We start from the raw sequence: 53,838 nt of genomic DNA on the forward strand, positions 1-53,838 counted from the left end.
CTGCGTGGGAATGCAGCCCGTGACGCTCCGCGTCACTGGACGCAGAGCGTCCCTAGAGGCATTCCCACGCAGAGCGTGGGAACGATCATGCTGCCAGCTCTAGTTCATCTCTTCTTCTACCCGATCCCGTCCGGCCTGTTTCGCCGCATACACCCCCGAATCCGCCCGCAGCAGCAGGGCATCCGCGCCCTCCCCGACTCGCCAACTGGCAATCCCGAAACTGGCGGTCACTGTCCCGACGCCTTCAATCGGCGAACCGCGCAAGCCTTGCCACAGCTGCAAGGCCAGGACATGGGCATGCTCGCCGCTGATGTCCGGGCACAGCACCATGAATTCCTCGCCACCCAGGCGACAGAACACGTCGGTGCGTCGCAGCCGATGGCTGATGCGTTCGCACACAATCTGCAACACCCGATCGCCGACCGCATGGCCATGCTGGTCATTGATGCGTTTGAAGTGGTCGATATCGAGCATGATCACCGACAATTCGCCGCCACCGCGTTCGACCCGGACCATTTCCGTGGTCAGGCGCTCCTGGAAATAGCGACGGTTGTGGATGCCGGTCAGAGAGTCGGTGATCGATAGCGCCCGCAGTTCTTCTTCCACCCGTTTCAAGTCGGAGATGTCCGAGATGTAGCCGTGCCAGAGCACGCCGCCACCGGGCAATTCCTCCGGTGTCGCCTCGCCACGAACCCAACGCAGGCCGCGCAGGGGTAATTGCACGCGGTATTCCTCGCGCCAGGGGCTGAGGGTATCCGCCGACGCCCGGATCGAAGCGCGGACCCGGGTGCTGTCCTGCGGATGAATCCGCGTGAAAATCGCTTCGGCGTTGAGCAACAGTACGTCCGGCTCGAGTTCGTAGATCTCGCGAATACCGTCGCTGGCGTAGATCACGCTGAAGCGCCCATCGAACTCCATCTTGAATTGGTAGATCCCGCCAGGCACATGAGCGCTGAGTTTCTTCAACAACAGGTCCCGTGCCGCCAGGGCCTCGTGGACCCGTTTGCGCTCGGTGATGTCGATACAGATCGCCAGGTGTCCGACCCACAAGCCTTGCTCGTCGAGGACCGGGGTCGCCAGCATGTTCACCGTCAAATGGCTGCCATCGCTACGCAGCAGCGTCCATTCTCGTGCTTCATGTCCGCCCTCCTCGCCGCCCTCTACCAACATCGCCTGGCAGGTCGGAATCGGTTTGCCATAGCGCGCGCTCAACTCCGCCGAACGGGCCACGAGCTCTCGGGGCAGGTGCAGGTTTTCCAGGGTCATGCGGCCGACCACCTCGGTGCTGGTGTAGCCAAGCATTTGTTCGGCTCCGGCATTAAAGGTACTGATAACCCCGCGCAGGTCAGTGGCGATGATCGCCACTTGGGTCGCGGCATTCAGCACACCCCGCAACTGCCCATGGGTGCCGCGTAGCTCCTGCTCGCGGTCGTGCAGTTCCTGGGTCCGTTGCTCGACCATTTTCAGGGCCCGTTGACGCTGACTGACCAGCACATAGAGCAAGGCACTGAGCAACAGACTGAGCAAACCACCCAGCACCACCAGGGAGGACACCGAAGAGTGATTGGCTTTCAGAAAGGCATCGCTGGGCTGAATGTCGACTTGATAGTCATGGTCGGCAAGCCGCAGCAGCCGGGTCGCGGCCAACTCACTGGGGGGCGACGTGTTGGGGGACTCATAAAGCACTTCGTGCTGATCGTCTGTGGATAAGTCGAGGATGCGCACCGAAAGATAGTCACGGCCAGCCTCCGGCAGCCCGTCCGCCAGCAACTGATGCATGCTGATCACGGCCATGACATAACCGTAAGGTTTCGACCCCGCCGGACTATTGCGCATCAACACCGGTGCGACCAGCAATACGCCGCGGGCATAGGCGGGCTCGATACTGACCAGATGCATTGGTTGCGATACCGCCATGCCGCCGTGCTGATCGGCCCGTTCAAGGGTGGCACGGCGCAAGGGTTGAGCCCACAAGTCGTAGCCCAGCGGCGAGCCGAGTTTACTTTGGGTCTGGCTATACAGCACCGCCACGTACTCATCCCGTTCGGCCGCCAGTTGCAGTTGGCCGTCGGCATTGAGTTCGCGCAGGGTGAAGTCGGGCAAACCCTCTGCACGCACCTGGCGTTCAAATTCCGCCCGTTCGGCACCGGTTATCCGCTTGGCGAAGGAATAGGCCTGGGTCCGGTGCAGCAGCGGTTGGGTGTAGCCGTCGAACTCCGCACGGGAGACCGAATCGGAATTGGCAAAGAACCGGCGCAGGCCATCGAGGCGCTGTTCCTGATCTTCGAAGCGTTCTTCGATACGGCTGTAACGTTCACTGGCCAGCAGTTGGAAACGTTGCCGCAATTGATGGTGGAACAGATTCAGCGTCGACCACGCCAGCAATCCGGTGAGAATCCCGCCGACAACCAATACCAGCAGTGCGACCAGCCAGGCCGACGCATCTTCACTGATAAAACCCAGGATTTTCGGGCGCACGGCGTGTAACGACATAGACGCAACTCAAAACGCCAGGTGCGGGAAAGCCCATTGGCCATGGATTGAGTTATAGCTATTAGCCATCAATTTGACCAGCCCAGAAAGAAGCCAAGAGCCTTTAAAAATCAAGGCTCTGTGGATCCAATTCCTTCAAGTGTCAACGAGCCGTGATTTTCCAGGCACGGTGGATTTTGCCATTACGGGCGAAATCCGGATCGATGGTCTGGGCGGTGATTTCCTCGACCGCATAACGCTCGGTGAGGTTTTCCTCGAGCTGGAACTTGCGGAAGTTGTTGGAGAAGTACAACACCCCGCCCGGGGCCAGGCGCGCCATGGCCAGGTCGATCAATTGCACCTGGTCACGCTGCACATCAAAGATCCCTTCCATGCGCTTGGAGTTGGAGAACGTCGGCGGATCGATGAAGATCAGGTCGAATTCGTCACGGCAGGCATCGAGCCAGGCCATCACGTCGCCCTGCTCCAGACGGTTCTTCTCGGAGAAACCGTTCAGCGACAGGTTGCGACGCGCCCAGTCCAGATAGGTTTTCGACAGGTCGACGCTGGTGGTGCTGCGCGCGCCGCCCTTGGCTGCATGAACACTGGCGGTTGCGGTGTAGCTGTACAGGTTGAGGAAGCGCTTGCCGGCGGCCTCTTTCTGAATCCGCATGCGCATTGGCCGGTGATCGAGGAACAGCCCGGTGTCGAGGTAATCGGTGAGGTTGACCAGCAGCTTCACGCCGCCTTCATTGACCTCGACGAACTTGCCCTGTGCCGCTTGGCGTTCGTACTGCTTGGTGCCGCTCTGACGCTCGCGACGCTTGACCACCACACGGCTCTTGTCGATGTTCAGGGCCTGCGGAATGGCGGCCAGGGCATCGAACATGCGCGCCGAGGCTTTTTCCGGATCGATGGATTTCGGCGCGGCGTATTCCTGGACGTGGACCCAATCCTGATACAGGTCGATGGCCATCGAGTATTCCGGCATGTCGGCATCGTAGACGCGGTAGCAGTCGATGCCTTCACGCTTGACCCATTTGCCCAGGGCCTTGAGGTTCTTTTGCAGTCGGTTGGCAAACATCTGCCCGCCTTCGCTCAAGCGCGGCTGCTCGATCACCACCGGGGCCGGTTTTATCGGGTTGCCGTTCTTGTTGTACTTCTCGTACTTGCCCGGTGCCACGTCGTTGTCTGCGACTTCGACTTCGGCTTGCTCGCGCTCGACCTGACGCTGTTCCGGAGTGCGGCGTTCGCCAGTGACGAACTGGTCCGGGGTGACTTTGATCAGCAGCAATTTGCACGGCAAGGCGCCGTTCCAGAACGAATACTGTTTGTGGCTGCGGATGCCCATGCGCTTGCCCAGCTCCGGGGCGCCGGTGAATATGGCGGCTTCCCAGTTCAAGCAGGCCTGTCGCAGACGTTCGCCGAGGTTCTGGTAGAGATAGAGCAAGCTCGCTTCATCACCCAGACGCTCGCCGTACGGTGGATTGCAGATCACCAGGCCTTTCTGGTTCTGGTCCGGACGTGGCTCGAACGTCCCGACTTCGCCCTGGTAGATCTTGATCCACTCGCTCAGGCCGGCACGTTCAACGTTGTTGCGACCCGGTTGAATCAGGCGCGGATCGGCTTCGTAACCGCGAATCCACAGCGGTGGCTTGGCCAGACCGGCCGCGCAACGCTCAGTGGCTTCTTCGTGAAGCTTTTTCCACAGGGCCGGGACGTGACCGAGCCACGCGGTGAAGCCCCACTGCTCGCGACGCAGGTTCGGTGCCATGTCGGCGGCGATCATCGCGGCTTCGACGAGGAACGTACCGACACCGCACATCGGGTCAGCCAGCGCGCCGCCCTCGGCCGCAATACGTGGCCAGCCGGAACGGATCAGGATCGCTGCCGCCAGGTTTTCCTTCAGCGGCGCTGCGCCCTGCTGCAAGCGATAGCCACGCTGGTGCAGGCTGTGGCCGGAGAGGTCGAGGGACAGGATCGCTTCGCCGCGGTCCAGGCGCAGGTGAATGCGCAGGTCCGGGTTGAGCTTGTCGATGGATGGACGGTCGCCCTGTGGCGTGCGCAGTTTGTCGACGATGGCATCCTTGACCTTCAAGGCGCCGAAGTGGGTATTGTCGATGCCCGAGCCGTGACCGCTGAACTCAACGGCCAGGGTGCCGTCATTGAGCATGTGGTCTTGCCACTCGATATCCAGCACGCCGTGGTACAGGTCTTCGGCGTCCTTCATCGGGAACCGCTTGAGTACCAGCAGCACCCGGTTCGCCAGACGCGACCACAGGCACAGGCGATAAGCGGTTTCCATGGTGGCCATGCCGCGCACGGCAGAGGTGTGCTCACGCGCTTCTTCAAGGCCAAGCCCGACGGCTTCCTCGATGAGCAGGCCTTCAAGGCCTTTAGGGCAAGTGAGGAAGATTTCGAATTGATCGGACATTGGAATTTCAGAGCCTTTCGCTAAGTGAACCGGCAACGCATTGCCGGCCCGGTTTTCAATCAGGCGCTTTTCTAAAAGAGCGCCCGCGTGGCACGAAGGTGTGCCGTCCCATCCCTGCAAGCTCGGGTTAAAAGAGCTTAGATGCAAAGACAGATAAAAAAGTTGATGCAATAAAATGTCATAAGTCGACCCTTCGTCGAATAATGCCTCATTTCAACGCGAGCCATTCTCAGCAAAGGATTAACCCCATCATCCAGCGAGGGGCTGATCATACCGGGGTTTTGCCAATAAACACGGGACAACATGGTGTTACTTATCGCCATACCATCTTTATCGTTACGTCCTTATGACAAAACGATCATTCCCTCGATGTGACGCATTGGTTAGAACTCACCACAGGTTGACGCCGCTATGACGTCAACACCTTGGCTCGCGACGCCGGCAGCGAGCCCCAACGGCAGGAGGTTTTTCTGCCAGACCTCGATTGAGGTCAACGCGATAAATACAGTCAACAAGTGAGGGCAACACCCTATGAGAAGACTTAAGCGTGATCCGTTGGAAAGAGCATTTTTGCGCGGATATCAATACGGCGTTGGTGGCAAATCCCGCGAGCTTTGCCCATTTACTCTACCGTCGGTACGCCAAGCCTGGATTAACGGCTGGCGAGAAGGACGCGGCGACAACTGGGACGGTATGACCGGCACTGCGGGAATCCATAGACTCAACGAACTTCACGCCGTCGGCTAATACAGGGCACACACTCCGACACGACAATCTGATTACGTAACGACTTACCACGCACGCCCCATCCGGGCGGCGGGCTTCGGCCCAGGGGCTCCTTCGAGGAGCCCTTTTTTATGCCTGCTCCCCACACATCCCCCTGTAGCAGCTGCCGAGCACCGCGAGGCTGCGTTCGGCTGCGAAGCAGTCGTAAAATCTGCATGCGCGGTGTACCTGTAAGACCACAGTGTCTGACTTCACGACTGCTTCGCAGCCGAACGCAGCCTCGCGGTGCTCGGCAGCTGCTACAGGTCAGCGCAGGGCTGCTATCGCGTCGACGGATTCCCGGATCAGCGCCGGGCCTTTATAGATGAAGCCGGAATAGAGCTGCACCAGGCTCGCCCCTGCAGCGATTTTCTCAGCCGCGTGCTTGCCTTCGGTGATGCCGCCCACGGCGATGATCGGCAAGCGACCAGCCAACTCGGCCGCCAGCACCTTCACGGTGTGGGTGCTCTTGTCGCGAACCGGTGCGCCGGACAGACCGCCCGCCTCGTCACCATGCTCCATGCCTTCTACGCCAACGCGGCTCAGGGTGGTGTTGGTGGCGATCACCGCGTCCATCCCGGTTTCAATCAGCGCTTGCGCGACCTGAGCGGTTTCTTCGTCGGTCATGTCCGGCGCAATCTTGATCGCCAGCGGTACATGTTTGCCGTGGCGCAGCGCCAGTTCTGCACGGCGCGTCGCCAGGTCGGCCAACAATTGCTTCAGCGAATCGCCGAATTGCAGGCTGCGCAGGCCCGGGGTGTTCGGCGAGCTGACGTTGACTGTCACGTAGCTGGCGTGGGCGTAGACCTTGTCCAGGCAGATCAGGTAGTCATCGACCGCCCGCTCAACCGGGGTATCGAAGTTTTTGCCGATATTGATGCCCAGCACACCCTTGAACTTTGCCGCCGCCACTCGAGCCAGCAGGTGATCGACGCCTAGGTTGTTGAACCCCATGCGGTTAATGATCGCCTCGGCATCCGGCAGACGGAAAATCCGTGGCTTGGGGTTGCCCGGCTGCGGACGCGGAGTGATGGTGCCGATTTCGACAAACCCGAAACCCAGTTGTGCAAAACCGTCGATGGCCGCGCCGTTCTTGTCCAGACCGGCCGCCAGACCCACCGGGTTCGGGAAGTCCAGGCCCATGACGGTCACCGGCAATTTCGCCGGCGCCTTGCACAGCAAGCCGTTGAGGCCCAAACGCCCGCCCGCGCCGATCAGGTCCAGGGACAGATCGTGGGAGGTTTCCGGGGAAAGTTTGAACAACAGCTGACGGGCCAGGGTGTACATGGGCAGGTTTGACTCTGGGCTACGAAAAGTGGCGGCGATTATAGCCGGGCATCGGGGTTGCAGGCGAGGCGCGCGAGAAAATCAGCGGGCGATGGCATATGCCTTGCACCGCCACTCACATCAGCACTCATGCCAACGGCGGGATGAGTCGAAAGACAAAGGCGTCGTCACTTGGCCTTGCCCCGGCAAGCAGCCCGGTCCGGCGCTTTTTTATGAAAGGTGTTTACAGATGATTGAAGTTCCAGCCAACCCTCTGGCCTGGGTCAACGGCAGCGATGCCCCGGAAAAGACCGAAATCAACCTCGGCTTCATGGCCCTGAGCGACTGCGCCTCGGTAGTGGTCGCGGCCACGCAGGGCTTTGCCCAACCGTATGGCCTGACCCTTAACCTCAAGCGCCAGTCGTCCTGGGCCAACCTGCGGGACAAACTGGTCAGCGGCGAACTCGACGCCGCCCACAGTTTGTACGGTCTGATCTACGCCGTGCATTTGGGCATCGGCGGTGTCGCGTCGACCGACATGGCGGTGCTCATGGGCCTGAATCAGAATGGCCAGAGCATCAACCTCTCCCATGGCTTGCAGGCGCTGGACGTGACCAGTCCTGAAGCACTGGAGCGGCACGTGCACCAAAGTCGCCCAAAACTCACCTTCGCCCAGACATTTCCTACGGGCAGCCACGCCATGTGGCTGTATTACTGGCTCGCGAGCCAGGGCATCCATCCGTTGCAGGACGTCGACAGCGTGGTGGTACCGCCGCCGCAGATGGTCGCGCACCTGCAAGCCGGGCGCATCGACGGCTTCTGCGTCGGCGAACCATGGTCCGCCAGCGCGGTGCAGCAAAACCTGGGGTTCACGATGGCCACCACCCAGACCATCTGGCCCGATCACCCGGAAAAAGTCCTCGGCTGCACCCGCGCCTTTGTCGAGCAATACCCCAACACCGCACGGGCGCTGGTGATGGCGATTCTGGAGGCCAGCCGCTTCATCGAAGAAAGCACCGAGAATCGCCGCAGCACCGCAAAGCTGTTGAGCGCTCCGCAATACCTTGACGCGCCACTCGATTGCATCGAACCGCGATTGCTCGGTGACTACGCCGATGGCCTGGGTAATCGCTGGCAAGACCCGCACGCACTGCGCTTCCACGATGATGGCGAGGTCAATCTGCCGTATCTGTCCGACGGCATGTGGTTCATGACTCAGTTCCGCCGTTGGGGCTTGTTGCGCGACGACCCGGACTACCTGGGCGTGGCCCGTCAGGTCCAGCAACTAGACTTGTATCGAGAGGCCGCCACCGCTGTCGGTGTGGCCGCGAGTGATCAGCCAATGCGCAGCAGCCAGTTGATCGACGGCAAGGTCTGGGATGGCCGGGACCCTGCCGGTTATGCCCGCAGTTTCAAGCTGCACGCCATGAGCGACAGCTCGCCCCTTCTCGCCAGCCGCTGACAGGAGACTGCGAATATGTTGCGTATCCTGCTGATCAACGACACCGCAAAGAAAGTCGGACGCCTGAAGGCGGCCCTGACCGAAGCCGGGTTCGAGGTGATCGACGAGTCAGGCCTGACCATCGACCTGCCCGCGCGCGTCGAAACGGTGCGTCCGGACGTGATTTTGATCGATACCGAGTCACCGAGCCGCGATGTCATGGAACAAGTGGTGCTGGTGAGCCGCGACCAACCACGGCCGATCGTGATGTTTACCGATGAACATGACCCCAATGTGATGCGTCAGGCGATCAAGTCCGGGGTCAGTGCCTACATCGTCGAAGGCATCCACGCACAGCGCTTGCAGCCGATTCTCGACGTCGCCATGGCGCGTTTTGAAAGCGACCAGGCCCTGCGCGCCCAACTCAATGCCCGCGACCAGCAACTGGCCGAGCGCAAGCGCATCGAGCTGGCCAAAGGGCTGTTGATGAAAATGAAGGACTGCAACGAGGAAGAGGCCTACACCCTGATGCGCCGCCAGGCCATGAGCCGCCAGCAGAAGCTGATTCAGGTGGCGGAGCAGATCATTGCCATGAGTGAGTTGCTCGGCTGACTCCCCCAAACGATCGTTCCCACGCTCCGCGTGGGAATGCCGCCATGGACGCTCTGCGTCCGCTTCGAGCTGTGACGCAGAGCGTCACGGGATGCGTTCCCACGCAGAGCATGGGAACGATCAGCGTGAATGTGGCACAGATCTCGCAAAGTAATCACTACAGGTAACCAACGGCGGTTGCCCCACCTACGACAAAGACGTCGCTCACCTCATTTGCCCTTTGGCGAATCCGGTGGCGGCGTTTTTTTGTTTTGGCCCCACAGACCGGGGCCGGTGGTGCGGCCGATGCGGCGCCCCACCTGCAAGCTCATGACTCCTTCTCGAGACTCCTAACAGCTGAGGTGCGCGATGAATTCAAGCTTCTGGAAATCTGGCCATACCCCGACATTGTTCGCGGCCTTCCTCTATTTCGACCTGAGTTTCATGGTCTGGTACCTGCTCGGCCCACTGGCGGTGCAGATCGCCGCCGACTTGCACCTGACCACCCAACAGCGCGGGCTGGTGGTGGCCACGCCGATTCTGGCCGGGGCGGTATTGCGCTTTGTAATGGGCTTGCTGGCTGATCGCCTGTCGCCGAAAACTGCCGGGCTGATTGGCCAGGTGATCGTCATCTGCGCCCTGTTCGTTGCCTGGAAACACGGCATCCACAGCTACGAACAAGCGCTGTTGCTGGGCCTGTTCCTCGGCATGGCCGGCGCGTCCTTTGCCGTCGCCTTGCCGCTGGCCTCGCAATGGTATCCCCCTCAGCACCAAGGCAAAGCCATGGGCATCGCCGGTGCCGGTAACTCGGGCACTGTGCTCGCCGCACTGATCGCCCCGGTGCTGGCCGCAGCATTTGGCTGGAGCAACGTGTTCGGCTTCGCCCTGATCCCGCTGATCCTGACCATCATCGTCTTCGCCTGGCTGGCGAAAAACGCGCCTGAGCGGCCAAAAGCCAAGTCCGTGTCCGACTACTTCAAGGCCTTGGGCGACCGCGACAGCTGGTGGTTCATGTTTTTCTACAGCGTGACCTTCGGCGGCTTCATCGGCCTGGCCAGCGCCCTGCCCGGCTATTTCAACGACCAATATGGCCTCAGCCCGGTGACCGCCGGCTACTACACTGCCGCATGCGTGTTCGGTGGCAGCTTGATGCGTCCGTTGGGTGGCGCTCTGGCGGATCGTTTCGGTGGCATTCGCACCCTTCTGGGGATGTACACGGTGGCGGCGCTCTGCATCGCCGCGGTGGGTTTCAATCTGCCGAGTTCCTACGCGGCGCTGGCACTTTTCGTCTGCACCATGCTCGGTTTGGGTGCCGGTAACGGCGCCGTTTTCCAATTGGTGCCGCAGCGTTTTCGTCGCGAGATCGGTGTGATGACCGGTTTGATCGGCATGGCCGGCGGTATCGGTGGATTTGCGCTGGCAGCAGGCATGGGCGCGATCAAGCAAAGCACCGGCAGTTATCAACTGGCCTTGTGGTTGTTCGCCAGCCTTGGCGTTCTGGCCTGGTTCGGTCTGCACGGTGTGAAACGTCGCTGGAGAACCACGTGGGGTTCGGCAGCCGTGACCGCTGCTCGGGTCTGAGGCCTCAATGAGCCTGCAACTGAGTTTTGCCGAAGCGAGCGCCATCGGCCCTCGCGAGGAGAATCAGGACGCCCTGCGCCTGGTGACTCCGGCCCCAGCGCTGGCGGCGAGCAAGGGTTACCTGTTCGCCATCGCCGATGGCGTCAGCCAGTGCGCCGATGGTGGCCTCGCCGCCCGCTCGACGTTGCAGGCCCTGGCGCTGGATTACTACGCCACGCCGGAAACCTGGGGCGTCGCACAGGCCTTGGATCGCCTGCTACTGGCACAAAATCGCTGGTTGCAGGCCAATGGCGGTGGGCAACCGTTGCTCACCACCGTCAGTGCCTTGGTCATGCGCGGCAGGCGATTTACCTTGGCCCATGTCGGCGATTGCCGGGTTTATCGCTGGCACGCCGACACATTGCAACGGGTCAGCGAGGATCACGTCTGGGACCAGCCGGGCATGCAGCATGTACTCAAACGGGCACTTGGGCTCGATCAGCATTTGGTGCTGGATTTTCTCGATGGCGAACTGCGCTTGAACGAAAGTTTCGTACTGCTCAGCGACGGCATTTGGGCCGTGCTGGGCGACACTGCGATCGCGGCAATTCTGCGCGATCAACCGGATTTGAACAGCGCGGCGCAGACCTTGGTCAGTGCGGCGCATCTGGCCGGCAGCCAGGACAACGCCAGTGCCTTGTTGGTGCGGGTCGATGCCCTCGGTGAAACCAGCATCGGCGATGCGTTGATTCATTTGCAGCAGTGGCCGCTGCCACCGGCCTTGAAACCAGGCCAGACTTTCGAAGGCTGGCAGGTTGAAGGAATACTCGGCCAGAGCCAGCAGTCGCTGCTTTATCGGGTGCGCGATGGGCAACAACAGCCCTGGCTACTGAAAACCTTGCCGGGCGCGCTGCGTGACGATCACCTCGCAGGGCAGGCGTTGCTGTCGGAAGAATGGTTTCTCAAGCGCGTGGCCGGGCGGCACTTCCCTGAAGTCCATGCCGCCAGTCAGCGTCAGCATTTGTACTACGTGATGCGGGAATATTCCGGATCGACCTTGGCGCAATTGCACGCCGATGTAGGACCGCTGCCGCTGCCCCAATGGCAGGATCTGGCCGAACGCCTGCTGCGCGCAGTTGGCATGCTGCATCGACGGCAGATTCTTCATCGCGATATCAAACCGGAGAACTTGCTGCTGGGGGACGACGGCGAATTGCGCCTGCTGGATTTCGGTCTCGCCTACTGCCCGGGCCTGTCCGAAGACCAGCCTTCTGCCCTGCCCGGAACCCCCAGCTATATCGCGCCGGAAGCCTTTCGCGGGGACGCACCGACACCGCAACAGGACCTGTATGCCGTCGGCGTGACCTTGTATTTCCTGCTCACCGGGCATTATCCCTACGGTGAAATCGAAGCTTTCCAGCGCCCACGGTTCGGGGTTCCTGTCAGCGCCAGTCGCTATCGACCCGACCTGCCGGAATGGATTGCGAAAAGTCTGGAGCACGCAGTAGCGGCGGATCCGGATCAACGCTTTGAAACGGCGGAAGAATGGTTACTGCTGCTGGAACAGGGCGAGCGGCGCAGTTTGAGCGTGCGCCCCAGGCCGCTGCTGGAGCGCGAACCATTGAAGGTCTGGCGGACCTTGGCGCTGGTGTCGTTGCTGGTGAACCTGGTGCTGCTGTTTCTGCTGTTCCACGACTGACACCGCCCCCTTGTAATTCCCTTGTAGCAGCTGGCGAAGCCTGCGTTCGGCTGCGAAGCAGTCGTCAATCCAGCCAGCTCGATTTACCTGAAACAGCGCGGTGCCTGATTTCACGACTGCTTCGCAGCCGAACGCAGGCTTCGCCAGCTGCTACAGAGACCGCGCCAATTGCGGGCAACATGCATTGTTTCGGTGCACAAACATCCCAATCCAAATGCCTAGAGCGCGATTCCCTCCAGTAAATCCGGGCACCTGAAGAACTTGGCACAACCACTGCATTACCTCTCTCACCATACATAAAGCCCAACCTTCAACGATGAAGGGTGCGCTGCCCGAGAGAACGGGACCAGGACAAAGGCGTCCTCGCTAGGCAACTAGCGGGACGCCTTTTTTTGTTTGCGCACATTTGTCGAGCAAGACCTGAAAGCCCTGTTGAGGCGAGTCTGAGCTCCCGGAGATCCTGATGAAAAAACTAAAACTGGTGATGATCGGCAACGGCATGGCCGGGGTTCGCACCCTGGAAGAACTGCTCAAGTTGAGCAATGAGCTGTACGACATCACGGTCTTCGGCGCCGAACCTCATACCAACTACAACCGCATCCTGCTCTCGCCCGTGCTGGCCGGCGAACAGACCTTCGAAGAGATCGTGCTCAACGATCTGGACTGGTACCTGGACAACAACATCAAACTGCTGCTCAACCGCAAAGTGGTGGAGATCGACCGGGTCAAACGCCGCGTGATCGCTGAAGACGGCAGCGAGGCCGAATACGATCGCCTGCTGATCGCCACCGGTTCGACCCCCTTCATCCTGCCGATTCCCGGCAACACTCTGGACGGCGTAATCGGCTACCGCGACATCGCCGACACCCAGGCCATGATCGACACCGCGAAAACCCACAAGCACGCCGTTGTGATCGGTGGCGGCCTGCTCGGCCTGGAAGCCGCCAACGGTCTGATGCTGCGCGGCATGCACGTCACTGTGGTGCACATCGGTGAATGGCTGCTGGAACGGCAACTGGACAAAACCAGCGGCCAACTCCTGCAAACCGCCCTGGAAGCCCGTGGCCTGAACTTTCGCCTGTGCGAGCAGACCCAGGCCCTGCACGATGCCGGCAATGGCCGGGTCGGCTCGGTCGAGTTCAAGAATGGCGACATTATCCCCGCCGACCTGGTGGTGATGGCCGCCGGTATTCGCCCCAACACCGAACTCGCGGAAAAATCCGGCATCCCTTGCAACCGCGGGATTCTGGTCAATGACACGATGCAAACCTACGACCCTCGGGTCTACGCCATCGGCGAATGCGCCAGCCACCGCGGCATAGCCTACGGCCTGGTGGCGCCGCTGTTCGAACAGGCCAAGGTCTGCGCCAACCACCTCGCCCAACTGGGCTTCGCCACCTACAAGGGTTCGGTGACGTCGACCAAATTGAAAGTCACCGGCATCGACCTGTTCTCCGCTGGCGACTTCATGGGCGGCGAAGGCACTGAAACCATCACCCTTTCCGACCCTATCGGCGGGGTCTACAAAAAACTGGTGATCAAGGATGACGTGCTGGTCGGGGCCTGTCTGTACGGCGATACGGCAGACGGTGGCTGGTATTTCCGGCAGATCCGTGAGAACCACGCCATCGACGAGATCCGCGATCACCTCATGTTCGGCGAAAACGCCTTGGGCGACGTAGGACATCAGGGTCAGGACAAAGCCATGAGCATGGCCGACACCGCCGAAGTCTGCGGCTGCAACGGCGTGTGCAAAGGCACCATCGTCAAGGCGATTCAGGAACACGGGCTGTTCAGCGTCGACGACGTCAAGAAACACACCAAGGCTGCCAGCTCCTGCGGCTCCTGCGCAGGGTTGGTGGAACAGATCCTGATCAACACCGTGGGCGGCGCAGCAGACGTCAAACCGAAAAGCGAAAAAGCCATTTGCGGTTGCAGCGACCTGAACCACGGGCAAATCCGCCAGGCCATCCGCGACCAGCACCTGCTGACCATCGCTGGCACCATGAGCTACCTGAACTGGCGCACGCCGAACGGCTGCGCCACATGCCGCCCGGCGCTCAACTACTACCTGATTTCCACCTGGCCGGGCGAAGCCAAGGACGACCCGCAATCGCGCCTGATCAACGAACGGGCCCACGCCAACATTCAGAAAGACGGCACTTACTCTGTAGTCCCGCGGATGTGGGGCGGTGTGACCAATCCTTCGGAACTGCGGCGCATTGCCGACGTGGCCGACAAATACAACGTGCCGATGGTCAAGGTGACCGGCGGCCAGCGTATCGATTTGCTGGGGATCAAGAAGCAGGACCTGCCCGGCGTCTGGAAAGATCTCGACATGCCGTCCGGCCACGCCTACGGCAAATCCATCCGCACCGTGAAGACTTGCGTCGGCAGCGAGTTCTGCCGTTTTGGTACGCAGAACTCCACGCAACTGGGCATCGAGCTTGAGCACGACCTGTTCAACATGTGGTCGCCGCATAAAGTGAAACTCGCCGTCTCCGGTTGCCCACGCAACTGTTCGGAAGCGGGCATCAAGGACGTCGGAATTATCGGCGTGGATTCGGGCTGGGAAATGTACATCGGCGGCAACGGCGGGATCAAAACCGAGGTCGCGGAATTCTTCGTCAAATTGAAAACCGCCGAAGAAGTGCGTGAATACAACGGCGCGTTCCTGCAGCTTTATCGCGAAGAAGCTTTCTACCTCGAACGCACCGTGCACTACCTGCAACGGGTCGGCATGGAACACATCAAGAAAGCCGTGCTGGAAGACCCGGAGCGGCGCAAGGCGCTCAACGAGCGCTTGCAATTCTCCTTGTCGTTCGAACAGGACCCGTGGAAGGAACGCCTGGAACAACCGCTGCTGAAGAAAGAATTCGACGTCATCACAGTGAAGAATCTGGAGGTGCCGGCATGAACTGGCTGGATATCTGCGCACTGGAAGAAATCAATGCCCTGGGCTCGCGGATCATCGCTGGCCCGAAAGGCGACATCGCGATTTTTCGTACCAGCGACGATGAGGTTTTCGCACTCGATGACCGCTGCCCACACAAGGGCGGGCCACTGTCCCAAGGTCTGATCTACGGCAAACGAGTCGCCTGCCCGCTGCACAACTGGCAGATCGACCTTGAGACTGGGGAAGCCCAGGCCCCGGACATCGGTTGCGCTCACCACCACTCAGCACGGGTCGAGAACGGCCGGGTGTTGCTGGCTCTGCGGGAAGCAAACTGATGAACCAGATCACCGCCTCCACCTGCTGCTACTGCGGGGTCGGCTGCGGCGTGCTGATCGAGCATGACGGCGAGCGCATTCTCGGCGTCAGCGGCGATCCGGCCCACCCGGCCAACTTCGGCAAATTGTGCAGCAAAGGCTCTACCTTGCACCTGACCGGCGACCTCGCAGCCCGGGTGTTGTACCCCGAGCTGCGCCTGGGCAAAGGCCTGGCCCGCAGCCGCACCGACTGGGACACCGCCCTCGATCACGCCGCCAGCGTTTTTGCCGAGACCATTGCCGAACACGGCCCGGACAGCGTGGCGTTCTACATTTCCGGGCAATTGCTGACCGAGGATTACTACGCCTTCAACAAACTGGCGCGCGCGCTGGTGGGCACCAACAACATCGACAGCAATTCGCGCCTGTGCATGTCTTCGGCAGTAGTTGGTTACAAGCGCAGCCTGGGCGCCGACGCACCGCCGTGCAGCTACGAAGACCTGGAACTGAGCGACTGCGTGATGATCGTCGGCAGCAACATGGCCTACGCCCACCCGGTACTTTTCCGTCGACTGGAAGAAGCGAAATCCCGCCGGCCGCAGATGAAAGTCATCGTTATCGACCCGCGTCGTACCGACACCTGCGATCTGGCTGACCTGCACCTGGCGATTCTGCCAGGCACCGATGTCGCCTTGTTCCATGGGATTTTGCACCTGCTGCTGTGGGAAGACTGGGTCGACCGCGACTTCATCAAGGCCCACACCGAAGGCCTGGCCGAACTGAAGAACCTGGTGCGCGATTACACGCCGCAGATGGTTTCGCAGCTCTGTGGGATCAGCACTGAACAACTGCATCAATGCGCAGAATGGGTTGGCACTTCCCCGAGTTTTCTGTCGCTGTGGTGCATGGGCTTGAACCAGTCCACCGCTGGCAGCGCAAAAAACAGCGCACTGATAAACCTGCACCTGGCCACCGGGCAAATCGGCCGCCCCGGCGCAGGACCTTTCTCCCTGACCGGTCAGCCAAACGCCATGGGCGGCCGCGAAACCGGTAGCCTGTCGAACCTGCTGCCCGGCCATCGCGAAGCCGCCAATGCTGAACATCGCGCGGAAGTGGCAGGGTATTGGGGTGTGGATCAATTGCCTGCAAGCACCGGGCTTACTGCCATTGAATTGTTTGAGCAGGTGCGCAGCGGAAAAATCAAGGCTCTGTGGATCGCTTGCACCAATCCAGCACAATCAATGCCGGATCAAACCGCTGTGCGCGAGGCGCTGCAAGCCTGTCCGTTCGTGGTGTTGCAGGAGGCCTTCCGCACCACCGAAACCGCAGCCTTCGCTGACTTGCTGCTGCCTGCTGCCAGTTGGGGTGAAAAGGACGGCACGGTAACCAACTCCGAACGGCGCATTTCCCACGTTCGTCGAGCCATCGTCGCACCTGGCGAAGCCCGCTCTGACTGGGCGATCACCGTGGATTTCGCACAGCGCCTGGAGAAATATCTGCGTCCCGGACAAACCAGTCTGTTTGCCTTTGAAAACCCGGCGCAGATCTTCGACGAGTACAAGCAATTGACCCGCGGGCGTGATCTGGACTTGTCCGGCATCAGCCATGCGTTGATCGACCGCCTAGGCCCGCAGCAATGGCCTTTCCCCATGGGTGCCAGCGAAGGCACGGCCCGGTTGTATCTGGACGGGATTTTCCCGACGGCCAGTGGGCGCGCGCAATTCGTGGCCGACCCGTACCGCGCCGCCAAGGAACAACGCGACGCGCGCTTCCCGCTAACCCTGATCACCGGCCGCCTGCGCGATCAATGGCACGGCATGAGCCGCACCGGCACCGCCGCCCAGCTATTCGGCCACGTCAGCGAAGCCGTGTTGAGTTTGCACCCGGATGAACTGCGTCGGCATCGGTTGCAATCGGGCGACCTGGTCAGCCTGAAAAGTCGCCGTGGTGCGGTGATTGTCGCCGTTGGAGGCGACGACAGCGTGCGCCCCGGCCAGGCCTTTCTGCCTATGCATTGGGGTGATCGCTTCCTCAAGGGCGGCGTAAATACCCTCACTCTTCCCGCCTTCGACCCGCTATCGAAACAGCCCGAACTCAAACACAGTGGCGTGCGTCTCGAAGCTGTAAATCTGCCATGGCAGCTATTCGCCCTCATCGAAGGCGATGTTCAACAGAGTTTTGAGACGCTACGACCGCTTTGTGAGGCGTTTTCCTACGTCAGCCTCAGCCTCGCTGGCCGTGAACGCCCCGCGCTGCTGATACGCGCTGCCAGCGCCGTCGCGCCCGATCCGCAACTGCTGCGCGACATCGATCAATGCCTGGGACTCAACGATGGCCCGGTTCTGGCCTATGACGACCCCCGGCGCTCCATCGGAAAACGCGTGCGGATCGAGAACGGCCGGATCACCGCGATTCGCCTGGCGGGTGAAACCCTTGCCCAACACTGGCTGCAAAGCCTGTGGCTGGAAGGTCGCGCTGACGAACAGCTGCGGCGCTGGCTGCTGGCACCGCTGAGCGCGCCACCAGGCAACGCCAATGCACCGGCCGCGGGGAACAAAACCCTGTGCAACTGCAAAAACGTCAGCCAAAGCGCAGTCTGCGCCGGCATTAGCCGCGGCCTGGACCTGCAAGGCCTGAAACAAGAATTGGGCTGCGGCACGCAATGCGGCTCCTGCGTCCCGGAAATCAAGCGTTTGCTGGCCGCCACTGCGCAGCCGGTCGCCGTCACCTCGTGAGGAAAACACTATGAGCGCAAAAGTCTGGCTGGTGGGCGCGGGTCCTGGCGATCCGGAATTGTTGACCCTCAAGGCCGTGCGGGCGTTGAGCGAAGCGGATGTGGTGCTGATCGATGACCTGGTCAACGATGCGGTGCTGGAACATTGCCCGCAGGCGCGGATCATTCCCGTGGGCAAGCGCGGCGGCTGTCGCTCCACACCTCAGGCATTCATTCATCGCCTGATGCTGCGTTATGCCCGCCACGGAAAATGCGTGGTGCGCCTCAAGGGTGGTGATCCGTGCATTTTCGGCCGGGGCGGCGAAGAGGCGCAGTGGCTGCGTGAACGTGGAGTCGAAGTGGAACTGGTCAACGGCATTACTGCAGGGCTTGCCGGCGCAACGCAATGCGATATTCCGTTGACCCTGCGGGGTGTTGCGCGTGGCGTGACGCTGGTCACCGCCCACACTCAGGATGGCAGCAGCCTGAACTGGCAAGCCCTGGCCCAAGGTGGCACGACGTTGGTGGTGTATATGGGTGTCGCAAAACTGAGCGAGATCCGTGAGCAGTTGCTCGCCGGAGGAATGGCGGCGGATACCCCGGTGGCGATGATTGAAAACGCTTCCCTGCCACACCAACGGGAATGTCGGAGCGACCTGACTGCGATGGAAGAAGATGCCTACGCTTTTGAGTTGAAAAGCCCGGCCATCCTGGTGATCGGAGCGGTCGCGGCCAGTGCAGAAGTATCCCTGTCGGTATCTGATTTCTCTTCGATTGCAGTCAATCAGTCAACCTGACTTCCCCCCGCTTCATCCCTCCCCTCATCAAATCGCAGACAAAGAAAAGCCCGGCCTAAGCCGGGCTTTTCAGAGCTGCGAGCTAATTACTTAGCTTGAGCTTCAACCTGCGCTTCTACGCGACGGTTTACAGCTTGGCCAGCTTTAGTAGCGTTGTCAGCAACTGGGCGGGATTCGCCGTAGCCAACAGACTGAACGCGGGACGATTCAACACCGTACTGGTTGGTCAGAACGTTCTTAACGGCGTTTGCACGACGCTCGGACAGTTTCTGGTTGTAAGCGTCAGGACCGACGGAGTCAGTGTGACCTTCAACAGTAGTGCTGGTCGATGGGTACTGCTTCATGAAGTCAGCGAGGTTTTTGATGTCGCCGTAGCTGTTAGGCTTGACTACCGACTTGTCGAAGTCGAACTTCACGTCCAGCTCAACACGAACAACTTCAGCAACTGCTGGGCAACCATCAGCGTCAACAGTTACGTTGGCTGGGGTGTCCGGGCACTTGTCAACGTTGTCGCAAACGCCATCGTTGTCGCTGTCGGCGCAGACTTCAGCTGGTGCTGGAACTGGAGCAGCAGCAGGCTTGGAGCCGCCACCGAAGTTCACACCGATACCGACGCTTGGAGCCCACTCGGTGTCGCCCTGGTCGATGTTGTATTGAGCTTCAACGCCAGCACGAGCGTAGAAGTTCTCGGTGAAGTACAGCTTGGCACCGCCGCCAACGTTGGCGAAGGTGGAACGGTCACGACCGCCGGAGCCATTCTGACCGATGCTTTGATCGGAGAAGCCAGCCGATACGTACGGACGCAGCATGTCGCCCGGGTTGTTGAAGTGGTACAGAGCGTCCAGAGCGGTGTTAGCGCCCTTGATGTTACGACCGTCGTCGGAACGCACGTTGTGCACTTCGTCGTAGGCCAGACGCAGTTCAACGTCGTCGGTCAGGAAGTAACCAACCGAACCACCGAAGAGGTTGCCGTTGTTCTTGAAGTTACGAGCGCTGTCGAATTGTTCTTTCTTGGCGAAGCCTTCGATTTCAACTGCGCCTTGGCCTTGTGCCAGAGCGCCGAACGAAGTGGCGGCAATCAAAGAACCAATGGCCAAGCCCAAGGTGTTTTTCAGTTTCATCCGTTAAATCCCCATCTGGTGATTGTGAAGCAGTCCCGCAAACCGGGGGACAACTCGGCGGCAAGTCTATCAGAACTTGCCTACACGTAAGAGATATTTGCGCCGAACTAAGTTTCAGCAATGCCTGCAAATTTCTCACGCAATTTATCTAGAGCACGTTTGTAACGCATTTTTGTTGCACTCAAACCCATGTGCATGATATCCGCGATCTCTTGAAATTCCAGCTCTGCGACAAATCGTAGCACCAGAATTTCACGGTCAATCGGGTTCACATACACTAACCAGCGATCGAGTCCACCCTTATCCTCGGGTTTCGGCGCCTTTTCTTCAGACGCTTCCTCAAGGGGGTCCAGACTCAAAGCATCCATCAAGCGACGCTTTCGCCGTTCTTTCCGATACTGCGTGATGCACTCGTTATACGTGATGCTGTACAGCCACGTCTTGAACTTCGATTTACCCTCGAAGTTCTTCAGGCCATACAACACCTTCAACATCACTTCCTGACAGACATCGTCTGCGTCGCGATCGTTCCCAAGATACCGTGCGCAGACGTTAAATAATGTTCGCTGGTAACGCCGCATCAGTTCTTCATAGGCGCGCGTTACGTGAAACAGCTCGGTATGCGAGCGCGCGACCAACTCCTCATCAGAGAGCTCGCGGGGGTCGTAGCGCGTAGACAGCGATTGAGCTTTATTCAAAACAAGTCGGGCCGACAGTCAGGTCAATGTCCGCCGCAACCCTTTTCAGGGCATTTTTGCGGCGGCATACATTAGCAGGGTTTGCCGGGTTAGCGGCTACTCACATGCTGTTCCAGGAGGATCCGATTGGAGAGAGAGACTAGCTCACCCTCATCGGTCAGCAATGTGGTTTTAACCGTGCCGATCTCTTCGATCTGACCTTCGACCTCGCCAACACGCACTTGTTGCCCAACCTGATACAACTCACGCACATAGATTCCCGCAAGAATCTGACCGGCAATTTCCCGGCTTCCCAACCCCATGGCCAGCGCAACCGCCAGACCAACGGTAATCAATACAATCACAATCACGTGGTTGAGCAGGTCAGTCTTGACCTCCAACTGGCTGATTGCGACCGAAATACTGATGATAATCACCAGGCCCTGGGCAATTCTCCCCAAGCCCGCAGCGTAGTCCAGCCCTACGCCCTCTGCCGCACCACGCACCAGTCCATTGGCCAATTGCGCGAGCAAAACACCCACCAGCAACACCAGCGCGGCGCCAAATACTTTCGGCAAATACAGCGCAAGCATGTCAAGCGTAGCCGAAACTCGCTCAAGTCCAAGGGATTCTGCGGCAGAAACCAGAAAAATCAGCAGAACGAACCAATAGACAATCTTGCCGATCAAGGTCGAGATCGGTACTTGAAGGCCGGCCCGGGACAGTAATTTGGTCAGGCCAGTGCCGCCCATCAGGCGATCGAGCCCCAGTTTGGCGAGCAACTTCGACAGCAAAGTGTCCAAAAGTTTCGCAACGACGAAACCCAACAGCAGCACAACCAGTGCGCCGAACAGGTTCGGGATGAAATTTGCAATCTTGGTCCATAACGCAGTCATTGCAGTGACGAGGCTCTGAGTCCAGAGATCAAGTTCCATATTCAATCAGCCTTATCAGCAGTGCGAACGGTAGGTTTACGGTGACGGGAAACCGGAGCGACATGGGCCGATCCGTTATTCAAGGCAATCATCAGCGCGGGCAGCCAGCGGCCCAGCAAGCTGAACAGATCACCGGCGCCGACCTGGCGGTTGGCGGTTTTCAGTACACGCCCCAGGCACGCATCGTCGTCCCGGGTGGACGGTGATGCCTTGAGCATGTCACGCAAAGACTGTTCAAACGGATCGTGCATACGCACCTCTCGTGATGTCTGTGAAAGACGCGATCAAATTTGCCCGGGTCACATGGCTCACCGTCAGAACCAGCGCAAACGGCGGAATAACCACCACTGCCCCAGCGCCACCGAGACCATCATCAGACACGCAATCAGGAAGCCATAAGGGCTTGCAGAGAACGGAATTCCGCCGACATTGATGCCCAGAAGACCCGCCAGAAAACTCATCGGCAAAAAGATCCCGGTGATGATCCCGAAGCGGTACATCGTGCGGTTCATTCGCACGCTCAAACGTCTATCTTCGGCCTCGAGGACCAACCCCACCCGCTCCCGGGTCAATTCCAGCTCCTCGAGATAGCGGGTCAGGCTGTTGTTCAATTCGTTCCAGTAATCACCGTCGTCTTCGACGAACCAAGGCAGTTTTATCCGTGTCAGCTGTCCGAATATTTCCCGCTGCGGCGCAAGAAAACGCTTCAGCGCAGCGGCCCTGCGTCGGATCTGCAAAACGGCTCCGTGCTCGGGGGTATACCGTTCGTCGGTATCCAGCTTTTCTTCTTCCTCATCGACCACTTCCGAGAGGCAACTGACCAGATCCTGCACCTTGTTGGTGAGGTACTGCGCCATATAAAGGATGAGTTCCGACGCGGTTTTCGGTCCTTTGCCTTCGGCGAGCTGCACCAGCAACTCATCGGTGGCACGCAACGGACGCAAACGCAGGGAAATAACCCGCTGGGCCGAGCCAAAAATCCGCACCGAGACCATGTCTTCCGGCTCGGCGCCCGGATTCAGGTTGACCCCGCGCAAAAATAGCAGCAGTTCGCTGTCCGGAAGCTGTAAAAGACGCGGACGGGTGTTCTCTTCAAGTAAAAGATCACAGCTGAACTCGCTCAGACCGCTGGATTTTCGTAACCAGGTCCGGGTTTGCGGATGACTGCGATCCCAGTGCAGCCACAGGCTTTCATGGGCTTGCAGCCGCAAGTCATCGAGTTCAGTCCGGGCTATCGAACGCGCACTGCCTTTACCGTCCAGCACCAGGGCATGTACCAGCCCCCACTGCGCGTTTTCTTCCTCGAACATCCTCACCCCTTTGGTTGACTCAACGCTTATTCAGGCATTTTCAGCGGGCTTGGCGAAATGATCACGCCGTTGTTGTCCGCATAAATGTAGTGGCCCGGATGGAACGTCACACCGGCAAAAGTGACCGCAACGTTGAGATCGCCGAGCCCGCGCCGGTCGGATTTGCGCGGGTGACTGGCCAGTGCCTGAACGCCCAGATCGGTCTGCGCGATGATATCCACGTCACGGATGCAACCGTAGATCACCAGCCCTTCCCAACCGTTTTTCGCGGCTTTCTCGGCCAGCATGTCACCCAGCAGCGCATGACGCAGGGAACCGCCACCGTCGACCACCAGCACCTTGCCATTCCCCTGGAGCTCGACCTGCTCCTTGACCCGCGAATTGTCTTCGAAACATTTGATGGTCACGATTTCGCCGCCGAAAGAATCACGGCCGCCGAAATTGCTGAACATCGGTTCCAGCACCTGCACCAGTTCTGGATAAGCGTCGCAAAGGTCAGGCGTGATGTAATGGTTCATCGAGAAACTCCTGTAGAGAGGAAGACAATCGAGGATGTCGCAAAGTGACCAGAAAAGCTCAATGCGTCATATCTTAGCCGCAAGCCGAACGAAGCGAAATGCCCTTGTTAGAGCATCTGACTCAGCTTGCCGTAGCAAGATCCGGCTTTTCACCCAGCAAGGGAGTCTGTTGATCCGCCAACCAGCGCGCCACCAGCGGCCAGACTTCAGTCTGCGCGGCTTTGCTGACAAGCATCTCTACGTGACCGAAATTATCGCCAAAGCCCTGCTCGCGACCCAGGCTGATGAATTGCTTATGCTCGGAACCCACCTGATCGAACAGCTTGCGACAAGCCCAAGTCGGGTCCTGATGGTCACCGGCGGCGCTCACGGCCAATACCGGTAACTGAACGTCGGCCAATCCGGCCCACCAATCCTTGTCGGCATCGCCGAAGCGCCCGAACAAGCCATGCCAGCGCATGCTTTCCAGGGCCAGGCCAATGGGCTCGTCCTCCGGGCCGCGCTTGAGCCGTGAGCCGGACAACTGGGCGAAACGCTTGAGAATGAAGCGCCCGCTCCACTCCACCGGCGGAATTTTCAACGGCCAGTAGGTGCGGCTGATTTGAGTACCGAAAAACGCGGCGGAAGCCACCACCGGCTCGCCGATGTACTCACCACCCAATGCCGCCGCCAGGGTAATCCCGCCCAGCGAGTGACCGATCCAGTGCGGGACCTGACCGCTCTGCTCGCGCACGAACGCGCCAATGGCCGGTAAATCGTAACGGGCATAGTCGGCAACACGGTTCTTGCGGTAGTTCTGGTTACGCTGGGACAGGCCATGTCCACGCATTTCGGGAATCCATACATCGAATCCCAAACGCGTCAGATAGGCGCCCAGCCCAAGCCCCTTCGGGGAAAACCAGAACCGGCGATTGGAAAAGCTGCCATGAAGCAAAATAACCGGAACGCCGCGCGCGTCGGAGCCATCCGCCATGCCCAGGCGAGTCACAGCCAGTTCGACGGTGCCGTCAGGGCTGTTGCCGGGTTTCAGACGATAGACGTCTTCGCTCAGATCGCCGCGCCGTTCGGCGCTGATCAGGGCGACAGGAAATAGGTTGCTGCTGCTTTGCATAATGCTCTTGCACAAAAAAGGGCGGCTTCCAGAGGAGCCCGCCCTACTTCAATCTCAGAAAACGACTACTCCCTGTAGGAGCACAGCTTGCTGGCGATGGCGATTTTGAAGACACCATCGCGGGCAAGCCTTGCTCCTACAGGGAGCGGTCCGTGCACACCATCAAGCCGAAGCTTGACCTTCAGCCAGGAAGAACCAGGTTTCCAGTACGGAATCGGGGTTCAACGAAACGCTTTCGATGCCCTGTTCCATCAGCCATTTGGCCAGATCAGGGTGGTCCGAAGGACCCTGGCCGCAAATGCCGATGTACTTGCCAGCCTTGTTGCAGGCCTGAATCGCGTTGGCCAGCAGTTTCTTGACCGCCGGATTACGCTCGTCGAACAGGTGCGCGATGATCCCGGAGTCACGATCCAGCCCCAGGGTCAGCTGGGTCAGGTCGTTGGAACCGATGGAGAAGCCGTCAAAGAACTCGAGGAACTCTTCGGCGAGGATCGCGTTGGACGGAAGTTCGCACATCATGATGATGCGCAGGCCGTTTTCGCCGCGCTTCAGACCGTTTTCCGCCAACAGGTCGATGACCTGGCTGGCTTCGCCCAGTGTACGGACGAACGGCACCATGATTTCAACGTTAGTCAGGCCCATCTCGTTACGCACGCGCTTGAGGGCACGGCATTCGAGTTCGAAGCAGTCACGGAACGATTCGCTGATGTAACGCGAAGCACCGCGGAAGCCCAACATCGGGTTTTCTTCTTCCGGCTCGTAGAGCTTGCCGCCGATCAGGTTGGCGTATTCGTTGGACTTGAAGTCCGACAGACGCACGATGACCTTTTTCGGAGTGAACGCAGCGGCCAGGGTGCTGATGCCTTCAACCAGCTTCTCGACATAGAAGCCAACCGGATCGTCGTAGCCGGCGATGCGCTTGTCGACACTGTCCTTGATGTCCTGCGGCAGACCGTCGTAGTTCAGCAGCGCTTTCGGGTGAACACCGATCATGCGGTTGATGATGAATTCCAGACGGGCCAGGCCCACACCGGCGTTCGGCAACTGAGCGAAATCGAAGGCGCGGTCCGGGTTGCCGACGTTCATCATGATCTTGAACGGCAGATCAGGCATGGCGTCCACGGAGTTTTTCTTGATGTCGAAGCCCAGTTCGCCTTCGAAGATGTAGCCGGTGTCGCCTTCAGCGCAGGAAACGGTCACGCCCTGGCCGTCTTGCAGCAGCTGGGTGGCGTTGCCGCAACCGACCACTGCAGGGATGCCCAGCTCGCGGGCGATGATTGCCGCGTGGCAGGTACGACCGCCACGGTTGGTGACGATGGCGCTGGCGCGCTTCATGACCGGTTCCCAGTCCGGGTCGGTCATGTCGGAGACCAGTACGTCGCCGGGCTGGACTTTGTCCATCTCGGACACGTCCTTGATGATGCGGACCTTGCCGGCGCCGATACGCTGGCCGATGGCGCGACCTTCAACCAGCACGGTGCCGGTTTCTTTCAACAGGTAGCGTTCCATGACATTGGCCGAAGTGCGGCTCTTCACGGTTTCAGGACGGGCCTGAACGATGTAGAGCTTGCCGTCGTCGCCGTCTTTGGCCCATTCGATGTCCATCGGGCACTTGTAGTGCTTCTCGATGATCATCGCTTGCTTGGCCAGTTCGCTGACTTCGGCGTCAGTCAGGCAGAAGCGTGCGCGATCGGCCTTGTCGACGTCGATGGTCTTGACCGATTTACCGGCCGTGGCGACTTCGCCGTAGATCATCTTGATGGCTTTGCTGCCCAGGTTGCGACGCAGGATGGCCGGACGACCGGCTTCCAGCGTGCCTTTGTGGACGTAGAACTCATCCGGGTTCACCGCGCCTTGTACGACGGTTTCACCCAGGCCGTAGGCGCCGGTGATGAACACCACGTCACGGAAGCCCGATTCGGTATCGAGGGTGAACATCACGCCGGCGGTGCCGGTTTCGGAGCGGACCATGCGCTGCACGCCAGCCGACAGGGCAACCAGCTTGTGGTCGAAGCCCTGGTGGACGCGGTAGGAGATCGCGCGATCGTTGAACAGCGAAGCGAACACCTCTTTGGCGGCGCGAATGACGTTTTCGACACCACGGATGTTCAGGAAGGTTTCCTGCTGACCGGCGAAGGAAGCGTCCGGCAGGTCTTCGGCGGTAGCGGAAGAGCGCACGGCTACGGCCATGTCAGGGTTGCCGGCCGACAGCGTGGCGAACGCGGTGCGGATCTCGGCGTTGAGTTTCTCGGGGAATTCGGCTTCCATGATCCATTGACGGATCTGGGCGCCGGTCTTGGCCAGGGCATTGACATCGTCGACGTCCAGGGCGTCGAGGGCTGCATGGATCTGATCGTTCAGGCCGCTCAGCTCGAGAAAATCACGATAAGCCTGAGCTGTCGTGGCGAAGCCACCGGGCACCGATACACCGGCACCTGCAAGGTTACTGATCATCTCGCCCAGGGATGCGTTCTTGCCCCCTACGTGCTCTACATCATGGACGCCGAGCTTATCGAGGGAAACTACGTACTCTACCAAGGTGATCTCTCCACTAACTGTGTTGGAAAAGCTCAGAAGCCGGCTGCTCTAAGGAGCGTTTGCCAGCTGTATGGCCTGGACCTGGAAAATAAGTGAGAATGCGGGCCACTGGCGGCCGGCAAATCGCGCCTATCATATCCAAGATTCGTCACTAGCTTAAGGCCCAAGGTGCAAATGAAACGATCTGCTTTCTTTATTTCCGACGGCACCGGCATCACAGCCGAAACCCTCGGCCAAAGCCTCCTGGCGCAGTTCGAAAACATTACCTTCAGCAAATTCACGCGGCCATACATCGACAACGCGGATAAAGCGCGGGCCATGGTACAACAAATCAACAAAGCCGCCGAAACCGACGGCTTTCGGCCGATCATCTTCGACACCATTGTCAACCAGGACATCCGTGAGATCCTCGCAACGTCCAATGGTTTCATGATCGACATTTTCTCGACCTTCCTGGCGCCTCTTGAACAGGAATTGACCGAGCATTCTTCCTACACCGTCGGCAAGTCCCATTCGATTGGCAGCAACTCCAATTACATGGAGCGGATCGAAGCGGTCAACTTCGCCCTCGACAACGACGACGGTGCGCGCACGCATTATTACGACAAGGCGGACCTGATTCTAGTGGGCGTGTCGCGTTGTGGTAAGACGCCGACGTGCCTGTACATGGCCATGCAATTCGGCATTCGCGCGGCCAACTATCCGCTGACCGAAGACGACATGGAACGCCTGCAATTGCCAGCAACCCTGCGTGCCCACCAGCACAAACTGTTCGGCCTGACCATCGACCCCGACCGCCTCACCGCGATCCGTAACGAGCGCAAGCCCAACAGTCGCTATTCGAGCTACGCCCAGTGCGAATTCGAAGTGCGCGAGGTGGAGAATCTGTTCCGTCGCGAGAACATTCCGCACATCAATTCCACGCATTTTTCGGTGGAAGAGATTTCGGCGAAGATTCTGGTGGAGAAAGGTGTGGAGCGGCGGTTCAAGTAGTGCTGTAGCGCCCGTTATACCGCTATCGCGAGCAGTCTCACTCCCACAGTTGATCTCTGTCGTACATAAACTTTGTGCTCACTGGAGATCAACTGTGGGAGTGAGCTTGCTCCGGGCGGCGTTCCGACGATGAACGATCACTCAGTCTCAGCCAAAGCTCCCGCCAACGCTTCAAACCCTTGCAGCAACAACCGATCATCCCCCGCCGAATTACACACACTCGCCCTGATAAACTGCGGCACCGCCCCCTGCCCGACCGCAAATGATTCAGCCGTCGCCACCAGATAATTATTCGCCTTGAGCTCCTCAGCAATCTGCGAGGCCCGCCAAGGCTCGGGTACTTCGATCCAGAAGTGCGGGCTATGCGGATGGGTTTTGTACACCAAACCCTCCAGCACACTACTGACCAACGCCTTGCGCCGACCGATCTCGGCAATCTGCTGGCCCAGCAACTGCTCGGCCATGCCGTTTTCTATCCACAGACTCGCCACCTCCAATGACAACGGGCTGGCCATCCAGCACGTCCCGCGTACGGCTGCGCTCAAGCGTCCGATCAACGGTTGCGGCGCATGCAGGTAACCGACCCGCAAACCCGCCGAAACCGCCTTGCTCAGACTGCCGATCAGCACCGAACGCTCCGGGGCGAAATGGCTCAAGGGTAACGGTCGCTGTTGAGCCAATACCGCGTGGGCTTCGTCTTCAAAGATCAACAGATTGTGCTGCCGACAGACCTCTGCAATCGCCTCGCGCCGTGCGACGGACATCACCGCAGCCGTAGGATTCTGGATTGTCGGTGTGCAATACAACGCCGACACACGATGATTGCGGCAAACCTCCTCCAGGGCATCGGGCATCAGGCCTTCATCATCGATCCCGACGCCGATGAGTTTTATCCCTAGCTGGCGTGCGACGCTGATCAACCCCGGGTAGGTCAGGAGCTCCGTCACCAACGTATCGCCCGCCTTGAGCAACCCCATCAAGGCACACAACAGGCCGTGCTGGCCGCCGTTCACGCAAACGATCTGCTCGGCATTCGGGACAAATTCTTTATGCCTGAGCCAATGCGCGCCCGCCGCACGATAGCGTGGCAAACCGACGTCGACGGTGTAGCCGCTGATGTGTTGCAACGCCTCAGCATCAAGGGACAACGCTTGCAGGCTCCGACTCAGAAAAAGCGCTTCCTGCCCCGGAATCGGTTGATTGCGGCTCATGTCAAAAAACGCACGAGGCTCATTGCTGACATTGCGAAAGCCACCGTCCCGCGGTCGCTCCATTCCGCGCTGACGCACATAGGTGCCGTCTCCTACGCGCGCGATCACCAATCCCACACGTTCGAGTTCACCGTAAGCGCGGCTGATGGTACCGATGGTCACGCCGAGGCTATCCGCCAGCAGTCGATGCGGCGGCAATTTGCAGCCGGGCTCGATCAGCCCTTCAGCGATGCCTTTCTCAACGGCGTCGGCGAGGCGTTTGTATTTCACGCCCTGACCGTTCGCCAGGCCGTCACGCAGAATTGACACCATGGCAATACTTGTTTTGACAGTCATTGCAGCCCCGAATAGCGTGCTTTAAACAGGTTCAATCAGGGATAGACCTTTTGCAGAAGGAGGTCAATTCCGACGATAAAAGGAGTCCGATCATGTCCATTGCCATCAACGCACCTTCACCTATTGCCAAACCCTGGCTGGCCGCCCTGGTCACCAGCGTGCTGTTCCTGATCGTATGCCTGAGCTGGGGCACCACGTGGCTCGGGATCAAGATTGCCGTTGAAAGCGTGCCGCCGCTGACCGCCGCCGGCCTGCGGTTCCTCATCGCCTTCCCGCTCTTTCTCGGCTTCGCCCTGATACGTCGTGAGCCGCTGCTGTTTCCCAAGGAAAGTCGCTGGTTTTTTATCTTTGTCACGCTGTCGTATTTCAGCCTGCCGTACTACTTGCTCAACTACGGCGAGATGCACGTTTCGTCCGGCCTGACGGCGCTGCTGTTCAGCTGCATGCCGGTGTTCATCCTGCTGTTTTCCTCGCTGTTTCTGCGGGAGAAAATCTACCCCTCGCAAGTGCTGGGCATAGCCATCGGCTTCGGCAGCCTGTTCATGATCATCCGCAGCCAGGGGCTGCATCTGGACCATGCCGAAATGTTCGGGGTGCTGGCGATCCTCTGCGCGGCGGTGATGCATGCGCTGTGTTACGTGGTGACGAAAAAACACGGTACGGCGATCAGCGTCATCACCTACAACACGCTGCCAATCGGCATCGCCGGGCTGATGCTGTTTGCCGCCGGGTTGAGTGTCGAAGCACCGGTGTTCAATGCCATCACCGCGCGTTCGTGGAGCGCCCTGCTCTATCTGGGGCTGGTGGCGTCGGTGGGCGGGTTTATCGTTTACTTCCTGCTGCTCAAGCGGCTGAGCCCGATCATTCTGTCGTTTGTGTTCATCATTTTTCCGGTGTTCGCGGTGATCATCGGTGCCTGGTACGAGGGGCAAACCGTGTCCCGGGAATTGATGATGTACTCGGCGATTCTGCTGACGGGGTTTGCGATCACCAAGTTGCCGATCGAAAAATGGTTTAACACCTGAAGCCCCACCTCTGTAGGAGCATGCTCCTACAGAGATTTGCATCAGATTACGAAGAGGTCCATGAAGCGATTCACCGGTGTCGCTTCAAGCTTCGCCTGGTCCTTGCACAACGCAAAAATCTCGGCGCTGCGCTGGGCGGTGAAGCGCGTTGCCAGGTTCGCCCTGAACTTGTCCTCCAGCAGCGGGATGCCGTCGGTGCGGCGACGGCGATGGCCGATCGGGTACTCCACCAACACGTTTTCGGTGCTGGTGCCGTCCTTGAAAAACACCTGTATCGCATTGGCGATGGAGCGCTTATCGGCCTCCAGGTATTCGCGGGTGTAGCGCGGGTCTTCGACGATGACCATTTTGTCGCGCAGCACGTCGATGATCGGGTGCGCCGCGTGAAAGACGTCCTCGTACTGCTCGGCCACCAGATTGCCGAACGCCAGCGGCACGGCTGTCATGTACTGGATGCAATGGTCACGGTCCGCCGCATTGGCCAGCGGGCCGACCTTGGAGATGATGCGGATCGCCGATTCGTGAGTGGTGATAACGATTTTGTCGATTTCGTGCAGGCGATTTCTGACTTGCGGATGCAACGTCACGGCCGCTTCGCAGGCCGTTTGCGCGTGGAACTCGGCCGGGAAGCTGATCTTGAACAGCACGTTTTCCATCACGTAGCTGCCGTACTTGCGGGAGAAGCTGAACGCACGTTTGTCTTCAGGCTTGAGCGCCAGGTCGCTGTTGGTGTGGCTGAACAGCACGTCGTAGAAGCCCCATTGTTTCGCGCTGAGTACACCGGGGATGCCCATTTCGCCACGCATCGCGATGTCTGCCAGACGCACGCCACGGCTGGATGCATCGCCGGCCGCCCAGGATTTACGCGATCCGGCATTCGGCGCATGACGGTAAGTGCGCAGCGCCTGACCGTCGGCGAACGCATGGGACAGCGCCGACAACAACTGCTCACGATTGGCGCCCATCAGCTTGGCGGTGACCGCGGTCGAGGCGACTTTCACCAGAATGACGTGATCCAGGCCTACACGATTGAAGGAGTTTTCCAGCGCTATCACGCCCTGGATTTCATGAGCCATGATCATGGCGTCGAGCACCGCGCGAACGGTCAGCGGCGCGTCGCCATTGGCCAGGCGTTTTTGCGACAAGTGATCGGCCACCGCGAGTATGCCGCCGAGGTTATCGGACGGATGGCCCCATTCGGCCGCGAGCCAGGTGTCGTTGTAGTCGAGCCAGCGGACGATGCAGCCGATGTCCCAGGCGGCCTTGACCGGGTCGAGGCGATAACGGGTGCCGGGGACGCGCGCGCCAAACGGGACAACGGTGTCTTCCACCATGGGGCCGAGGTGTTTGGTGCACTCAGGGAAGCGCAAGGCCAGCAAGCCGCAACCCAACGTGTCCATCAGGCAGTTGCGGGCGGTGTCGAGGGCTTCGGCGGACTGGATCTTGAAGTTGAGGACGTAGTCGGCAATGTCCTGCAGGACCGTGTCGTAGTCGGGGCGGTTGTTCTGGTCGACGTTGGTGCTCATGTTCGATTCACTCTTGAAGTGGTTCGTTGATGGGACCTCGGTTCAGGGGCAATCTTGGTTGGTTACAACATTCTTATTGTTGAAATGCAGTCCCCTGTGGGAGCGGGCTTGCCCGCGATGGCGGCGTATCAGCCAGCATAGATGCCGAATGTGAAGGCCTCATCGCGGGCAAGCCCGCTCCCACAGGGTTTTGTGTTCATCTCTGGATTGGGATCAGAAAGAATCGCCCGGCACGCGGACGTAACCTTCCATCAACACCCGCGCACTGCGGCTCATGATGGCTTTGTTCACAGTCCACTCGCCGTTCACCAGGCTGGCTTCAGCGCCCACACGCAAGGTGCCGGACGGATGCCCAAAGCGCACGGCATTACGTTCGATACCACCCGCGGCAAGGTTCACCAGCGTGCCGGAAATCGCCGCCGCCGTACCAATCGCCACCGCCGCCGTGCCCATCATCGCGTGGTGCAATTTGCCCATGGACAACGCGCGCACCAGCAGATCGACATCAGCCGCCGCAATCGCTTTGCCACTCGAAGCAACGTAGTCCGCAGGCTTGGCCACAAAGGCAACCTTGGGCGTGTGCTGACGCTTGGCCGCTTCGTCCAGATCCTTGATCAGGCCCATGCGCAACGCGCCGTAAGCCCGAATGGTTTCAAACATCAGCAACGCTTTCGGATCGCTGTTGATCGCACCTTGCAGCTCGGTGCCGGTGTAACCGATGTCTTCGGCATTGACGAAAATCGTCGGAATACCGGCATTGATCAGGGTCGCCTTGAAGGTTCCGACACCAGGCACTTCGAGGTCATCGACCAGGTTGCCGGTAGGAAACATTGAACCGCCGCCGCCCTCTTCTTCCGCTGCCGGGTCCATGAATTCGACCTGCACTTCAGCGGCCGGAAAGGTCACGCCGTCGAGTTCGAAATCACCGGTCTCCTGCACTTCACCGTTGGTGATCGGCACGTGGGCGATGATGGTCTTGCCGATGTTGGCCTGCCACACGCGAACCACGGCAACGCCGTTGTGCGGGATGCGGCTGGCGTCCACCAGACCATTGCTGATGGCAAACGAACCGACCGCCGCCGACAGGTTGCCGCAATTGCCGCTCCAGTCGACGAAAGGCTTGTCGATGGACACCTGACCGAACAGGTAATCGACGTCGTGATCGGCCTTGGTGCTTTTCGACAGGATCACGGTTTTGCTGGTACTGGAGGTCGCGCCGCCCATGCCGTCGATTTGCTTGTCGTACGGGTCGGGGCTGCCGATCACGCGCAGCAACAAGGCATCGCGCGCCGGGCCTGGAACCTGTGCCGCTTCAGGCAGATCTTTCAGGCTGAAGAACACGCCTTTGCTGGTGCCGCCGCGCATGTAGGTGGCGGGGATTCTGATTTGAGGTGCGTGAGCCATGATGTTCCTTTTAGGATCGAGCGAGGCCGCATGGCCCCGCCCGAACTCATCGTGTTAAACGGCAACCGCCGATTCTTCGAGGAAGTCCTGAGCGAAGCGTTGCAGCACGCCGCCGGCCTCATAGATCGACACTTCTTCGGCGGTGTCGAGGCGGCAGGTCACCGGCACTTCGACGCGTTCACCGTTCTTGCGGTTGATCACCAGCGTCAGCTCGGCACGCGGGGTGCGCTCACCGATCACGTCGTAGGTTTCGCTGCCATCGATGCCCAAGGTCTTGCGGTCGGTGCCCGGTTTGAACTCCAGCGGCAACACGCCCATGCCCACCAGGTTGGTGCGGTGAATGCGCTCGAAGCCTTCGGCGGCAATCGCTTCCACACCCGCCAGACGCACGCCTTTGGCCGCCCAGTCGCGGGACGAACCCTGACCGTAGTCGGCGCCGGCGATGATGATCAGCGGCTGCTTGCGTTCCATGTAGGTTTCGATGGCTTCCCACATGCGCATCACTTTGCCTTCCGGCTCGACACGAGCCAGCGAGCCCTGTTTGACCTTGCCGTTTTCCAGAACCATTTCATTGAACAATTTCGGGTTGGCGAAGGTGGCGCGTTGCGCGGTCAAGTGGTCACCGCGGTGCGTTGCGTAAGAGTTGAAATCCTCTTCTGGCAAGCCCATTTTCGCCAGGTACTCGCCAGCGGCGCTGTCGAGCATGATCGCGTTCGAAGGCGACAGGTGATCAGTGGTGATGTTGTCCGGCAGCACCGCCAGCGGACGCATGCCCTTGAGCGGACGCGCCCCGGCCAGCGCGCCTTCCCAGTACGGCGGACGGCGGATGTAGGTGCTCATCTCGCGCCAGTCGTACAGCGGCGTCACTTTCGGGCCGGTGTCTTCGTGGATGGCGAACATCGGAATGTAGACCTGACGGAACTGCTCCGGCTTGACCGAAGCCTTGACCACCGCGTCGATTTCTTCGTCGCTCGGCCAGATGTCTTTCAGGCGGATTTCCTTGCCGTCGACCACACCCAGCACATCTTTTTCGATGTCGAAACGGATGGTGCCGGCGATGGCGTAAGCCACGACCAATGGCGGCGAAGCAAGGAACGCGTTCTTGGCGTATGGGTGGATCCGGCCATCGAAGTTGCGGTTGCCGGACAGCACAGCGGTGGCGTACAGGTCGCGGTCGATGATTTCTTGCTGGATCACCGGGTCCAGTGCGCCGGACATGCCGTTGCAGGTGGTGCAAGCGAAGGCCACGACGCCGAAGCCGAGCTGTTCCAGTTCGGTGGTCAGGCCGGCTTCGTCCAGGTACAACGCCACGGTTTTCGAACCCGGCGCCAGGGACGATTTGACCCACGGCTTGCGGGTCAGGCCGAGCTTGTTGGCATTACGCGCCAGCAGGCCGGCGGCGATCACGTTGCGCGGGTTGCTGGTGTTGGTGCAACTGGTGATGGCGGCGATGATCACTGCGCCATCCGGCATCTGGCCAGGAACGTCGTCCCACTGGCCGGAGATGCCTTGGGCAGCGAGGTCCGAGGTGGCGACGCGGGCGTGCGGGTTGCTCGGGCCGGCCATGTTGCGCACTACCGAGGACAGGTTGAAGGTCAACCCACGCTCGTATTGCGCATTCTTCAAGCTGTCAGCCCACAGGCCTGTGGTCTTGGCGTAGTTCTCGACCAACTGCACCTGCTCGTCTTCACGGCCGGTGAGTTTCAGGTAGTCGATGGTCTGCTGGTCGATGTAGAACATCGCTGCGGTGGCGCCGTATTCCGGGGCCATGTTGGAGATGGTCGCACGGTCGCCGAGGGTCAGCGCGGAGGCGCCTTCGCCGAAGAACTCCAGCCATGCGCCAACGACTTTTTGCTGACGCAGGAACTCGGTCAGCGCCAGCACCATGTCGGTGGCGGTGATGCCCGGTTGCAGCTTGCCCGTCAATTCGACGCCGACGCTTTCCGGCAGACGCATCCACGACGCGCGGCCAAGCATTACGCTTTCAGCTTCCAGGCCGCCGACACCGATGGCGATCACGCCCAGTGCATCGACGTGTGGAGTGTGGCTGTCGGTGCCGACGCAGGTATCGGGGAACGCCACGCCGTCGCGCACCTGGATCACCGGAGACATTTTCTCCAGGTTGATCTGGTGCATGATGCCGTTGCCCGGCGGGATCACATCAACGTTCTTGAAGGCCTTTTTGGTCCAGTTGATGAAGTGGAAACGGTCTTCGTTGCGACGGTCTTCGATGGCGCGGTTCTTCTCGAACGCCTCCGGATCGAAACCACCGCGTTCGACGGCCAGGGAGTGATCGACGATCAATTGCGTCGGCACCACCGGGTTCACTTGCGCCGGGTCGCCACCTTGCAGGGCAATGGCGTCACGCAGGCCGGCGAGATCGACCAGCGCGGTCTGGCCGAGAATGTCGTGGCACACCACGCGGGCCGGGAACCATGGGAAGTCGAGGTCGCGTTTGCGCTCGATAAATTGCTTCAAGGATTCGGTGAGCGTGGCCGGGTCGCAGCGACGCACCAGGTTTTCCGCCAGCACGCGGGAGGTGTACGGCAGAGTGTCGTAGGCGCCGGGCTGGATGGCCTCGACAGCCGCGCGGACGTCGAAGTAATCCAGATGGCTGCCGGGCAGCGGTTTGCGGAATTCAGTATTCATCGTCAAGACTCGGTCACGGTGGTTACGAAGGGTGGGCGCCTGGCGCAGCTATTGAAGCAAACACGATCCACTGTGGGAGCGGGCTTGCCCGCGATGACTGAGTCATATCCGACAAAGATGTCGACTGACCCACCGCTATCGCGGGCAAGCCCGCTCCCACAGGGTTATTCGTTTTGCCCAGTAACCATTACCGGCGCCCTCCCATTCAGCGTTGTTCGATTGGCACGAACTTGCGCTGTTCGACGCCGACGTATTCGGCGCTCGGGCGGATGATGCGGTTGTTGGCACGTTGTTCGAACACGTGCGCCGCCCAGCCGGTCAGGCGCGAGCAGACGAAAATCGGGGTGAACAACTTGGTCGGGATGCCCATGAAGTGGTACGTCGACGCATGGTAGAAGTCGGCGTTCGGGAACAGCTTCTTCTGCTCCCACATGGTTGCGTCGATGGCTTCGGACACCGGGAACAACACGGTGTCGCCCACTTCCTCGGCGAGTTTTTTCGACCAGCCCTTGATCACCTCGTTGCGCGGATCGTTGTCCTTATAGATCGCGTGACCGAAGCCCATGATCTTGTCCTTGCGCGCAAGCATGCCGAGGGTGCCTTCGACGGCCTCTTGCGGCGAGCTGAAGCGCTCGATCATTTCCATCGCCGCTTCGTTGGCGCCGCCATGCAGCGGACCGCGCAGCGAGCCGATGGCCGCCGTGATGCACGAATACATGTCCGACAGGGTCGAGGCGCAAACCCGCGCGGTGAACGTCGAGGCGTTGAACTCGTGCTCCGCGTAGAGGATCAGCGAAACGTTCATCACTTTAACGTGCAACTCGCTCGGCTTCTTGTCGTGCAACAAGTGCAGGAAGTGGCCGCCGATGGATTGTTCGTCGCTCACGCAACTGATGCGTTTGCCGTCATGGCTGAAGCGATACCAGTAGCACATGATCGCCGGGAACGCGGCGAGCAAACGGTCAGTCACATCGTGTTGTTCAGAGAAGTCTTTCTCCGGCTCGATGTTGCCCAGGAACGAGCAACCGGTGCGCATCACGTCCATCGGGTGGGCGTCGGCGGGGATGCGCTCCAGCACTTCTTTCAGCGCTTGCGGCAGATCGCGCAGCTTGCCCAGTTTGCTGATGTAAGCGGCGAGTTGGGTTTGGGTCGGCAGTTCGCCGTACAGCAGCAGGTAGGCCACTTCTTCGAACTGTGCGTCAGCCGCCAGTTCGCGAACGTCGTAGCCACGATAGGTCAGGCCTGCGCCCGACTGGCCCACGGTGGACAGTGCGGTTTGCCCGGCAACCTGACCACGGAGCCCGGCGCCACTGAGTACTTTTGCTTCGGCCATTGCTGTCTCCAGTTTTTCTTGAATTTGTCAGGGAATCTGCAATTTCTAAACGGTTATCTCACTTCGTAGCAGCTGTCGAGCAGCGCGAGGCTGCGTTCGGCTGCGCAGCAGTCGTAAAACCTGCTGACGCGATCGCCTGGCTTGGCGAGTCCTTCGGCCTCGAACGCAGCCTCGCGTTGCTCGGCAGCTGCTACATAAACAATTACTTCTTCGCGGCAAACAACGCATCGAGCTTCTGCTCGAAGGTGTGGTAGTCGATGCGATCGTAAAGCTCCATGCGGGTCTGCATGGTGTCGACCACGTTCTGTTGCGTGCCGTCGCGGCGGATCGCGGTGTAGACGTTTTCTGCAGCCTTGTTCATCGCGCGGAACGCCGACAGCGGGTACAGCACCAGCGACACATCGGCAGCGGCGAGTTGCTCGGTGGTGTACAGCGGCGTCGCGCCGAACTCGGTGATGTTGGCCAGGATCGGCGCTTTCACGCGGCTGGCGAACAGCTTGTACATGTCCAGTTCGGTGATGGCTTCCGGGAAAATCATGTCGGCGCCGGCCTCGATGCATGCGGCGGCGCGATCCAAAGCGGATTCCAGACCTTCCACTGCGAGGGCGTCGGTACGGGCCATGATCACGAAGCTGTCATCGGTGCGCGCATCAACGGCGGCCTTGATCCGATCGACCATTTCCTGCAGGGAAACGATCTCTTTATTAGGACGGTGACCGCAGCGCTTGGCGCCGACCTGGTCTTCGATGTGAATGGCTGCCGCGCCGAACTTGATCATCGACTTCACGGTACGGGCCACGTTGAACGCCGAGGAACCGAAACCGGTGTCCACGTCCACCAGCAGCGGCAGGTCGCAGACGTCCGTGATGCGACGCACGTCGGTCAGCACGTCATCCAGGCCGGTGATGCCCAGGTCCGGCACGCCGAGGGAGCCGGCAGCCACCCCGCCACCCGACAGATAAATAGCCTTGAAACCGGCGCGCTTGGCCAGCAGCGCGTGGTTGGCGTTGATCGCGCCGACCACTTGCAGCGGATGTTCGCTGGCGACCGCATCGCGGAATCGCTGGCCTGGAGTGCTCTTGTTGGAACTCATGACTCACCTCGTTGAGTGGCTGTCTGGTTGGCGCCGTCCTGGTAGTGACGAGCGATATTGCGTTTGGAGGCGCCGATGTGGCGGCGCATCAACAACTCGGCGAGCTCACCGTCACGGTCGGCGATGGCGTCGAGAATTCGGTGGTGCTCGGCAAAGGCCTGACGCGGACGATTGGGCGTGGTGGAAAACTGGATGCGGTACATGCGCACCAGTTGATAGAGCTCGCCGCAGAGCATCTGCGTCAGGGTGCGGTTGCCGCTGCCCTGGATGATTCGGTAATGGAAGTCGAAATCGCCTTCCTGCTGGTAGTAGCCGACACCGGCCTGAAACGCCGCATCGCGCTCATGGGTTTCGAGAACCCTGCGCAGTTCGTCGATTTCTTCGAGTGTCATGCGCTCGGCCGCCAGACGGCAGGCCATGCCTTCGAGGGATTCGCGGATTTCGTAGAGTTCCAGCAGCTCGGCATGGCTCAACGAAACCACCCGCGCCCCGACGTGCGGTACGCGAACCAGCAGGCGCTGGCCTTCCAGACGGTGGATCGCCTCACGCAGCGGCCCGCGGCTGATGCCATAAGTGCGCGCCAGTTCCGGCTCGGAGATCTTGCTGCCCGGGGCGATCTCGCCCTTGACGATGGCCGCCTGAATGCGCCGGAAGACGTTCTCGGAAAGCGTCTCTGAATCGTCTTGGGCAATGACCGGGGGATCGAGTTGATCCAGCATATTGTCGACACCTTGAAAGCGGATGCCGCAAAAACTAGCGAATACAGGTCGATTAGTCAAAGAGAAAATCGGTATTGTCGACAATCGTCTAATAACCGGCCGCACCATAACAAAGCAGCACTGTGGTTTATAGCCACCCGCCAGCGCTGGCGCCATAAAACCACCGTGCTAGAATGCCGGCCGCATTTGTTTGTGACATCTGCACTGCTTGTCATAAACAGTTGATAGGCATACGAGGGAGCTTGCGCAGCGATGCCAGGGCCTTGAATCGAAATACGGACCGCTGCGCACCAGGATTTATGAGACTCAAGCCCTTCCCCACCTTCCTTTATCTTCTTTGCCTGCCCGGTTTTGCCGCGGCAGGGGAAAAGACTGTCTACGGCCTCAACGAGTACGCCTCCCTGGACGGCATCAACCTGGAAGTTGCCGCCAAACTCGACACCGGGGCGAAAACCGCGTCCCTGAGCGCCCGAGACATCAAACGCTTCAAACGCAATGGCGAGTCCTGGGTGCGCTTCTATCTGGCCATTGACGCTGCGCACTCACACCCGATCGAACGGCCACTGGCCCGCGTCAGCAAGATCAAGCGCCGGGCCGGCGACTACGACCCGGAGGAAGGCAAGAAGTACACCGCCCGTCCGGTGATCGAGCTGAATATCTGCATGGGTTCGGCTTTACGCAGTATCGAAGTGAACTTGACCGACCGCAGCGCCTTCCAATACCCGCTCCTGATCGGCTCCGAAGCGCTAAAACGCTTCGATGCGCTGGTCGACCCCAGTCTTAAATACGCTGCTGGCAAACCCGCCTGCGCCACCGACGCTCATACCGCAGAGTAATTCCAATGCGCTCTCTTACCCTTCATCTGAAATTCCTGATCGCCATCCTGGTGGTGCTGGGTATTTCAGTCACGGCCTATCAGATCTTCGTGCTCGGCATCCCCGTGACCGAAGACGCTACCGACGACTTGTGGAACATCGACGCCAAAGTCGAGTTCGTCGCCAGTACCAAGGACCCGGTCAAGATCCAGATGTTCGTGCCGCCGCTAAGCCGCGATTACGTCAGCCTCAACGAGAGTTTCATTTCCAATAACTACGGCGTGGCCGTGAACCGTGTCGACGGCAACCGCAAAGTCACCTGGTCGGCACGTCGGGCCAAGGGCAATCAAACGCTTTATTACCGCCTGGTATTGACCAAGCGCTACACCGGTGAAAAATCCAAGGTCAAAGGGCCGACCTTCCGTGACAGCATCGCCGTCGAAGGCGCGGAAAAAGTCGCCGCCGAAGCCCTGCTCGCACCGATCCGCCAGCACTCGGCCGACGTCGAAACCTTCATCGGCGAAGCCATCAAGCGTGTCAACAATCTCAACGACGACAATGTGAAGCTGTTGCTGGCCGGCGATCCGTCCCCCGGGCACAAGGCGAAAATCGTCGAATTGGTGCTGTCGATCGCGCACGTGCCGGTGGAAAAGGTCCACACCATTCGTCTGGTGGCCGACCAGCCGCAAATGCCGGAACTCTGGTTGCGCAGTTTCAACGGCACCGACTGGCTGTACTTCAACCCGGAAACCGGTGAACAGGGCCTGCCGACCGATCGCCTGCTGTGGTGGACCGGTGACGAAAACCTGATCACCGTCGATGGCGGCAAGAAGGCCAACGTGACCTTCAGCCTGAACAACAGCGAAATGAACGCGATTCGCCTGGCCAAGCTGACCGACGAAAACACCGACGCCAACTTTCTCGAATATTCGCTGTACGGCCTGCCGCTGCAAACCCAGCAGACCTTCATGATCATGGTGATGATCCCGATCGGCGTGCTGGTGATCCTGATCCTGCGCAACCTGATCGGCATTCAGACCCTCGGCACCTTTACGCCGGTGCTGATCGCCCTGGCATTCCGGGAAACCCAGCTCGGCTTCGGCATCATGCTGTTTACGGTCATCACGGCGCTGGGCCTGTCGCTACGCTCCTACCTTGAACACTTGAAGCTGCAAATGCTGCCGAGGCTGTCGGTGGTGCTGACATTCGTGGTGGTGCTGATCGCGGCGATCAGCCTGTTCAGCCACAAACTCGGCCTGGAGCGCGGTTTGTCGGTGGCACTGTTCCCGATGGTGATTCTGACCATGACCATCGAACGCCTGTCGATTACCTGGGAAGAACGCGGTTCCGGCCACGCCATGAAAGTGGCGATCGGTACGCTGTTCGCCGCGTCGCTGGCGCACCTGATCATGAGCGTTCCGGAACTGGTTTACTTCGTGTTCACCTTCCCGGCGATCCTGTTGATCCTGGTGGGCTTCATGCTGGCCATGGGGCGTTATCGCGGCTACCGCCTGACCGAACTGGTGCGTTTCAAGGCCTTCCTGAAGAAGGCTGACGCCTGATGTTCGGCTTCTGGAAGACCTGGAAGGCCCTGGAAGCCCGGGGCATCATGGGGATCAATCGGCGTAACGCAGACTACGTGCTCAAGTACAACAAGCGCAGTCTGTACCCGATTGTCGACGACAAGATCATCACCAAGGAACGCGCCATCGCCGCCGGCATTCATGTGCCGGAGCTGTATGGCGTGATTTCCACTGAGAAAGAAATCGACAACCTCGACGCCATCATCGGCGGACGCAACGACTTCGTGATCAAACCGGCCCAGGGCGCGGGCGGTGACGGCATCATTGTGATTGCCGACCGTTTCGAGGGCCGCTATCGCACGGTGTCCGGCAAGATCATCAGCCATGAGGAAATCGAGCACCATATCTCCAGCATCCTGACCGGCCTCTACTCCCTGGGCGGTCATCGGGATCGGGCGCTGATCGAGTACCGCGTGACCCCGGACCAGATCTTCAAGAGCATCAGCTATGAAGGCGTGCCGGACATTCGGATTATCGTGCTGATGGGTTACCCGGTGATGGCCATGCTGCGGCTGCCCACCCGCCAGTCCGGCGGCAAGGCCAACCTGCACCAGGGCGCCATCGGCGTCGGTGTAGACCTCGCCACCGGCCTGACCCTGCGCGGCACCTGGCTAAACAACATCATCACCAAACACCCTGACACCACCAACGCAGTGGACGGCGTGCAACTGCCCTACTGGGACGGTTTCATGAAACTTGCCGCGGGCTGCTATGAGCTGTGCGGGCTGGGTTATATCGGTGTCGACATGGTGCTGGACCAGGAAAAGGGGCCGCTGATTCTCGAACTCAACGCCCGGCCGGGGTTGAACATTCAGATTGCCAATGATTGCGGGCTGACATTGCGCACCCATGCGGTTGAAGCGCGGCTGGAAGAGTTGAAGGCTCGCGGGGTTGTTGAGACGGTGGAGGAACGGGTTGAGTTCGTTCAGGAAATGTTTGGGCATATTCCGGCGGTTGAGGGCTGAAACCCTTACATCGATCGTTCCCACGCTCCGCGTGGAAATGCCGCCACGGACGCTCTGCGTCCGCCTGTGACGCGGAGCGTCACGGGATGCATTCCCACGCAGAGCGTGGGAACGATCAAACAGCCTTCTATCTAGCAATCCCCGACATCCCCTCTAGGAGCAATTCCCCGAGGAGACTACAATCGCCACCCCGCCTCGATGGCTGATCTGCCCCGCCCATGTTGACCTGTTCCGTACACCCGCTGCCCTATTGCGCCAACCCCGCCGAGTACTTCGCGGCGATTCGTCACGCCCCCGGTGCCGTGCTGCTCGACAGTGGCCGGCCGAGTGCCGAGCGTGGACGTTATGACTTGCTCAGTGCCTGGCCGCTGGAGCAAATAGCGGTATTGCCTGACGAAAGTGGCAGCGATTTCCTGCAACGCCTTCGCGACAATCTGACACGACTCGGTGAAGCGGCTGTTCCTTACGATTTGCCCTTCGCTGGCGGCCTGATCGGTTACCTGAGCTACGACTTCGGCCGGCATCTGGAAAACCTGCCGAGTCAGGCGCAGGACGATCTGCAGCTACCCGACGCACGTTTCGGGCTGTATGACTGGGCACTGATCAGCGATCACCAACTGAATACAAGTCAGTTGGTTTTCCACCCGTCGCTGGTCGACAGCGAACGTCAGCGTCTGATCACCCTATTCAGTGAGCCTCCCGCTGAAGCAGTCGAGTCTTTCAAGTTGAAAGCCCCGATGAAGGCCGACCTGAGCGCTGACGAATATCGCCAGGCGCTAGAACGCATTCAGCAGTACATCCAGGCCGGCGATTGTTACCAGGTCAACTTCGCCCAGCGTTTCCGCGCGCAGTGCCAGGGCGATCCATGGGCCGCGTATTGCGCGCTACGGGCGGCGTGCCCGACGCCGTTTTCCGGTTTTCAGCGTTTACCCGACGGCGGCGCAGTGTTGAGTCTGTCACCAGAACGCTTCGTCAAAGTCAGCGAACGCCATGTGGAAACCCGGCCGATCAAAGGTACCCGCCCTCGCGGACTGACCGCTGCCGAAGATGCGGCGAACGCCGCCGAACTGCTGGCCAGCCCCAAGGACCGCGCGGAAAACCTGATGATCGTCGACCTGCTGCGCAATGACCTCGGCCGTACTTGCCGTATCGGGTCGGTGCGGGTGCCGGAGTTGTTCAGCCTGGAAAGCTACCCGAACGTGCATCACCTGGTGAGCAGCGTGACCGGTGAACTGGCGGATGGCCGGGACGCCCTCGACCTGATCGCTGGCAGCTTCCCGGGCGGCTCGATTACCGGCGCACCAAAAATTCGCGCGATGCAAATCATCGACGAACTGGAGCCCACGCGTCGTGGGTTGTACTGCGGGTCATTGCTCTATCTGGACGTGCGCGGCGAGATGGACAGTTCGATCGCGATTCGCAGCTTGTTGGTGAAAGATGGGCAGGTGTGTTGCTGGGGCGGTGGCGGGATCGTCGCGGACTCGGAGTGGCAGGCCGAATATCAGGAATCGATTACCAAAGTGAAAGTCCTGCTCGATACCCTGCAAAACCTCTGACACCACACTTAATCGTTCCCACGCTCTGCGTGGGAATGCCTCAATGGACGCTCCGCGTCCGCTTTGGGACGCGGAGCGTCCCGGGCTGCATTCCCACGCGGAGCGTGGGAACGATCACCGTCAACTACGGTAGTTACAAACTCAAAGCCCGGTTGGAAGCCTTGATGAATTCCTGCTTCAGCTCCTCAAAACTGTGCACCGCCGGGAACTGCGGAAACTCGCGAATCACATTGTCCGGCGCATGGAACAGAATCCCCGCATCCGCCTCGCCCAGCATCGTGGTGTCGTTGTAGGAATCCCCCGCCGCGATCACCCGGTAGTAAAGGCTCTTGAAGGCCAAAACCGACTGGCGCTTGGGATCTTTCTGACGCAATTGATAGCTCGTCACCCGACCGGAATCGTCCGTAATCAGACGATGGCAGAGCAAGGTCGGGAAGCCCAGTTGACGCATCAGCGGCTGGGAGAACTCGTAGAACGTGTCCGACAGAATCACCACCTGAAAGCGCTCACGCAGCCAGTTGACGAACTCGATGGCGCCGTCCAGCGGCTGGAGCGTGGCGATCACTTCCTGGATGTCGGAGAGTTTCAAGCCGTGCTCATCGAGAATCCGCAGACGCTGCTTCATCAGCACGTCGTAGTCGGGGATGTCCCGGGTGGTGGCCCTGAGGGACTCGATCCCGGTTTTTTCGGCGAAGGCGATCCAGATTTCCGGGACCAGTACACCTTCAAGATCCAGACAGGCAATTTCCACAAGACACTCCCATTTGTATTGATTATTGAGTCGAGCGAGCAAAAGGACTGCCGAACTCTAGCGATTCAGGCAAGCCTGCGCAACGCAGAGGGCGCGCCAGCGGCCGCAGGATTTTGTTACCATCAGCCCCATATAGAGCGCCCAGCGCCACCGACCTGTAGGAAGCCGCCCTGATGAGCCCAACGTTCGACGTCGTGGAACTCGCCACGACCTATGCCAACAAATCCGCCCAGGACATCCTGAAACTTGCGTTCGCCGAGTTTGGCGATGACCTGTGGATATCTTTCAGCGGCGCCGAAGACGTGGTGCTGGTAGACATGGCCTGGAAGCTGAACAAGAACGTCAAAGTGTTCAGCCTCGACACTGGCCGCCTGCACCCCGAGACCTATCGCTTCATCGATCAGGTGCGCGAGCACTACAAGATCGACATCGAACTGGTGTCGCCGGACTACACCAAGCTCGAACCCTTCGTGAAGGAAAAAGGCCTGTTCAGTTTCTACAAGGACGGCCATGGCGAATGCTGCGGCATCCGCAAGATCGAGCCGCTACGTCGTAAGCTCTCGGGAGTGGCGGCCTGGGCCACCGGGCAGCGTCGGGATCAAAGCCCTGGCACTCGCAGCGCCGTCGCAGTGCTGGAAATCGACACCGCGTTCTCCACCCCGGAACGCACCCTCTACAAATTCAACCCGCTGGCACAAATGACCAGCGAAGAGATCTGGGGCTACATCCGCATGCTCGAACTGCCGTACAACAGCCTGCATGAACGCGGGTTCATCAGCATTGGCTGCGAGCCCTGCACCCGCCCGGTGTTACCGAACCAGCATGAGCGCGAAGGTCGTTGGTGGTGGGAAGAAGCGACGCAGAAAGAATGCGGGCTGCATGCGGGCAATATCATCAGCAAATCCAAGGAATAACCCCCCAGACTTGTGAGATCCAATGTGGGAGTGAGCCTGCTCGCGATGGCGGGCTGACATCCAACATTGATGGTGACTGCTACACCGCTATCGCGGTGTAGCAGTCACCATCAATGTTGGATGTCAGCCCGCCATCGCGAGCAGGCTCACTCCCACAGGGGCTGTGCAGCCCCTGTAAATGTGTACACAGGAATGTCACCATAGGTGCCATTTGTGTGTGCACTTTTAGTTTCAGCGCCCCAAAAAGTTACACGCCCCTGCCCTGACTTCCTCAGTCGACATTTCCTGCAAATCCCGCTGAAAAATAAATACCTGTTCAAACAGTCAATTTATATTGCCTTTATTTCAGTCACTTATCGCCTACTGATAACAAAACGAAATTAGCGATGAAATTCATAGATCGCTGACTAGCATGGATCTGGCTTAAGTGCATACATGTTTTGTATACAATCACTTCAAAACATACACACACTTTAGATCCGCAAGCCTGAAGCGCCCTATCCCGTACAGGCTGCAGATGCCCCGTAACCAATGATGCTGACTGCCCGCGACGAAGATTTGTCGAGCCAACGCTCATGCACAGTCATCGCGACGCCAAGCTCGGAGCCTGCCGGAATGCGTACTAGTCTTTCCAACAACAACATCGCGCTGGATCTGCCCTCCTCCCCACCTTCAACCTCTCACGACCAAACGTTTCACGAACCCGTCGAACTCAGCCCTCGCCTGCACAACCAGGACCTGGCGCCGACCAAGGCCGAAGGTCGACGCTGGGGCCGCTACAGCATCTTCGCCCTGTGGACCAACGACGTTCACAACATCGCCAATTACTCATTCGCCATCGGGCTGTACGCCCTCGGACTGGGCGGCTGGCAAATCCTGCTGTCCCTGGGGATCGGCGCGGCGCTGGTGTATTGCTTCATGAACCTCTCCGGCTACATGGGACAGAAGACCGGTGTGCCGTTTCCTGTCATCAGCCGGATCAGTTTCGGCATTCACGGGGCACAGATTCCTGCATTGATCCGTGCCGTTATCGCCATCGCCTGGTTCGGGATTCAGACGTACCTGGCCTCGGTGGTCTTTCGAGTACTGCTGACCGCCATTCATCCAGGCTTCGCCGACTACGACCACAACTCGATCCTCGGCCTATCGAGCCTGGGCTGGGTATGTTTCGTGGCGATCTGGTTCGTGCAACTGGTGATTCTTGCCTATGGCATGGAAATGGTGCGGCGCTACGAAGCATTCGCCGGGCCAGTGATTCTGCTGACCGTCGCCGCCCTCGCCGCGTGGATGTACTTTCAGGCCAATGCGACCATCGCCTGGTCGATCCGCGAACCACTGACCGGCGGCGAGATGTGGCGCAACATCTTTGCTGGCGGCGCGTTGTGGCTGTCGATCTACGGCACGCTGATCCTCAACTTCTGCGACTTCGCCCGTTCTTCGCCGTGCCGCAAGACCATCAAGGTCGGTAATTTCTGGGGCCTGCCGGTGAATATCCTGGTGTTCGCCAGCATCACCGTCCTGCTCTGCGGCGCGCAATTCCAGATCAATGGCCGGATCATCGAAAGCCCGACCGAGATCATTGCCTCGATTCCCGACACCTTCTTTCTGGTGCTCGGTTGCCTGGCGTTCCTGATCGTCACCGTGGCGGTGAACATCATGGCCAACTTCGTCGCCCCGGCCTTCGTACTGAGCAACCTGGCGCCCAAATACCTGACGTTCCGCCGCGCCGGGCTGATCAGCGCGACCATCGCGGTGCTGATCCTGCCGTGGAATCTCTACAACAGTCCGCTGGTGATCGTGTATTTCCTGTCCGGCCTTGGCGCCCTGCTCGGCCCGTTGTACGGGGTGATCATGGTTGACTACTGGCTCGTACGAAAAGGTCAGGTCAATGTGCCGCAGTTGTACAGCGAAGACCCCAACGGTCCTTATTACTACAGCCGTGGAGTCAATTTACGCGCCGTCGCGGCGTTCATTCCTGCCGCGCTGATCGCCATTGTCCTGGCGCTGGTACCCGGCTTCGACAGCGTATCGCCTTTCTCCTGGCTGATCGGTGCCGGGATTGCCGGGATGCTCTACCTGATCATCGCCAAACGGCAGCCCCATTACGCCGACGTCAGCGGCGAAGCCATCGCCGTCGATAACGTCAGCCATTAATCCCTTGGCGGCCCGGCACCGTCGGGCCGCAGAATCACCCGCTATAAGGACTTCCCATGCGAATTCTCGTGGTCAACGTCAACACCACCGAATCCATCACCCAGGCCATCGCGCGTTCGGCTCAGTCCGTGGCCGCGCCGGGCACGGAAATCATCGGCCTGACGCCCTACTTCGGTGCTGACTCCATCGAAGGCAATTTCGAAAGTTATCTGGCCGCCATCGCGGTGATGGACCGGGTAATGTCCTACGACCAACCCTTCGACGCCGTGATCCAGGCCGGTTACGGCGAGCACGGCCGCGAGGGTTTGCAGGAGTTGCTCAACGTGCCGGTGGTGGACATCACCGATGCGGCGGCCAGCACTGCCATGTTCCTCGGCCATGCCTACTCGGTGGTCACTACGCTGGACCGCACCGTGCCGCTGATCGAGGACCGCCTCAAACTGTCCGGACTCTGGGACCGTTGCGCGTCGGTGCGGGCCAGCGGTTTGGCGGTGCTGGAACTGGAATCCGATCCCGAGCGTGCGCTGGAAGCCATTATTCGTCAGGCGGAACTGGCCGTGCTTGAAGATAAGGCCGAGGTGATTTGCCTGGGCTGCGGCGGCATGGCCGGGCTGGATGAACAGATTCGCCGACGCACTGGCGTACCGGTGGTGGATGGTGTGACGGCGGCGGTGACGATTGCCGAGTCGCTGGTGCGGTTGGGATTGTCGACGTCCAAGGTGCGGACCTATGCGACGCCGCGGCCGAAGAAGATTATTGGCTGGCCCGGGCGTTTCGGGCAGTAGACCGCGTTATCGTTCTTCGCGGGCAAGCCACGCTCCCACAGGTTCTGTGTCGTATCTCAATAATGTAAACGACGCAGATCTTGTGGGAGCGTGGCTTGCCCGCGATGGCCGCGCCTCGGTTTTGAAGCTGGCTCAAACCGCACTAAACCGCTGCCCCAACCCCTGCTCCGCAAACTGCTCAATGATGAAATCCACAAACGCCCGAGTCTTGCCCGGCAACAATTTGTGCTCCGCGTAATAGATCGAAATGTTGCCATCGTCGACAAACCATTCCGGCAGCACCCGCTGCAAGGTCCCGGCCTCCAGATAGCCCACGGCAAACGGCATGCTCACCAGCGCAATGCCCAACCCTTGGGCGGCGGTAGCGCAGGCCGCCTCCGAATCGCTCATGGTCATCCGCGCCTTGAGCGTCAGCGGGCTGTGTTGCTGGGTGCGACTGGTCAATTGCCAGGAACGCACACGACCCGTCTGTGGCGATCGAATCAGGATGCCATCGTGATGTTTGAGATCATCGGGCTCGGCAATCACCTCACGCCCTGCAAGATAGTCGGCTGACGCGACCAACACCCGATGGGCCGGTGTCAGCTTGCGCGCCACTACCCCCTGCGGCAGCTCGAATCCCCCACCAATCGCCGCATCGAAACCCTGAGCGATCAGATCGACCTGACGGTTATCGAAATGCCAGTCCGGGTTGATCGCCGGAAAGCGCCGCAGAAACTCCCCGAGCAACGGCACGATGTACAAACGCCCGAACACCGTGCCCATGCTGACCTTCAACGTCCCCGCGGGTAGCCCCTCGGCGCTGGCCAGATTGGCCACGGCATTCTGGATCGTGTGAAGACTGGAACTCACTTCGCCGAGAAACCGATGACCCGCTTCAGTGAGCGTCAGGCTGCGAGTGCTGCGCTGAAACAGCCGCACACCCAGCCGCGCTTCAAGCTTGGCGACGCTCTTGCCCACCGCCGCCGGGGTCAGGCTCAGGCGACGTGCGGCCTCGGCGAAGCTGCCGACCTCGGCACTGCGCACGAAGCATTCGATACTGCTGAAGGTTTCCATAAGCGCCACTATAAACTTTTGGTTTACACAGACTATCGCAATTACCGTCTACACAGCTGGTAACACTGAATCGATACTAGGCTCCATCAACCGAGACATCTCGCCTCGGGACTTTGGAGATCGATATGACTACTCAGAACCTCAGCGGCAAAGTGGCTTTGATTCAAGGCGGATCCCGCGGTATCGGTGCCGCCATTGTCAAACGCCTGGCCGCTGAAGGCGCGACAGTGGCCTTCACCTACGTCAGCTCCACGGCCAAGGCCGAAGAATTGCAAAACAGCATCACCGGTAACGGCGGCAAAGCCCTCGCCATCAAGGCTGACAGCGCCGACGCCGAGGCCATTCGCGACGCCGTGACCGCCACCGTAAACGCCTTTGGCCGCCTGGACATTCTGGTCAACAACGCAGGCGTACTGGCCGTTGCCCCCTTGGAAGATTTCAAACTCGAAGACTTCGACCAGACCCTCGCGATCAACGTGCGCAGTGTATTCATCGCCACCCAGGCCGCCGCCAAACACATGACCGAAGGCGGTCGCATCATCAACATCGGCAGCACCAACGCCGACCGCATGCCCTTCGCCGGTGGAGGCCCGTACGCCATGAGCAAGTCGGCGCTGGTCGGCCTGACCAAAGGCCTGGCGCGCGACCTCGGCCCGCGCGGCATCACCATCAACAACGTGCAACCGGGCCCGGTCGACACTGACATGAACCCGGCCACTGGTGACTTCGCCGAAAGCCTGATCCCGTTGATGGCGGTGGGTCGTTACGGCAAAGCGGAAGAAATCGCCAGCTTCGTCGCCTACCTCGTCGGTCCCGAAGCCGGCTACATCACCGGTGCCAGCCTGACCATCGATGGTGGTTTCGGCGCCTGATGTTCTGAATCACGCATAAAAAAACGCCGGTAACCCTGGTCAGGTTGCCGGCGTTTTGATGTGCGCAGCTTTAAGCCCATTCGAGCGCCGGCAAACCGCAAGCGCTCGGCTTGAACGCTTTCAGCGTACGAAGAATGCCATCGGCGTGTGCGTATTTTTCGTCAGCCATCGCCGCATCCGGGATCGCAATCGCGGTCATTCCCGCCGCTTTCGCCGCCGTGACACCGAACGGCGAATCCTCGAACACCAGGCAATCCTCAGGCGCGACACCCAGGCGCCGCGCCGCCGTGAGGAAAATGTCCGGCGCCGGTTTGGCCGCGCCGACCTCCGGATCATCGGCCGTCACGATGAAATCGAACAGCGCGAACCAGTCGCGGTGCAAGGTGGTTTTCTGGCCGAACGACTGACGCGAAGAGCTGGTGCCTACCGCAATCGGAATGTTATTGGCCTTCAGATGCCGAACCAGCTCCTGTGCGCCAGGCATCGCCAGTGCTGTAGGAAAACGCTCGCGCATCAGCGGTTCGCGGATCACCAGAAACTCTTCGGCGGAAATCGGCAGGTCCAGCGCCTCGACCACATAACGCGCCAGATCGCCCGCGCCACGGCCGATGATGTTCTGCTTGATGCTCCAGTCGAAGACCCGCCCGTAACGCGCGGCAATTATCGACGTGACTTCGGTGTAAATGCCCTCGGTGTCCAGCAACAAGCCATCCATATCGAAAATCACGGCCTTGATCGGGCCGAATTCATTTAGCGGTGCATTCATCGCATCTGATCCGTTTTCTAATGACATCCCAGAGGCGGCTCAGGTACGGCCGGGTCCGCGATCGATTAAAGGATTCAGCAGCATAGCGAGCGCAGCGGGCATAGAGCAACGGGCAATACCTGATCGGTATTGAAACCTGCGCCGAAGTGCTGTTGGTCATTTAACGATTTCCCCTACACCAAACACTTACTTTCCTGACTTCTTTCCTCGCCGATCCCACGCAAAGTCTCGCGCTCTGAATTGATCCGCGCGAGGGACAGCGAATGTTCATACCTGACAACCTCCTGGCCTTGAACAACACCATCGGGCTGCTGGTGGTCGCCGCCATGGACCCTGAGCAGCCGAATGTCGAAGCGGTATTGGGTGATTTTCGACTGTGCCTGAACGACTACGACGCCTGGGCTGAAAGTTTCTGGACCGGCAAGGCCCTGGATGTCGAGCAAGTATTCAAGGTCGGCAACGAAGTCCGGCTTAGCGCGCCGAAGAATTCCACTACGCCTGTCAGCGCGACAGTCGCCGCGTGCCCGGCCAGCGGCCCGTTGACCCTGGTGCATATGTTTGAGGCGGCGCGCTTCGTGCCGATCGGCAATACGCCGATGATGCTTGAACCTTTGCTTTCCGACGTGGCGGGTAAGCAGACATTCGGCAAGCCGATCTACGACGAGATCGGCCCCAGCGGCATTCTGGAAATCCCCGATTGCCAGCGCGGCCAGCGTTATCGCATCACTTTCTTTCCCGATGTATCCGCCGATCACGTCAAAGCACTTTACGCCTCCTATCAGGGCGTCATCGACGAGCTGGAAGGCTGGTTGCGCAACGAGTGGACGAGCGAGTTCGAACCGGCGTGGGCCGGGTTCTCCCAGGCCGCTTTCATCGAGCGCTACGGCATGCTGCAACAGGCCGATTGGCGCGGCTTCGAGAACTCGCTGAACGGTTTGTGGGATGACGTAAAACAGGTTTACGTCCTGATCGCCGACCTGCAGGCCAACAGCGAAAAACTCCTTGAATACCTGACCCGATCCGAGCTTGAAACGCTGCTGAACGCTTCGGCGGAATCCATCGCCAAGGTGTTGCTGATGCTGAGCGACGAGCCGTTGATGTTCATTCATCTCGCGGCGTTCACCAGTTGGCTGAGGATGCTGCCGCCGCAGTACATCGCCGAGGTCGTGGCGGAAATTCGTACGGAGATTTTGATCAGTTTCCTGCTCATGTGCCTTACCAGTCCTGCGGGACTGAAATTGCACCTGAGTGAGAAGGTGCTGTCCAGAATCAAGTCCCCGCGAACCCGGAAATGGCTGGCGGGCGCCAGTTTGCGACTGGCTGAGCTCACCGCCAGGTCTGACCTGACAGCCCACGCGGGCACGCTAAAACCGCTGATGGTCCACAGCCGGCATGCACCGATCAAACCTGCGCCCGCCGTGCCGTTGCAAATCACCCCAGGTGTTGCGCCAGTTCTGTCGGTGAAGAATCCAGTGGCCATCGCGCGCGACAAGTCTCAAGCCATGACCAGGATTGGTCGGCAGGAACATCGCGACGATGCGCCCGATCAAGCGAAAAACCCCAACGGCGACAGCGCCGATTCCGTCGATAAAACCGCGACCAACAAATGCCCGGTGTCGATGGTCACCGGCGAGGAACTGCTGACCCTCAACGACGGTACGCTGGACGGGATTTTGCCGTTCGAGTTCACCCGCCTCTATCGCACCAGTGCGGTGGAGATCGATTGCGGGCTCGGGTTTGGCTGGAGTCATTCGCTGTCGCATCGACTGGAAATCGAGGGCGACAGCGTTATCTGGATCGACCACGAAAACCGCCGCACCACCTTCCCGCTGCCAACCAGTGAGCGCCCGGCGATTCACAACAGCCTGTCGCGGGCGGCGATTTATCTGGGTGACGAGCCGGAAGAACTGATCCTCGCCCAGGCGGGGGAAAAATCCCGGTTTTTCCATTTCCGTGCCGGGCGTCTGACGGCGATCAGCGATGCCTACGGCAATCGGCTGACGGTGCAGCGGGACATTTCTGACAGGATCAAGCGCCTCGACAACGGCGCCGGGCGCTCTCTTCTGTTGCGCTATGACCGCAGCCATTTGCTCGCCATCGACTATCAGCGTTTTCAGCCCGCCGACACCCTGGAAGACGCCTGGCGTACCGAACAAACACTGGTTGCCTACCGC

At 59.8% G+C, this 53,838-nt stretch carries 41 protein-coding genes; 20 read left to right on the forward strand and 21 right to left on the reverse strand.

Annotated elements, in window-relative coordinates:
• Positions 1-99: 99 nt before the first annotated feature.
• Positions 100-2,493, reverse strand: a complete 2,394-nt coding sequence (locus tag AC3WP4_RS24500; RefSeq protein ID WP_102616253.1) for a sensor domain-containing diguanylate cyclase — start codon at positions 2,491-2,493, stop codon at positions 100-102.
• A gap of 142 nt (positions 2,494-2,635) precedes the next feature.
• On the reverse strand, positions 2,636-4,906 hold the full coding sequence (gene rlmKL / locus AC3WP4_RS24505; RefSeq protein WP_102616252.1) for a bifunctional 23S rRNA (guanine(2069)-N(7))-methyltransferase RlmK/23S rRNA (guanine(2445)-N(2))-methyltransferase RlmL: 2,271 nt from the start codon (positions 4,904-4,906) through the stop codon (positions 2,636-2,638).
• 531 nt (positions 4,907-5,437) lie between these two features.
• Here rlmKL and rmf point away from each other — a divergent pair.
• Positions 5,438-5,653: a ribosome modulation factor gene (gene rmf / locus AC3WP4_RS24510; RefSeq protein WP_003223300.1), complete on the forward strand. Its 216-nt coding sequence runs from the start codon at positions 5,438-5,440 to the stop codon at positions 5,651-5,653.
• A gap of 285 nt (positions 5,654-5,938) precedes the next feature.
• Here rmf and AC3WP4_RS24515 read toward each other — a convergent pair whose 3' ends face one another.
• Complete coding sequence (locus tag AC3WP4_RS24515; RefSeq protein ID WP_074875041.1) at positions 5,939-6,958, reverse strand: quinone-dependent dihydroorotate dehydrogenase; 1,020 nt, start codon at positions 6,956-6,958, stop codon at positions 5,939-5,941.
• A gap of 229 nt (positions 6,959-7,187) precedes the next feature.
• Between AC3WP4_RS24515 and AC3WP4_RS24520 the strand changes: the two genes are divergently transcribed.
• The 8 genes from AC3WP4_RS24520 to cobA all read left to right on the forward strand — a co-directional run bounded on the left by AC3WP4_RS24520 (position 7,188) and on the right by cobA (position 18,948).
• A complete protein-coding gene (locus AC3WP4_RS24520) occupies positions 7,188-8,399 on the forward strand; it encodes a CmpA/NrtA family ABC transporter substrate-binding protein (RefSeq protein ID WP_102616251.1) in 1,212 nt (403 codons plus the stop codon).
• A 15-nt stretch (positions 8,400-8,414) separates the two neighbouring features.
• Positions 8,415-8,990, forward strand: a complete 576-nt coding sequence (locus AC3WP4_RS24525; RefSeq protein ID WP_074875038.1) for an ANTAR domain-containing response regulator — start codon at positions 8,415-8,417, stop codon at positions 8,988-8,990.
• A 348-nt stretch (positions 8,991-9,338) separates the two neighbouring features.
• Complete coding sequence (locus AC3WP4_RS24530; RefSeq protein ID WP_102616250.1) at positions 9,339-10,550, forward strand: nitrate/nitrite transporter; 1,212 nt, start codon at positions 9,339-9,341, stop codon at positions 10,548-10,550.
• Positions 10,551-10,557: 7 nt separating this feature from the next.
• Entirely contained in the window at positions 10,558-12,228 is a 1,671-nt protein-coding gene (locus AC3WP4_RS24535) for a bifunctional protein-serine/threonine kinase/phosphatase (RefSeq protein ID WP_074875034.1), read from the forward strand.
• Positions 12,229-12,691: 463 nt separating this feature from the next.
• On the forward strand, positions 12,692-15,145 hold the full coding sequence (nirB, locus tag AC3WP4_RS24540) for a nitrite reductase large subunit NirB (protein ID WP_102616249.1): 2,454 nt from the start codon (positions 12,692-12,694) through the stop codon (positions 15,143-15,145).
• Positions 15,142-15,459: a nitrite reductase small subunit NirD gene (nirD, locus tag AC3WP4_RS24545; RefSeq protein WP_074875030.1), complete on the forward strand. Its 318-nt coding sequence runs from the start codon at positions 15,142-15,144 to the stop codon at positions 15,457-15,459. Before nirB ends, nirD begins: the two co-directional genes overlap by 4 nt.
• On the forward strand, positions 15,459-18,173 hold the full coding sequence (locus tag AC3WP4_RS24550; RefSeq protein ID WP_173860496.1) for a nitrate reductase: 2,715 nt from the start codon (positions 15,459-15,461) through the stop codon (positions 18,171-18,173). The genes nirD and AC3WP4_RS24550 overlap by 1 nt, the downstream gene beginning before the upstream one ends.
• A gap of 10 nt (positions 18,174-18,183) precedes the next feature.
• Complete coding sequence (gene cobA, locus AC3WP4_RS24555; RefSeq protein ID WP_074875027.1) at positions 18,184-18,948, forward strand: uroporphyrinogen-III C-methyltransferase; 765 nt, start codon at positions 18,184-18,186, stop codon at positions 18,946-18,948.
• An 86-nt stretch (positions 18,949-19,034) separates the two neighbouring features.
• Here the strand turns inward: cobA and AC3WP4_RS24560 are convergent, their stop codons facing one another.
• The 8 genes from AC3WP4_RS24560 to ppsA all read right to left on the reverse strand — a co-directional run bounded on the left by AC3WP4_RS24560 (position 19,035) and on the right by ppsA (position 27,158).
• Complete coding sequence (locus AC3WP4_RS24560) at positions 19,035-20,069, reverse strand: OmpA family protein (RefSeq protein WP_074875025.1); 1,035 nt, start codon at positions 20,067-20,069, stop codon at positions 19,035-19,037.
• Positions 20,070-20,176: 107 nt separating this feature from the next.
• Positions 20,177-20,767, reverse strand: a complete 591-nt coding sequence (sigX, locus tag AC3WP4_RS24565; protein ID WP_008146300.1) for an RNA polymerase sigma factor SigX — start codon at positions 20,765-20,767, stop codon at positions 20,177-20,179.
• An 89-nt stretch (positions 20,768-20,856) separates the two neighbouring features.
• Positions 20,857-21,681 carry a mechanosensitive ion channel family protein gene (locus tag AC3WP4_RS24570; RefSeq protein WP_074875022.1) on the reverse strand — a complete coding sequence of 275 codons (825 nt, stop codon included), beginning with the start codon at positions 21,679-21,681 and terminating at the stop codon, positions 20,857-20,859.
• A 2-nt stretch (positions 21,682-21,683) separates the two neighbouring features.
• Positions 21,684-21,932, reverse strand: coding sequence for a hypothetical protein (locus tag AC3WP4_RS24575; protein WP_008146303.1), 249 nt, complete (start codon positions 21,930-21,932; stop codon positions 21,684-21,686).
• Between the two features lie 63 nt (positions 21,933-21,995).
• Entirely contained in the window at positions 21,996-22,991 is a 996-nt protein-coding gene (locus AC3WP4_RS24580; RefSeq protein ID WP_074875020.1) for a zinc transporter ZntB, read from the reverse strand.
• Between the two features lie 26 nt (positions 22,992-23,017).
• On the reverse strand, positions 23,018-23,509 hold the full coding sequence (rraA, locus tag AC3WP4_RS24585) for a ribonuclease E activity regulator RraA (protein ID WP_074875018.1): 492 nt from the start codon (positions 23,507-23,509) through the stop codon (positions 23,018-23,020).
• A gap of 121 nt (positions 23,510-23,630) precedes the next feature.
• A complete protein-coding gene (locus AC3WP4_RS24590; RefSeq protein ID WP_102616248.1) occupies positions 23,631-24,620 on the reverse strand; it encodes an alpha/beta fold hydrolase in 990 nt (329 codons plus the stop codon).
• Positions 24,621-24,782: 162 nt separating this feature from the next.
• Positions 24,783-27,158 carry a phosphoenolpyruvate synthase gene (gene ppsA, locus AC3WP4_RS24595; RefSeq protein WP_074875014.1) on the reverse strand — a complete coding sequence of 792 codons (2,376 nt, stop codon included), beginning with the start codon at positions 27,156-27,158 and terminating at the stop codon, positions 24,783-24,785.
• Positions 27,159-27,332: 174 nt separating this feature from the next.
• On the opposite strand from ppsA, the gene ppsR reads away from it, so the two are divergent.
• The gene (ppsR, locus tag AC3WP4_RS24600) at positions 27,333-28,151 is read left to right on the forward strand and encodes a posphoenolpyruvate synthetase regulatory kinase/phosphorylase PpsR (RefSeq protein ID WP_074875012.1); all 819 of its coding nucleotides are present in this window, start codon (positions 27,333-27,335) and stop codon (positions 28,149-28,151) included.
• A gap of 137 nt (positions 28,152-28,288) precedes the next feature.
• Here the strand turns inward: ppsR and AC3WP4_RS24605 are convergent, their stop codons facing one another.
• Complete coding sequence (locus AC3WP4_RS24605; RefSeq protein WP_102616247.1) at positions 28,289-29,698, reverse strand: aminotransferase-like domain-containing protein; 1,410 nt, start codon at positions 29,696-29,698, stop codon at positions 28,289-28,291.
• A gap of 137 nt (positions 29,699-29,835) precedes the next feature.
• Between AC3WP4_RS24605 and AC3WP4_RS24610 the strand changes: the two genes are divergently transcribed.
• Positions 29,836-30,723, forward strand: a complete 888-nt coding sequence (locus tag AC3WP4_RS24610; protein WP_173860497.1) for a DMT family transporter — start codon at positions 29,836-29,838, stop codon at positions 30,721-30,723.
• A gap of 41 nt (positions 30,724-30,764) precedes the next feature.
• On the opposite strand, the gene prpD is transcribed toward AC3WP4_RS24610, so the two are convergent.
• From prpD to AC3WP4_RS24640, 6 genes are all read right to left on the reverse strand, one after another.
• Complete coding sequence (gene prpD / locus AC3WP4_RS24615) at positions 30,765-32,249, reverse strand: 2-methylcitrate dehydratase (RefSeq protein ID WP_074875005.1); 1,485 nt, start codon at positions 32,247-32,249, stop codon at positions 30,765-30,767.
• A gap of 213 nt (positions 32,250-32,462) precedes the next feature.
• Positions 32,463-33,653, reverse strand: coding sequence for a 2-methylaconitate cis-trans isomerase PrpF (gene prpF, locus AC3WP4_RS24620; RefSeq protein ID WP_102616245.1), 1,191 nt, complete (start codon positions 33,651-33,653; stop codon positions 32,463-32,465).
• 54 nt (positions 33,654-33,707) lie between these two features.
• Positions 33,708-36,302: a Fe/S-dependent 2-methylisocitrate dehydratase AcnD gene (gene acnD, locus AC3WP4_RS24625; protein WP_074875002.1), complete on the reverse strand. Its 2,595-nt coding sequence runs from the start codon at positions 36,300-36,302 to the stop codon at positions 33,708-33,710.
• Positions 36,303-36,507: 205 nt separating this feature from the next.
• Positions 36,508-37,635, reverse strand: a complete 1,128-nt coding sequence (gene prpC / locus AC3WP4_RS24630) for a bifunctional 2-methylcitrate synthase/citrate synthase (RefSeq protein WP_074875000.1) — start codon at positions 37,633-37,635, stop codon at positions 36,508-36,510.
• A 202-nt stretch (positions 37,636-37,837) separates the two neighbouring features.
• Entirely contained in the window at positions 37,838-38,728 is an 891-nt protein-coding gene (gene prpB, locus AC3WP4_RS24635) for a methylisocitrate lyase (RefSeq protein ID WP_102616244.1), read from the reverse strand.
• Positions 38,725-39,444: a GntR family transcriptional regulator gene (locus AC3WP4_RS24640; RefSeq protein ID WP_173860498.1), complete on the reverse strand. Its 720-nt coding sequence runs from the start codon at positions 39,442-39,444 to the stop codon at positions 38,725-38,727. Before AC3WP4_RS24640 ends, prpB begins: the two co-directional genes overlap by 4 nt.
• 302 nt (positions 39,445-39,746) lie before the next feature.
• On the opposite strand from AC3WP4_RS24640, the gene rloA reads away from it, so the two are divergent.
• The 4 genes from rloA (at position 39,747) to pabB (ending at position 44,366) form a co-directional block, all read left to right on the forward strand.
• A complete protein-coding gene (gene rloA, locus AC3WP4_RS24645) occupies positions 39,747-40,283 on the forward strand; it encodes a retropepsin-like aspartic peptidase RloA (protein WP_074874996.1) in 537 nt (178 codons plus the stop codon).
• A 5-nt stretch (positions 40,284-40,288) separates the two neighbouring features.
• Positions 40,289-41,824, forward strand: a complete 1,536-nt coding sequence (rloB, locus tag AC3WP4_RS24650) for an osmotic stress tolerance membrane protein RloB (protein ID WP_074874994.1) — start codon at positions 40,289-40,291, stop codon at positions 41,822-41,824.
• Entirely contained in the window at positions 41,824-42,810 is a 987-nt protein-coding gene (locus AC3WP4_RS24655; RefSeq protein ID WP_074874991.1) for an alpha-L-glutamate ligase-like protein, read from the forward strand. The genes rloB and AC3WP4_RS24655 overlap by 1 nt, the downstream gene beginning before the upstream one ends.
• Before the next feature lie 218 nt (positions 42,811-43,028).
• A complete protein-coding gene (pabB, locus tag AC3WP4_RS24660; protein WP_102616243.1) occupies positions 43,029-44,366 on the forward strand; it encodes an aminodeoxychorismate synthase component I in 1,338 nt (445 codons plus the stop codon).
• Between the two features lie 133 nt (positions 44,367-44,499).
• Here the strand turns inward: pabB and thrH are convergent, their stop codons facing one another.
• Positions 44,500-45,117 (reverse strand): bifunctional phosphoserine phosphatase/homoserine phosphotransferase ThrH, encoded by a 618-nt coding sequence (gene thrH / locus AC3WP4_RS24665; protein WP_074874987.1) that lies wholly within the window; start codon positions 45,115-45,117, stop codon positions 44,500-44,502.
• 173 nt (positions 45,118-45,290) lie between these two features.
• Here thrH and AC3WP4_RS24670 point away from each other — a divergent pair, with 173 nt between their 5' ends.
• The 3 genes from AC3WP4_RS24670 (at position 45,291) to AC3WP4_RS24680 (ending at position 48,970) form a co-directional block, all read left to right on the forward strand.
• Positions 45,291-46,031: a phosphoadenylyl-sulfate reductase gene (locus AC3WP4_RS24670; RefSeq protein WP_074874985.1), complete on the forward strand. Its 741-nt coding sequence runs from the start codon at positions 45,291-45,293 to the stop codon at positions 46,029-46,031.
• Positions 46,032-46,646: 615 nt separating this feature from the next.
• On the forward strand, positions 46,647-48,185 hold the full coding sequence (locus AC3WP4_RS24675) for an NCS1 family nucleobase:cation symporter-1 (RefSeq protein WP_102616242.1): 1,539 nt from the start codon (positions 46,647-46,649) through the stop codon (positions 48,183-48,185).
• 56 nt (positions 48,186-48,241) lie between these two features.
• Positions 48,242-48,970, forward strand: coding sequence for an aspartate/glutamate racemase family protein (locus AC3WP4_RS24680; protein ID WP_074874983.1), 729 nt, complete (start codon positions 48,242-48,244; stop codon positions 48,968-48,970).
• A gap of 132 nt (positions 48,971-49,102) precedes the next feature.
• On the opposite strand, the gene AC3WP4_RS24685 is transcribed toward AC3WP4_RS24680, so the two are convergent.
• A complete protein-coding gene (locus tag AC3WP4_RS24685; RefSeq protein WP_074874981.1) occupies positions 49,103-50,026 on the reverse strand; it encodes a LysR family transcriptional regulator in 924 nt (307 codons plus the stop codon).
• A 125-nt stretch (positions 50,027-50,151) separates the two neighbouring features.
• On the opposite strand from AC3WP4_RS24685, the gene AC3WP4_RS24690 reads away from it, so the two are divergent.
• Positions 50,152-50,898 (forward strand): 3-oxoacyl-ACP reductase family protein, encoded by a 747-nt coding sequence (locus tag AC3WP4_RS24690; protein WP_074874979.1) that lies wholly within the window; start codon positions 50,152-50,154, stop codon positions 50,896-50,898.
• A gap of 70 nt (positions 50,899-50,968) precedes the next feature.
• Here AC3WP4_RS24690 and AC3WP4_RS24695 read toward each other — a convergent pair whose 3' ends face one another.
• Complete coding sequence (locus AC3WP4_RS24695; protein ID WP_102616241.1) at positions 50,969-51,664, reverse strand: HAD-IA family hydrolase; 696 nt, start codon at positions 51,662-51,664, stop codon at positions 50,969-50,971.
• 263 nt (positions 51,665-51,927) lie between these two features.
• On the opposite strand from AC3WP4_RS24695, the gene AC3WP4_RS24700 reads away from it, so the two are divergent.
• Positions 51,928-53,838, forward strand: a 1,911-nt coding sequence (locus tag AC3WP4_RS24700; RefSeq protein WP_256581189.1) for a DUF6531 domain-containing protein, incomplete at its 3' end; no start/stop codon positions are given.

This window comes from Pseudomonas sp. FW305-20 (genome assembly GCF_058788075.1).

Bases quoted from the DNA above. Each gene is read 5' to 3' on its own strand.
- acnD (WP_074875002.1), bottom strand. From the start codon at position 36,302: ATGAATACTGAATTCCGCAAACCGCTGCCCGGCAGCCATCTGGATTAC.
- AC3WP4_RS24560 (WP_074875025.1), bottom strand. From the start codon at position 20,069: ATGAAACTGAAAAACACCTTGGGCTTGGCCATTGGTTCTTTGATTGCC.
- AC3WP4_RS24685 (WP_074874981.1), bottom strand. From the start codon at position 50,026: ATGGAAACCTTCAGCAGTATCGAATGCTTCGTGCGCAGTGCCGAGGTC.
- AC3WP4_RS24535 (WP_074875034.1), top strand. From the start codon at position 10,558: ATGAGCCTGCAACTGAGTTTTGCCGAAGCGAGCGCCATCGGCCCTCGC.
- AC3WP4_RS24570 (WP_074875022.1), bottom strand. From the start codon at position 21,681: ATGGAACTTGATCTCTGGACTCAGAGCCTCGTCACTGCAATGACTGCG.
- AC3WP4_RS24550 (WP_173860496.1), top strand. From the start codon at position 15,459: ATGAACCAGATCACCGCCTCCACCTGCTGCTACTGCGGGGTCGGCTGC.
- AC3WP4_RS24695 (WP_102616241.1), bottom strand. From the start codon at position 51,664: ATGAATGCACCGCTAAATGAATTCGGCCCGATCAAGGCCGTGATTTTC.
- rloA (WP_074874996.1), top strand. From the start codon at position 39,747: ATGAGACTCAAGCCCTTCCCCACCTTCCTTTATCTTCTTTGCCTGCCC.
- AC3WP4_RS24575 (WP_008146303.1), bottom strand. From the start codon at position 21,932: ATGCACGATCCGTTTGAACAGTCTTTGCGTGACATGCTCAAGGCATCA.
- AC3WP4_RS24680 (WP_074874983.1), top strand. From the start codon at position 48,242: ATGCGAATTCTCGTGGTCAACGTCAACACCACCGAATCCATCACCCAG.
- prpF (WP_102616245.1), bottom strand. From the start codon at position 33,653: ATGGCTCACGCACCTCAAATCAGAATCCCCGCCACCTACATGCGCGGC.
- rmf (WP_003223300.1), top strand. From the start codon at position 5,438: ATGAGAAGACTTAAGCGTGATCCGTTGGAAAGAGCATTTTTGCGCGGA.
- prpD (WP_074875005.1), bottom strand. From the start codon at position 32,249: ATGAGCACCAACGTCGACCAGAACAACCGCCCCGACTACGACACGGTC.
- cobA (WP_074875027.1), top strand. From the start codon at position 18,184: ATGAGCGCAAAAGTCTGGCTGGTGGGCGCGGGTCCTGGCGATCCGGAA.
- AC3WP4_RS24655 (WP_074874991.1), top strand. From the start codon at position 41,824: ATGTTCGGCTTCTGGAAGACCTGGAAGGCCCTGGAAGCCCGGGGCATC.
- AC3WP4_RS24530 (WP_102616250.1), top strand. From the start codon at position 9,339: ATGAATTCAAGCTTCTGGAAATCTGGCCATACCCCGACATTGTTCGCG.
- AC3WP4_RS24675 (WP_102616242.1), top strand. From the start codon at position 46,647: ATGCGTACTAGTCTTTCCAACAACAACATCGCGCTGGATCTGCCCTCC.
- pabB (WP_102616243.1), top strand. From the start codon at position 43,029: ATGTTGACCTGTTCCGTACACCCGCTGCCCTATTGCGCCAACCCCGCC.
- prpC (WP_074875000.1), bottom strand. From the start codon at position 37,635: ATGGCCGAAGCAAAAGTACTCAGTGGCGCCGGGCTCCGTGGTCAGGTT.
- rlmKL (WP_102616252.1), bottom strand. From the start codon at position 4,906: ATGTCCGATCAATTCGAAATCTTCCTCACTTGCCCTAAAGGCCTTGAA.
- AC3WP4_RS24580 (WP_074875020.1), bottom strand. From the start codon at position 22,991: ATGTTCGAGGAAGAAAACGCGCAGTGGGGGCTGGTACATGCCCTGGTG.
- AC3WP4_RS24515 (WP_074875041.1), bottom strand. From the start codon at position 6,958: ATGTACACCCTGGCCCGTCAGCTGTTGTTCAAACTTTCCCCGGAAACC.
- nirB (WP_102616249.1), top strand. From the start codon at position 12,692: ATGAAAAAACTAAAACTGGTGATGATCGGCAACGGCATGGCCGGGGTT.
- ppsR (WP_074875012.1), top strand. From the start codon at position 27,333: ATGAAACGATCTGCTTTCTTTATTTCCGACGGCACCGGCATCACAGCC.
- AC3WP4_RS24525 (WP_074875038.1), top strand. From the start codon at position 8,415: ATGTTGCGTATCCTGCTGATCAACGACACCGCAAAGAAAGTCGGACGC.
- AC3WP4_RS24670 (WP_074874985.1), top strand. From the start codon at position 45,291: ATGAGCCCAACGTTCGACGTCGTGGAACTCGCCACGACCTATGCCAAC.
- nirD (WP_074875030.1), top strand. From the start codon at position 15,142: ATGAACTGGCTGGATATCTGCGCACTGGAAGAAATCAATGCCCTGGGC.
- AC3WP4_RS24520 (WP_102616251.1), top strand. From the start codon at position 7,188: ATGATTGAAGTTCCAGCCAACCCTCTGGCCTGGGTCAACGGCAGCGAT.
- AC3WP4_RS24500 (WP_102616253.1), bottom strand. From the start codon at position 2,493: ATGTCGTTACACGCCGTGCGCCCGAAAATCCTGGGTTTTATCAGTGAA.
- AC3WP4_RS24590 (WP_102616248.1), bottom strand. From the start codon at position 24,620: ATGCAAAGCAGCAGCAACCTATTTCCTGTCGCCCTGATCAGCGCCGAA.
- rraA (WP_074875018.1), bottom strand. From the start codon at position 23,509: ATGAACCATTACATCACGCCTGACCTTTGCGACGCTTATCCAGAACTG.
- AC3WP4_RS24605 (WP_102616247.1), bottom strand. From the start codon at position 29,698: ATGACTGTCAAAACAAGTATTGCCATGGTGTCAATTCTGCGTGACGGC.
- prpB (WP_102616244.1), bottom strand. From the start codon at position 38,728: ATGAGTTCCAACAAGAGCACTCCAGGCCAGCGATTCCGCGATGCGGTC.
- AC3WP4_RS24690 (WP_074874979.1), top strand. From the start codon at position 50,152: ATGACTACTCAGAACCTCAGCGGCAAAGTGGCTTTGATTCAAGGCGGA.
- rloB (WP_074874994.1), top strand. From the start codon at position 40,289: ATGCGCTCTCTTACCCTTCATCTGAAATTCCTGATCGCCATCCTGGTG.